The organism is Phascolarctobacterium sp., assembly GCF_030531065.1.
Taxonomy (GTDB): domain Bacteria; phylum Bacillota; class Negativicutes; order Acidaminococcales; family Acidaminococcaceae; genus Phascolarctobacterium_A.
Window position 1 is genome coordinate 1 of sequence record NZ_JAUNOQ010000003.1, and the last position, 54,786, is coordinate 54,786.

A 54,786-nucleotide genomic window follows, 5' to 3' on the forward strand; every position below is an offset into this window, starting at 1 on the left:
TTCTTCAGGAGCCTTGCTTTCTTTTTGGTGGCGGCGCACGGATTCGAACCGCGGACACTGCGGGTATGAACCGCATGCTCTAGCCAACTGAGCTACGCCGCCGTAAAATATGGAGCTGATGACCAGGATTGAACTGGTGACCTTATCCTTACCAAGGATACGCTCTGCCGACTGAGCTACATCAGCATGTTTTGGTTGCGGGGGGCGGACTTGAACCACCGACCTTCGGGTTATGAGCCCGACGAGCTACCAACTGCTCCACCCCGCGATGAAATGTTGGTGGAGAGGGTTGGATTCGAACCAACGAAGCGAAACGCGGCAGATTTACAGTCTGCTCCCTTTAACCACTCGGGAACCTCTCCATAGTCAACAAAGATATTATATTACAACCTTCCAGCTTTGTCAAGAATTTCCCGTATTCCGTAAAAATATTTAGCTCATTTGCCTGCGCAACGCTTCAAACATCACAATTCCGGCGGCCATAGCCACATTCAGCGATTCGGCTCGCCCCTGCATGGGAATGTACACACGCTTATCCGCCGCAGCCAAAAGCCCTGCGCTGACGCCGTTGGCCTCGTTGCCCATGACGAAAGCCAAGCGACCGCTTAAATCAGCCTTGTACAAATTATCTGCTCCATCCAGGCAGGTCACCAACAACTGATAGCCAGCCCTGCGCACGCCGCTGACCAGCTCCTCCTCGCTCACGCCAGCCAGCACCGGCAAATGAAACAGTGAGCCCATGGAGGAACGCACGGCTTTCGGAGCGTAAATATCGGCGCAGCCCTTCAGCAATATTACGCCGCCAATCCCTGCAGCGTCGGCTGTACGCAGCATGGTTCCCAAATTGCCTGGGTCTCCCACTCTGTCCAAAACCAGCAGCAGCTTGCCGCTGGCCACCAGCTGCTCCAAGGCAGGGCTCTGCATAGCGCAGACCGCAATAATCCCCTGGGGCGTTTCCGTGTCGGCAATTTTTTTCATCACGCCGTCGCTGACGCAATACAGCTTAATTTGCCGCGCCGCCGCGCGCTCCAGTACAGCACGTGTTCTATCGTCCTCTATAGCCGTATAAAAAACGCTCTGCGCCGTCCGCGCCGCTACCGCTTCCTCCACAGTCCGCAGGCCCTCGGCTAAAAACAAGCCCTGCTGCTGGCGGTATTTCTTCTGCTTTAATTCAGCAGCCGCTTTCACCAGCGGATTATGTATGCCCGTCAAATCCATTAAAATTCTACTCCCATTCTTTTTACACCCTCGTGCGTGCCTAAGATAATCAGCTCGTCGCCTGCCAAAAAAGCTTCCTGCGCCGCAGGGTTGACCATGGTTTTATTACCTCGCTTAATCGCCACTACGTTGACGTTATACCGACGACGTAAATCGGCCTCGATAAGATTCTTCCCCACCAGCTCCTTCGGCAGCTGCAGGCTGATAACGCTGATTTCTTTAGAAAGCTCGATATAATCCATAACTCCGCTGGAAATAAGATTATGAGCGACACGCTTGCCCATATCCTTTTCGGCGTAAACCACCTTATCTGCGCCTATCTTGCCCAGCATAGCGCCGTGCAGCTCGTTGATCGCCTTGGAAATTACCCGCGGCACCCCCAGTTCCTTCAGCAGCATGGTACACATCATATTGCATTCCAAATTGCCGATGCCCACTACTGCCACATCCACGTCGTTAATCGCCAATGCCTGCAAGGTTTTGCGGTCGGAAGCGTCGCCGCACACTGCATAGGTCAGCTGGCTGCTTAAATTCTGCACTAAATTTTCGTCGCTGTCCACTGCGAAAACGTCGTAGCCCATTTCCTGCAGCGTCGTCGCTACGCTGGTGCCAAAAGCGCCCAAACCGGCTACTAAAAATTGCTTATGCTTACCGTCTCTCATGCTTTTACCTCTTTAACCAATCAGGATATTTTCTGTCGGATACCGCAGTCTGTCAGTTTTTTTATTAAAGAAAGACATACTAAAGGTCAGTATGCCGATACGGCCGATAAACATGGTCAAAATTAAGACCAGCTTGCACCAGCCGTTCCACTGAGGCGTAATACCTACGCCCATGCCAACGGTACCCATGGCCGAAAAGACCTCAAACAAAACAAACCGCAGCGGCTGTCCCTTATCGTCCAACACCAGCAGCAAAAAGGTCGCCGTTGCTACCCACAGCACCGCCAGCACAAAAACGCTGGTGCTTTTATTGATAACCGCGCTGTCCAAGCGCCGCCTGAACAGCACAACATCCTTTTTACCCCGCAGCAGGGCAAAGGTAGACGCCATCAGCACGGCAAAGGTCGTAGTTTTGATACCGCCGCCGGTAGAGGTAGACGACGCGCCGATAAACATCAGCGCCATCATAATAAACAGCGTCCCCTGTCCCACCGACGCAATATCTATAGTATTAAAGCCCGCAGTACGCAAAGAAACCGACTGAAATAAAGCAGCCAACAGCTGCTGCCCTGCACTCAACTCTCCAACAGTAGCGTTATTACCGCGTTCCAGCAGCCAAATCAGCAGCGTGCCGCCAAGAAGCAGCAAGCCGTTAACGCTGAGTACGATTTTCGTATGCAAAGTAAATTTACGCCAGCAGCGTTTAGCCAGCACATCCTCTATAACCGTAAAGCCAATGCCGCCAACGGTAATCAAAACGATAAAGCACAAATTAACCGCTATATCGTCCCGCAGGCTGACGAAGCTGGCAAAATGCCCCATCAGGTCAAAGCCCGCGTTGCAAAAAGCGCTGACGGCATGCCAATAACCCCAGTAAAAGGCCTTCGCCCCCATGTCCTTATAAAAATACACGGCCAGCAAAGTGCCGAAGGCAGCCTCCATCAGCAAGGTGTAGCGCACAATGTTTTTCGTAATATGCAGTACGCCGCCGGGCTCATCCTGATTCAGCGATTCCTGAATCAGCAGCCGCTGCCTGATATTGATGCGCTTGCCCAGCCCCATGCTCAGCAGACTGGTAATGGTCATAATACCCAGGCCGCCGATTTGAATAAGCACAATCAGCACCAGCTGTCCGAACAGCGTCAAATCGCGCCCAGTATCCAGCACGGCCAGACCCGTAACACAGGAAGCGGAGGTTGCCGTAAACAGCGCGTCCAGCACAGGCCGCCACTGGCCGTTTGTGTTGGCCCAGGGCAGCATCAAAAGCAGCGTGCCTAAGCCTATCAGCAGCGCAAAGGACAGAGCCACCAGCATACTGCGGTTGATGCCCAGAACATAGCGCAGCAAAGCCTTCATCTGTTTCACCAACTCCTTTAGCGACAGCTTTCAGCTTCCCATCATATTGCTTACATTATACTAGGACGGCCTGTAAGCGTCAAATTACATTATTTGCCTAAGTGTCAGGCGTGGATAAATATAAAGAAAGCCGTAAAAAGCGCTACGCTGATAACGATAGTCAACGAATTAAACAGGCTGGCCAGCTGCACATTGCTTCCCAGTTTTTCCATAAATATGGGGCCTATAATGGTGCAGGGAGCCATAACAGCCAAAGCCAGCACATAATTGACCTCTGCCGCAAAGGGCGCGAAATACAAGCAGGCTGCAGCCAAGGCCAGACTGACACCGTAGCGCCACACGAACAGTTCCTTAATATAGCACAGGGATTTTTTATCCAGCTTAATTTCAAACATCATGCCAATCATCAGCATGCTTAAAAACGGATTGGCGGCTCCCACCAGCTGCGTAAAGGTATACACAGGCGCAGGGAAGCGGATGCCCAACAGCGACAGCGCCAGCATAATATTATAAATCATAAAGGGCGCCGAATGCAGCAGCTTATCCGCAATACTGCGCAGGCTGAAATTATCCTTATGGCCGTCGGCATAGCCGATGCAGGAAGCGGTCAAAGCGTAGGTCAGACCAGTACACATAATAGAATTGCCCACGTCGAACATGCAAATGGCAATAACGGCGAAGGGGCTCAAAAAGGCCTGCACAAAAGGCATGGAAAAGCAGCCGATATTATAGCCTGCCAGGCTGAAAATATAAAAAATTTTAGCCGCAGGCGTTTCTCGCCGCGTCAGCAGCAGCGCCGCCAGCATCATCGCCACATTCATTATCAAGCCTAAAAAGACAGCGATAATCAGCGAATAGTCCATTTTAAAATGGGCAAAGCTGCTGATAACGGCGCAGGGCAAAGTAATATTTAAAATAATTTTTGCCACCAGCTGATAATCCTGTAGAGCAAAAACACCTTTTTTCTTAAAGACGTAGCCTATGGCAATGATTAAAATAAAGGCCGCGGCCTTACTTAAAACCTCGAGCATAATTTCCCTCAAACAGAACGTATAAAAGCCTGCCCCACACGGGAGCAGGCTTTTGGTTGTTGAAACATATATATTTACTAGAAAGTATCCAGATGCGAGGCGCGGCAACGACGGCGTATATTTAATACTTCTCGTCCTTCGGACATTAGCACGACCAACACGTTTTCACTGCGCTGCGCTTGTGATAACGTGGGTCTTTGCGTCAGTAGCCGCAACAAAGCAGATGGTGCTTTATAGAAAATATATTACAGAGCGGCTTTCGCAGCTTCCACTAACTTAGCGAAAGCAGCTGCGTCATTGATAGCCATATCAGCCAAAACCTTGCGGTCCATAGCGATACCGGCTTTGGTCAGACCGCAGATGAAGCGGCTGTAGCTCATGCCGTTAGCGCGGGTTGCAGCGTTGATACGAGCAATCCACAGACGACGGAATTCGCGTTTTTTAGCGCGGCGGTCGCGGCGAGCATAGGACAGAGCTTTCATTACCAGCTCGTTAGCTTTTTTGAATTGTTTGCTGCGAGAGCCATAGTAGCCTTTAGCTAATTTCAGAATGTGTTTATGACGACGATGAGCGGTAACGCCCACTTTAACTCTTGCCATGGTTAATATCCTCCTTTAATCTCTTGCTTATGCATACGGCAGCATTTTTGCTACGTGTTCTTTATCAGTCTTGTGAACCAGAGCTGCTTTGCGCAGGTTTCTCTTACGTGCAGGAGATTTATGTTCGAGAATGTGGCTCTTGAAGTTTTTAAAATGTTTGAATTCACCAGAAGCGGTTTTCTTAAAGCGCTTTGCAGCAGCTCTGCGGGTTTTCATTTTCGGCATAGTTATTTCCTCCTCTATTATTTAGCAGGTTTAGGCGCAACAATCATAATCATGTTTTTGCCTTCTAATTTGGGCACTCTTTCCACAACGGCAATTTCTTTAAGCTGCTGTGCCATTTTATTCAGCAGCACTTCGCCAAGCTCCGGATGGGACAGCTCACGACCGCGGAACATGATGGTAACTTTTACTTTGTCGCCATCCTCCAGGAAACGAACCGCATTCTTGTACTTGACGTTAAAGTCATGGTCCTCGATACCGGGACGCAGCTTTACTTCTTTAATGTCGAAGGTTTTTTGTTTTTTACGGGCTTCCTTTTCACGTTTTTGCTGCTCGTAGCGATACTTGCCGTAATCCATAATCCGGCACACGGGCGGCTTCGCCGTAGGAGCAATCTCAACCAGGTCCAAATGTTTTTCCACTGCAAGCTGCAGCGCAGCACGGCTGGACATAATGCCAAGCTGTTCGCCGTCTCCGGCTATAACACGCACTTCACGCGCACGAATTTCTTCATTGATACGCAAGCTTTCTTTTGCTATGACAATTCACCTCCAGGAACACGGGGTAAGCTTACTGCTTACAAAAAATAAAAGCGGGCAGAAAAATCCGCCCGCAAAAATATCATATCCAACCCTGTCGAGTAGTACCGCAAGGTGAGAAGCGGGAGGCTTCTGCTTTGTTACTCGAATATGATACCACAATGTAATGTTTGTGTCAATAATTATTTATTATTTTCTTGCGCCCAGCTGACCGTCAATAATCATCAGGCCGCCCATGTGGTCGCCGGCCATTTCCAATTTCGCCACGATATCGGAAGCGTTAGCTTCTTCCTCCACCTGCTCTGTAATGAACCATTGCAGTTCAACCTGAGCGGCGTAATCCTTTTCTGCCAAGACAACCTCGTACATTGCATGGATGCGACTGGTAACGTATTTTTCATGAGCCAAAACCTTTTTGAACAGCTCCAGCGGCGTGCCGTAATCGGCTGCGGGAGCTTCTACCGGCAGCAGCGCCGGTTTAGCGCCGCGCTCCTGCATAAATTTCAGCAGCTTCAGCGCATGCTCACGTTCTTCTTCATATTGCACATACAGCCAGTGAGCCATGCCCTTAAAATTCTTTGCTTCCATATCCATGCTCATGGCTAAATACATATAAGCGGAATAAAATTCAGCCTGAATTTGTTCATTATAAGCCTTAAAAACTTTCTCGTTCATAATTTTGGCCTCCTTCATTGAAGAAGCGTCAGCTTCTATGCTTATATTATAGCACGGAATGTGGAGAATTATTATTAAAATTTTGTGAAGAAGTTTTCCTATCTGTGAAAAAAACTTCTGCGCTTCATTATTTTTTCACAGTTGTATTATTATATTCATTAATAAAATAAAGAGGTCTGCATTTTGTTTCATTAAAAATTCTTCCAATATACTCTCCCATTATCCCTAAAAAAAGTAATTGAATCCCGCCAATAAACAAAACTACAGATATTAACGAAGGGTATCCTGCTACTGTATCTCCCCACATTAATGTCTTAAAAATCACCAAGCACATATATAAAATAGAAACCAATGATAAAACACACCCTAATAACGATGCTATTCTCAAAGGAACAATAGTAAAGCTGGTTAACCCTTCTATAGCTAAATTCATTAGCTTAAAATAATTCCATTTAGTAACGCCTGCTACCCTGGCATCTCTATCAAATAAAATTTCTTTTTTCTCAAAACCAATCCAGCTAAAAATGCCTTTAGTATAACGCTGTGATTCCCGAATCAATTTAATAGCATTTATGCATTGAGCATCAAGCAATCTAAAATCGCCTACATCCGGTTGAATTGGTATACTGCTTACTTGCTGCAGCACCTTATAGTACATATGGCTAGTCCATTTTTTCAGCCAAGTTTCTCCCGCTCTGCTTTTTCTTTTAGCGCAAACATCTTTATACCCTTTCTCCCACCAATAAATCATTTCTGGAATTAATTCTGGCGGATCTTGCAAATCGGCATCCATCACTATCATAGCATCGCTATTAATATGATCAATGCCTGCAATCATCGCAATTTCTTTGCCAAAGTTACGCGATAAATCAAGATACGATACCCTAATATCTTTGGCCCGCAAAGTCTTCATTAACGCTAAAGTTCCATCCTTACTTCCATCATTAACAAACAATATTTCAAACTCATATTGATGTATATCGTTCAAAATTCCAGTAACTCTATCATAAAATTTACCCACTACTGCCTCTTCGTTATAACATGGAACCAACAAAGTAATTTTTTTCATCAAGCACCTTCCTGTCATTTAAGTTCTACCAAAATATACTTATCGTTTGCTTTTATAGTATGATAGCAAGAATCAAATATTACAGGTATATTATCAGGTTGTTCCTTGCTCCAACCTGGCAGCTGCTGTACTCCAGGCAACGAAAAATAATGATATAGATAAAATTCGCTCCAATGCCAACCGGCACCAAGTGTCTTTGGAACCAAACGATTTAATACTTTATACTTAGCTGCCATTCTATTTACTATTGGAGATTTACCTATATTTCCTCTTAACTGCATTTTCCTTAGATGAGCATTATTTAAATCAGGCAATTTACTCAAATCGCTTAAAACAAGCTGCGTTCTAAAATCTGTGTATCTTTTTTGCTCTGCCAAAACATTGCCATATGTAAACGAAAATACTAGTAAAGCCCAGCTTAATCCCAAACAAGAAAGCTTGGCCAAAATGTTTTTATGCCAACAATTAATAGCACTCAATCCTACCAACGCAACAAAAACGCCAAATCCATACATTCCTCTAGGAGCAAATAACGGCTTCTGTAAAATTATATAGCCTCCATAGGAAAACATACCGCCGACCACTAAAAGTACGGAAGCCATCAATATTGTTTTATACTTTGGCCGAACAGAATTTATCACATAAGATACTACGAAACTAAAACATATGGTAATAAATAGAATAATCCACAATCTTACACTATCTTGCTCTAATATGGAAAAATAAGTAATTATATTTCTACTTACAATATCGAAAAAGGAATTCTTATCTGCTATATCGGTAGATACATAGGTATGTACAGGATTCATTAATATTTTTCTGAAAATAATTATGCCAATCAAAAAATTTACCCCTGAAATTATCAGGCTTTTAATACAGTCAGTAAACTTATGACCATTCCCCCATTTAAGTGCCACAACAAACATAGTGCAAAGCAAAAAAATACCTGAAGATACTTGATATGTCATGCACATGATCAACGTACCCAAAATCACCATCGTGCTATATATTTTTATTCCCTTATCCATAAACAACAATGGAAATATACTTGCTAACACCGATAAAGCCATATAAGGAGAATCAAATTTATATGACAAACACTCCAGAAAATAAGGAGATAATCCTAACGGCAAAACCGCCGCTATACTCCAATAGCAAAACCCTCTTATTGATGAAACAATATGTATCAAGAACGTACTTGCAAGTGCCATAATAATAACAGCTAATATTTGCGGCAGCGGAGAAATATCATTTAATTCACGAGTAGTATGTACAAATACAGAAAGGTATTCAGAAATAAATCTGCTGAATCCGGCCCATCCCCTATAACCAAACGCTGTACGGCCCAAATCATCAATATAATTATAATTAGCACGAATTATAGAAATCATGGATAAACCATACAAGAACAATAAAACAAAAAATGTTCTTATCTCTTTGCTGTATTTTGCGCTTATCTCTGCCAAGTTTATTTTTATGCTATTCATGCACACACCTCCAAATACCTCGCTAATTATTTTAGCGCAATTTGCGCTAAACATCAAGATTATCTTTTTCTAATTTCTATAATGTATTTAGGTGATGCGAATGTACCAACGGATAAGAGATTTACGCGAAGACAGTGATCTAACTCAAAAAGAAATGGCAGACATACTGCACTGCTCCCAACGCGTTTATAGTAATTATGAAAGAGGGGATCGTGATATTCCTACATCTATCCTCATTGCGTTGGCTAAATTCCATAATACTACGACAGATTACATTCTCGGTCTTACAAACAAAAAATAAGACTTCATCCAACTGCCCAGCAGCCGGTGAAGTCTTATTTTTTATTCGTTATAAAGGCTCAAGCCTTTGCCCAGCCTTATTCTTTCGCCTTAGAATCCACAACCTCTTTCAAAATAGCTGCAAATCGCTCAAAAGGCATAGCGCCCAAGTCGTCCTTAGCGCAATGACGTGGGGACACGGTACCGTTTTCAATGTCGCAATCGCCGACGACTAACATGTACGGAATCTTTTCCAACTGTCCTTCGCGAATCTTCTTGCCAATCTTTTCGTTGCGGGCGTCAACGCTGACGCGGTAGCCTGCTTCCTCCAGCTTGTGCGCCAAATCGTTGCAATAATCCAAAGCGCGTTCGGTTACAGGCAGGAAGCGTACTTGCTCCGGAGCCATCCAGGTCGGCAGCGCTCCGGCGTAGGTTTCGATAAAATAAGCCAGGATGCGCTCGTAGCAGCCCAGAGAAGTACGGTGAATGATGTACGGCAGCTTCTTCTAACCGTTTTCATCGACATACTACATACCTAATTTTTCTGCCAGCGCCGTAACAATTTCCCTGTCATAGTACGCCATACCAAGAGACTCTGCCAGACGCTTTCCAAGTTCCCTTTCTCCGCTGCCAAATTCCCGGCTTATCGTGATAATTTTTCTCATAATGAAATTCTCCTCGTATAATATATTCAGAAGCCAAAAAACAGCTCCCGTAAAATAACATATTTGTGTAATCGGCTTAGTCAAGCCCATGATATAATTGACTTGTCAGATGTAATGATACCGGTCACATATGCGCTCTTTTTCAGCAGGCTTTTCAGTTCTGCATGGCTTTCCGCTCCATAATGGAATCCGACAATCGGAGCGAAGCCGATGGAATAGCCCAGAAAAACGGATGTAAAAATGAAATTGCAGTACATAAGCAGAAACACCGTCCTTCCCGGCAAACTGCATCAACTGATAGTTAAACAGGATATTGACGACATTGGAAAAAATATTCGTCCTTAACTCTGAGGAACCATTTGTACAGGTTTTGATTAAAGCCTTCCCAGTTCCTTTCTTCTCGCATCAAAACAAAAACTGAACCAGCAGCATATAGCAGACCGTTCCTCCTGCTATGGAAAGAAGCATCTGCCGTTTCCAGCAGTGGAGTCCAATCACCAGCGCAATAGAAATCAATTCAGGGATTCCATGACTGCCGGAAATCAGGCTTACATTTCTTAAACAATAGATCACCAGTAATCCAAACACCGCCGCTGGCAGAACCTTGCCAAGATATTGTATGTATTTCGGCGTAGGTTTTCCAGCCGGAAATAACAGGAACGGCAGAAATCTCGTCAGCATGGTTCCAAGAATCACAAGTCCGATAGTAATAAACCTCTGCGTCATCGTCATGTTTTCTCCAACCCCTTCGTAAGCGGATTCCGAAGCAGCGTCAACACGCCAAGAATCGCGATCATGGCCGGAATAATAAAGTTTTCCGAACCGAATGCCAGCAGGCACAGAAGGGAAATTCCAAGTCCCAAGAGCGCGCTGGTATGCGTTTTTTCTTTTAACCACTGTTCCAGAAAAATCACGACAAACATCGCCGTCATTACAAATTCCAGCCCTTCTGTATTGAAATGAATCAGCGATCCGAAGATTCCGCCGAGGGTTGCCCCCGTAAACCAGTAAAGGTGGTTCAGCAGGGTAACAAAGAACATAAACCAGCCTTTGTCAACGTCTTTTGGAATTTCCGCCGTATAGTTAATGGAAAAGCTCTCATCGCACATACCAAAAATGAGATAAAAAATTTTCCATCCGCTTCCCTTGAATTTGTCCAGCATGGAAATACCATAGAACAGGTGGCGTGCGTTAATCATCAGCGTCATGGTAAACGCCTGAATAGGATTAAAAGCGCCTAGAAGCATATTTACCGCCACAAATTCCACCGAACCGGCAAAAATAGTAAAGCTCATGATCATAGGATACCAAAAGCTGAACCCTGCCGTATTCATATAAATTCCGTAAGTAAGCCCTAAAAACCAAAATCCGGCAAAGATTGGTATTGTTTTTGGGAAGGCGGCTCTCAGCGCCCTCCAGCGTATTCCTTTTTCTTCTTCCATATTAGGGTTATGGGCTTTTTCTTTCTCCCATATGTCATACAGACTTTTTATTTTTCCGAGTACCACTGTGATTTTCTCCATCATCCCTGCGTTTCCATCGAAGCGGTCATGTTCCGCACATTGATCCTTGATATGGTTTCACTCCCATACGGGCGCATGACAATCGCCATCAGCTTCATCGGGTTATCGTCAGCGGCAATCCGGTTAGAGCTTAATTTGCCGCAGATTCTGCAATGATGAATAATCGCCCATTCGCCGCTTTTGCGTACCCATACTGCAATCGGCTCCATAATCCCATGGCAGTCAGAAGCACGGTCTCCGGGCTTTTCATCTACATGGACGCTGGAAAGGCAGTTCGGGCAATGATTCCTGTGGTCGCTGCCTGCGCCGCCCGGCACCACCAGCCGTCCGCAAATTTTGCAGGTAAACGGATCAAGGCAGGGATGCTTTTTATAATACCCCTTATCATACTTTCTTCTTTTATTCTCTCTGTTCATCGTAATAGCCTCCGACATCTCCCTGTCCGCCCATCATAGCAGTCATTTCTTCCATCTTTTCAATAGGGAACGGCGGAATTGATAATGGGTTCGAGGCCAGTGATAATAGCTTGATCGGGCTGTCATCTTCAGACATGGGCGTCATCGTCAACTCCCCGCACAGACTGCACCGCTGAATAATGTTCCAACTGTCATCCGGCTTCACCCAGATACTGACAGGAAGCAGCCTTCCGCCGCACTCATAACCTTCCTCGTCCGCTTCGTGTACGCTTGCAAGGCAATTAGGGCAATGCTCCCAATCGCCGTCCGGTTCGTTTTCCGCCGGTGTCCAACCGCAGAAACGGCAGTGATATTTCTTTTCTATTTTATCGTTATCGCTCACACTAACTCCTTCTGGACAGATAATCAGAACAAAGCGTCCAGCTTCTTTTTCAGGGAATCCCGATACCGCTCTGTTAATTCCTGATACAGCCGCGCTTCGTCCTCTGTCCACTCATCAAATATTTCATCTTCAATTTTTATAATCGGGCGTGCTTTCTGATCCGCAATCTCTTTTCCCACATCGGTAAGGCAAACAATCGTATTGCACCCCGGCCCTTGTTCCAGATAGACGACTCCTTCCTTCTCCAGCTTGCGTATGGAGGAATTGATCGTCTTTCTGCTGATTCCTGTCTGCTTATAAATCTCGCTTTGCAGGCAGCGGTCTCCACTTTCACAAATGACATATAAAATACTCTGTGCGCTGTTTGAAATGCCCATACGCATAGCCGCATCGTGATAAATGGAGTTAATCTCATTCATTACGCAATTATACCTTTTCACTTTCTGGTGGTTCATACATCACCCCTCCTTGTCTGCTTTCGGACACATTGCATTGTATCTGATTTCGGACACATTGTCAAGAGGAAGATATCATTTTTATCCAGAATGATGCAGGCAACTACATTTTAACTTCCCACAGCAATTCCGGTTATTTGCATTTGAGAGGCAGGACGTCAATCCTGAAAACTCTTTATTTCCACACGCTCGGAACTGTGGTAGAATACAAATAACGGAATGACATATCAGAACTTGGAGGTAATTACATATGCAGCACGAATGCAAAATCACTGTTTTAGAAACAAAAGTGTTTCTGGAACTTCAAGAAAAATATCTTGCAGATCCAAAATCTGGCCCTTGCCCCTGCTTCAAAGTCGGAGATACCTTTATATTGAAAAGGACAAGCGAACGAGATGATTTTTATCATCTGATGAATGGAAAATTCTGCGGAGAAGCTTGGGATGCCATTAGCAGATATGTTTACACTGCCTTACAGGGAGGCTCGATTATGCACAAGTGGACAAATGATGAACGCATGATGATTGCCTGTTGCAACGACGGCACAAGACCTGTCATTTTCAAAATCGAAAGAATTGATATTCCCGAAAACGAAGAAGAAAAGCAATGGCTAGAAAAGCAGAATTTCACAAACACAGCTTTTGATGCTTATACTGGATAACTTACAATTCATTGAGCAGACAAGGTTGAGGAACATGGATAATGGATATCAGATTGGCGAAGTAAGTAAAATAACCGGAATATCAAAGGACACTTTGCATTTTTATATTAAGTCCGGCCTTATAACGCCGGATTATATTGATCCGCAAAATCATTACAGCTATTTTTCCCGTTGGAATATGTATCAGTTGGACATTATTACAACCTGCCGCCGCCTTGACATTTCGTTGGAAAAAATAAAGCAGATTCTTTCCTTTCGCGACAACGACAAGGTCGTTGCCCTTCTTATGGAATACCAGCAGGAAGCCTTACGCCTAAGCCGATACTATCAAAAGGTCGCTGAAGATATTGACTGGTACGAGAGAGAAAACGAGTACATCAAGCTAAAATCTCAGGACAGCTCTGTTCGCTTAGAACATCGGGAAGCAGAAATTGTCATCGTTGGAAGCCATACCAGAGAAGATGCCTCTTATCATGCTAATCTTCAGGAAGTGCTGAAAGAGGAAATGCGAAATAAGCATTTTATCCGCCGCACCTACGGATATTTTCTGGACGTTGAGCGCGCTATCCAAAATAAGCTGTTGAAACGGCGGGAGTATGTAAAATTACCGGATGCGAACTATTCCGGCATTCAGTCTAAACATCTTTATCGGCTTCCCAGCGGGGATTATGCTGTTTTAACCGCTTGTATACGAGATGAAGAAACAGATTTATCGCCGTTGCTGTCCTGGCTGAAAGCGAATGGCTTGACGACAGATTTTATTGTCGCCGAAGAACTTGGTTTTCAGCTTTTCAAATATATTCATCAGTATTACTGCGAAATCAGAGCGCATTTAATAAAAAATCCTCGTTAAAAAACGTCTTGACCATGTAGTTACTCCACGCATTATAATTTGTTGCAAGCATATAGTACCAAGGAGTGACAAACATGGACATGACGCAAACCCCAATCCAACGGCTTATTCTAAAACTGTCCCCACCCGTTATGCTAGCCCTGCTAATTCAATCCGTCTACAACATTGTAGATAGTTTTTTTATTGCCCAATACTCGAATGAAGGGCTGACCGCACTTTCTATCGTTTACCCAGTGCAGCTTCTTATGACGGCCTTGGCGACAGGAACAGGAGCCGGAGTAAATTTGTTGATCTCCAGAATGGACGGGCAGGGAGAAACAGAAAAACAGCCCGGAGTTGTAACCTGCGGTCTTGTTCTGGCGTTGACCCATTATGTGCTGTTTGCCGTTTTGGAGTTTTTTCTGGCCACACCCTACTTTCGTCTATCTTCTACGAATGAAATCGTCAACACGCAGGGAGTAATCTACACAAACATTGTGTTCGCCGGTTCTCTTGGTATTTTTATAGAGTCAATCTGCACAAAAATCTTGCAAGCCATGGGAAACATGACGCTTCCCATGGCGGCGCAGGTTATGGGAGCGGTTATCAATATTATTCTTGACCCCATTTTAATTTTCGGCCTGTTTGGCGCGCCTTGCCTGGGTATTACCGGAGCCGCTATCGCAACCGTTATGGGACAATGGCTGGCCATGATTATAACATTTATCGCTGTCCGACGGATATACCCGCAGTATGGCCAATGGAATAAAAGTACCTGCTTGCAAATTTATCAGGATGGAAGCGGTTCCATTGTAACGCAATCTCTTTATACGCTGTATATTGTCGGACTAAATATGATACTGGCGCTTTTTTCAGAAGATGCTGTAACAGTACTCGGTATTTACTATAAAATCCAGTCATTTTTCTTTATCCCATTATTGGGTTTGCAACAAGTACTGCTTCCAGTAATCAGTCATAATTTTGGCGCAGGCCAAGAGCAGCGTATCCGGCAGACAGTTAAATTCGCCGCCATACTCTCCACCGGATTGATGTTAGCCGCCTCCTTGGTGTTTTTGTTATTTCCACGAGCCCTGCTCGCTATATTTTCCAGCAAAAATGAATTATTGCAGATAGGAGAATATGCGTTTCGGGTAATTTCCCTAAGCTTTATCCCGGCAGGTATTACTATCGTTGTAACCTCTCACCTGCAAGGCATTGCAAAAATAAGGCCTAGTGTTTTCCTTATTGTTTTGCGGCAAGTTATCTTACTGGTGCCGCTGGCATGGGTCCTGCATTTTGCGGGGTTGAAAGCAGTCTGGTGGACTTTTCCTCTAACAGAACTGATTGTGGCAACCCTCTGTATCATTTTTGAAAAGAGCAAAATCTGCCAAATTGAAATAAAGTAACTATTGCTTTCCAAATTTACAATACATCGCCAAAGACAAAAACAAGACTTCATCGCGCTAGTATATCAGCCAATGAAGTCTTATTTTTATTCTTTCTTATTCTTTATGAAATCTCAGAACCGTCGCGCACCCTTATTCTTTCGCCTTAGAATCCACAACCTCTTTCAAAATAGCTGCAAATTGCTCAAACGGCATAGCGCCCAAGTCGCCCTTAGCGCGATGACGCGGGGAAACGGTACCGTTTTCGATGTCGCGATCGCCGACGACTAACATGTACGGAATCTTTTCCAACTGTCCTTCACGAATCTTCTTGCCAATCTTTTCATTGCGGGCGTCAACGCTGACGCGGTAGCCTGCTTCCTCCAATTTGCGCGCCAAATCGTTGCAATAATCCAAAGCGCGTTCGGTTACAGGCAGGAAGCGTACCTGCTCCGGAGCCATCCAGGTAGGCAGCGCTCCGGCGTAGGTTTCGATCAAATAAGCCAGTGTGCGCTCATAGCAGCCCAGAGAAGTACGGTGAATGATGTACGGCAGCTTCTTCTGCCCGTCTTCGTCGACATAATACATACCGAACTTTTCGGCCAGCAGCATATCGATCTGAATGGTTACGATGGTATCCTCCTTGCCGAAAACATTATGGAACTGAATATCCAGCTTCGGGCCGTAGAACGCTGCTTCGTCAAAGCCAATCTCATAATTAACGCCCAAATCGTCCAGAATCTGGCCCATTACGCGCTGCGCCTCGTTCCATTGCTCGGCGGTACCTTCATATTTATTATTCGGGTTGGCAGGGTCCCACTGGGAGAAGCGGAAGGTGCATTTGTCCAGCATACCGACAGTTTCCAGGCAGTACTTAGCCAAATCAAGGCAACCCTTAAACTCTTCCTCCAACTGGTCGGGACGCAGAATTAAATGGCCTTCGGAAATGGTGAACTGGCGCACACGGATCAGGCCGTGCATTTCGCCGCTGTCCTCGTTGCGGAACAGGGTTGAGGTTTCGCCCAAACGCATGGGCAGCTCGCGATAGGAGCGCTGACGGTTGAGGAATACCTGATATTGGAAGGGGCAGGTCATAGGACGCAGGGCAAAGCATTCCTTGGTTTCGTCGTGCGGGTCGCCCAAGATAAACATACCGTCCAGGTAATGATCCCAGTGGCCGGAAATGCGGTACAAATCGCGTTTAGCCATCAGCGGAGTCTTGGTCAGCAAATAACCGCGCTTTTGCTCGGTATCTTCTACCCAACGCTGTAATAATTGGATAACGCGCGCGCCCTTCGGCAGCAGGATGGGCAGCCCCTGGCCAATATAATCGACGGTGGTAAAATATTCCAGCTCGCGGCCCAGCTTATTATGGTCGCGCTTCAAGGCTTCTGCCTGCTGCTCCAGGTAAGCGTCCAGCTCCTCCTTCTTCGGGAAAGCGACGCCGTAAATACGCTGCAGCATTTTGCGTTTGGAGTCGCCGCGCCAGTAAGCGCCGGTAGCGGAAGTCAGCTTAATAGCGTTGCCCTTAATGCGGCCGGTAGAGTCCACATGGGGGCCTGCGCACAAATCGGTAAATTCGCCTTGCTTATAGAAGCTGATAACGGCGTCCTCCGGCAAATCGTTAATCAGCTCTACCTTATAGGGCTCGCCCTTCTCCTCCATCAGCTTGACAGCTTCCTCACGGGGCAGCTCGAAGCGCTCCAGCTTCAGCTTTTCCTTGCAGATTTTGCGCATTTCCGCTTCCAAAGCCGCCAGGTCTTCGGGAGTAAACGGCGCGGGAGTATCAAAATCATAATAAAAACCGTTATCGATGCTGGGGCCGATAGCCAGCTTGACGTCGGGATGCAAGCGTTTCATAGCCTGCGCCAGCACATGGGAGCAGGTGTGCCAATAGGTTTTGCGGTAAGCTTCGTTTTCAAAGCTAAATTTGTTTTCTTCAGACATGGTGTTTTCCTCCTAAAATGTATTTGAACAATGTGAGGAAGGGCAAAAAAATAAACCCCATCCCTCACTAAAGGGACGGAGTTGCTCCGCGGTTCCACCCTCATTGACCCATGTAAGGACACAGGCCCACTCGGTACCGTTAACGCCGGTAGTACGGACTGGCATACTTGCCGCAGCTTTCCGCAGTCGGTTTGAAGGCGGTGCGCTCATCGTATTACCCTGCTGCTCTCAGCCGCGGCAGCATTTTCTGTGAGGATTAGGACGACGGCAGATCCTTCGCATTACCTTTATAATTTTTACTTACGTGCTAATTATAGCACACCCTGAACGCTTGTCAAGGGAGCGCTGGCAAAAAGATTGTTTTTCGTGTATAATATATGTTACAGCTTTTTGAAGAATGCTAAGAATTTTATTTCACTTATAAAGAAAGAAGCGTAAGTCATATGTTTCACAGGAAATCATGGTCAAGAAAAATAGCGGCAGCCCTTTGCGCGACAGCCTCCCTGCTACCGGCGTCTGTACAGGCCAGGCAGCTGACGGTGCTCTACATCCCGCTGGATAACCGCCCGGTCTGCTCCGCCTACGTACAGCAGACTATGGAAGCGGCCGGCTGCAAAATTATTCTGCCGCCGGAAAAATACATCGCTGCCAACGACCGCAGCGGCGACCCGGAAGGCATCTGGAACTGGCTGCAAACCAAAGCTCCCAAGGCGGACGCCGCCGTTATCAGTACGGACAGTCTGCTGTACGGAGGCTTAGTGGCCAGCCGCACCCACAGCATCAGCAAGGAACAGCTTGACCAGCGGTTGCAGCATCTTTATGCTCTGAAAAATATGCTGCCCATCAAGCTATACGCCTTTTCCACCATCATGCGCACGCCTCGCGCCAGCAAAGGCAACGTAGAGCCGCCGTATTACAGCGTTGTCGGCCCCAGCATTTTTGCTTACAGCCAATTATGGGACAAGAGCGAGCAAAACAAGCTGACGCCGGCAGAACAGCTGCAAAAGCAGGCGCTGGAGCGCAATCTGCGCCGGGACGAATTAGGCGACTGGCTGGAACGCCGCCAGAAAAATTTGCAAATCAATACGGAGCTGACCCACATGGCCCGCAACGGCAAGTTTCATTATCTGGCCATCGGCAAGGACGATAACGCGCCGCTTTCCGCAACGCATTTAGAAGCGCGCCAGCTAAGCCTGAGTACCTTCGACATGAAGCCGGAGGATTTTCAGATTATCGACGGCGTTGACCAGCTGGGGCTTGTGCTCTTAGTCCGCGCCTATAACGAGGCCCATGCGGTACAGCCGGCTATCTACCCGCTGTACAGCCCCGGAGCGGGGCCCGCCACCCTGCCCCAGTACAGCGACGCCCGCCTGCAGGATTCCGTGCCGCAGCAAATCATAGCCGCCGGAGCCAGGCAAGCGCTTACTCCCCAGGCCGCCGATTTAATTTTAGCGCTCAACACGCCGCAGGACGGTATCGTAAAAGATTCTACCGCCGGAGACAATCAATTTTTCTCCTCGCCAGCCAACAGAAACTTTGCTGCGACCATTGCCAGGCAATTGGACGCAGGCAAGCAGGTTTCGCTGGCCGACGTCAGCTATTCCAACGGCGCGGACAACGGCTTTATGAGCCTTTTAGCGCAAAGCGATACGCTGGAACGATTATCGGCTTACAACGGCTGGAACACTGCGGATAATGCCGTGGGCTACGCTATTGCTCAAGGAATAATGGCGCAGGCCATGCCGCAGCCAAAGCGCAATTTACTTTTGCGCCAGCGCATTATCGACGACTGGTTTTATCAAAGCAACGCCCGCAGCTATATTTCCAACGAGCTTTCCCGGCACAGCCGCGAAGATTTAAAATACGATTTGGGTACGGCAGAAAAGCCGATACTTAATTATATCAACAAGGAATGCGGCGCTTTAGCGCAAAAATATAACGTCACCAAGGGTAGCCAGTTTAAGCTGACCTTCCCCTGGCGACGTTTATTCGAGGTAAATGTGGAAATAAAGAAATAAACAGTCTCCTTGCGAATCATTCTGCAACCGCAGGAACGCGAGTTTTTTTCAAAAGACAACACCAAAATGTAAAAACCGTGCCGTTCGCAGTTGAACAGCACGGTTTTTTGTACCAGTAAATTATCAGAAGCTATATTCTACATTGACGAACCATTTATCGCTTTGCATATCGCTGCCCTTCTGGTAGCTGTAGCCCAGGCCGCAGGTCCAGTCGGCTTTCGTCGCTTCAAAGGCCACCGTTCCCAGCCAGCTGCCGCTGTCCATTACGGTGTAGTTCAAATGCGAACGGCCGCCCAACAAGGATACGTCCATGTCGTTGTCCGTATCGCCGAAGGCCCAGATATACGATACGTCTACTTGCGGCGTCAACTTCCAGCCGTTATTGGTGGTCGTTTCATGACGCAGGCTTACGCCCACCGGCAGCGTCCACAGGTTTTGACGCTCGGCGTCGTAGCTGAACGCTTTTTGCCCGTTGTAATACGTGGTATAGCTGTCCGGGTCGACGCTGAAGAACCGCAGCCCTGCGTAAGGCACTACCTGCAGATTATCGTTGGTATAGAGTTTTTCTGCGCGCACGCCCACGCTGAAGATATCCAGATCGCGGTCGGCAGTCAAACGCTTGCCCATTACGGAGCCGGTCAAATCATTGCTGCTCTTGCTGTAGCCGATGTCGGCAATAACATTGCTGTCGTCGTTCTTGATATTGCCGAACAGCGTAATGCCCCACATATCGAAATCGTTGCTTACGCCCGCGCCGTGCGAATCGCCGTCGCCGTAGGTAAACGCGATACCGCTCTGCGCTTTGCCAACCTTAGCGAAGTCCGCGCCAATCATTACGCCGTCGTAATCGCTGCTGGAATAAATGCTGCCGAAGCTGCTGCTCATGCCGTCCACGTCGTGTTTGTTCTTCACGTATCTGGCCCAGATATTGCCGTCCGTGTCCACCTTTTCGTCGCCGGTTACATAATCCTGCGTAAAGGACAGGCGCAGAGCCGCAGTGTCGGCCATATCCTGCGCGATGGAAACGGCGTTACTCGTTACGCCCGCAGCTTCGCCGAACATCATCATGCCGGCTGCCGCGCTTTCAGCCGCCGCCGTGCTGCCCAAGGTGGTAGCGTCGGCGAAGAAAGCTTTCGCGCCGGGAGCCTGCTCGGCTACGGCGTCGCCGTTCGTAATTACTTCACGGCCCAGTCCGTTCATGTAGCGGGCGTATCTGCCGAAGCTGTTGGCCATAGCGTCAACTGCGTCTTCCGTTTCTTTTTCCGTCAAATCGTCCAAATTTTTATAGGTTACGGTATATTCGCTATTAGTATTGTCACCGTAAGCGTAGTATTCCGTTCTATCGAACGCCAACGCTTCGTCGCTCCACAAAGTAGAACTGCTGTCATTGTAATTTGCGGCAACAAGATAACGTGCATCGCCAGGAGTCAAATTGCTAACGTCCAGACGCGCGCCGTTTGCTACGGTAATCGTGCCTTGGCTGCCGTCGATAACGGCTACGGAGCCACCCGCTTGCAAATTTTTGTCCAGCGTAGTCGTGCTGTCCGCTGCGAAAGTAACGGTATCAAAACCGGTAATTTTGCTTGCGTCTTCTTTGGTCAAGCCCAAAGTGTTAGCGCCGTTGACGTTCAGCGCACTCTCAACTGTGCTTATTGTCGCGTCGCCCACGCCCGTACCGACGAGTTGACCCGTAACTTCCGCGCCGTTCAGATTAACGACGGATTTTGCAACGTCTGCTTTCGCTTTAGTATAAGCGTCAACGCCCTTGTCTACTGCGCCGCCCGCGTATACGCTACCGTCGACAGTAGCGCCGCTGTTCAGATTTACGGTACTCTTAGTCACATAAGACCCGGATTTTGCTCCATTAGTATCATAGCCCAAAACGGCAATGCCGCCCGCTAAAATATCGCCGTTCACTTGCGCACCGCTATTAACATTGATAACGGATTCGTTGACTTCGCTCAACGCGCCGCCGCCAGCAGCAACACCGCCGCCAACGATGGCGTAATCCTGCGCCGCCGTACCGATTGCGTTTATGTAATCTTCTTTAGCCGTAGCGTCTGTAACTCCCAGCACCTCATAATTCAACGGATTAACTTCGCCGCTCACGTTAATAGTGCTTACGCCCTTCGTTTCAACGATAGCGTTTACCGTATCGGCGTTGCTGTCGTCGATAGCGATACCGCCGCCGTAAGCGCCGTCCACGCCATATTCGCCGTCGTTAATATTGATAGTCGTATTTACTGCCTCAACAAGAGCTTTGCCAGCAAGATTATTACGCTCGGCAGAAGCATTCTCCTTACCGGTGAAGTAAGCTACGCCGTTGCCCCAAACGCCAATCGCTTCCGCGCCGTTGGCGTTGATAACGATACCTTGAGCCGTTTTAGAAGTAGCGTTGGCAAAATTAGTAGCTGCAGCCAAGCCGCCGCCAAAGGTTCCTACCGCGTAGCCGCTTTGCAGATTGATTTCCGCGCCGCCAAATTCTGCCTTAGCCTGCGCGCCTACATAGCCGTCCGCATTAGGATAGCGCGCGTCGCTGGTTAACGGGTTAATGGCGTTGTCCAAAGCCACGGCCGCGCCGCCGCCGATTACGCCTACGACCGCGCCGTTACCGGCAGCACCGTTACCTTCCGTATTTGTCTTGGCATCATATCCAATAATTGCTTGCAGTCCAGTAATTAAACCATTGGAATTTGTTGTATCTACACTTTCAAATTTCTTAACAGCCCCAATTAAATTACCCTTATCTAAATTTTCAGTATCCAAAGCCACATTAATAGTGTTCTTTTTAGTTTCTACTGTAGCAATAGAATTGCCCACAGATTTATTTTCAATATCACCAGTCTTTCCAACATAGCCGTGCGTAGCCACAGCCAAACCGCCGCCGATTACGCCCGCCGCCGTAGTCGTGCCAGTCAGGCTTATATTTGTGTTGCCGGTGTTGGCGGTAGCCGTGCCGCCTTGGTTAACATGATTAAGCTTAATTATAGAAACATCACTGTAGATATTATCAGGATCACCATCATTACCAATCCGGTTATCCCCATCAGGATATTTAATCAAATTACCGATTTCACTGGCGTCAATAGCAGCCGCTACGCCGCCGCCGATAACTCCGGCGCTTAAACTATTGTTAATAGTTACTGTAGCAGTTCCTCCAACCTCGCTGTTCGCAGTACCAGCAAGCGTAGTAATAGCTGCACCGCCACCTGCCAAGCCAACAGTAACGCCCTCAATATTTTGGCCATTAACTGTGGAATCAACACTCAGCACAGTGTTACCAGTAACAAAACTGTCAGCACTACCGCCAATAGTCGCAGCCAAACCGCCGTTAGCAAAACCAGCTACATTCGCTCTTCCATTGACATTGGTAGTAACGCCACCATTAATAGTAGTTTTGGTATTACCTTTAGTAGAAACTATATTTGATACTTCAACATTTGCAATACTAATAGCAGCACTTCCGCCAAATCCACCTAATACATTACCGCTATTAATGTATATGTTTACTGAGTTATTTCTATCTACGCTAGTATTCTCTGCCTTTAGTGGTGGTTCTGCTGATGGAGCATCAATACCAAGATTAACTGAAAGATCTCCACCTATAAGGCCAAGAACTACCGGCTCAGTTTCTCCGCCAATAGTTACAGTTATAGGTTCTGAAGTACTATAGTTATTAGTATCTGCATCTACGGTATTAATATTTAGTATTTTACTAAATATTGAATATGTATCTACTATATTATCATTCTCTACTGCTCCTTTTAAGATTGCAACAGTATTTCCGTCAAGCTTGCCTTCGCCACCTACTAAGCCGGTAATAACAGCAGAACCATCTTTATGACCCTCTTGGTTCAAAGCATAACGCAGAGCCTCTAATTTCTCGCCCATGCCGTTAGCACTCGTCACTGTAGCCAAATCGCTCAACAGCGTGCCTACGCTGCCGCTCGTCTGAATGCTGACGTCGCCCTGGCCGATAACGAATTTGCTGCTGCCGGACTGCGAAATAGTTTCCAAAGTAACTGTCTTACCGTCGTCGCCAAAAACTTTATCGGTATTGCCGTTTAAACTGGCCGCCTGCGCACCCACGCACACGCCCAACACGCTCGCAGCCAAGATGGAGCACAGTATGCTCCTGCTCAAGCGTTTGTTAATTTTCTTCATAAAGAGCACCTCCTGATTTTTATAAATCATTTTCATCTGCTTAGTGTGTAAAATAATTTCACTTTTGGAAAAAATCTGCACACTTTTATTATAGCACTGTCGTCCCCCCCGACAAGCTTTTTGTGTCTGCATTGCTTTACTTTCTCTAGCTTGTCCCTGTTTCACTTTCGGGCAGTGGGCCAACAAGCAGAAAGCGACAAACGGCTTAAAACAAAAAATCCCGCTAAGAAATCTGCTCAAGCAAATTTCCGCGCAAGGATTTTTCTCCGGCAAAATTATTTTTGGCAGGCAATGCTAAAACCCCTGTTCCGCACACGCGAAACAGGGGTTGCGCTAACGCAATTAAATTTTACAGCCGTTACTCCTGACTGAACTCATCCTTGCCTACGCCGCACAGCGGGCAAACCCAATCCTCCGGGACGTCCTCCCAAGCGGTGCCTGCCGCAACGCCGTTATCCGGATCGCCCACTTCGGGGTCGTAAACATAACCGCAAATATTGCAAACCCATTTAGCCATAAAATTCACTCCTTCCAAAAAGTATATTGAGATATACTCATTATACCATACTTATGACTTTAATATGCTATAAAAATGTGAAAAATGCAGCATGATTCTAAATCACATAGTTTTGCAACAAAATAACTCCCCCAGTCATTTTGCAAGCAAAATGCCAGCCCCCTCTAAGAGGGGGCAATAATTGAGGATAATCTCTTATTTGTGCCCCCTCATTGAGGGGGCTGTCACCGAAGGTGACTGGGGGAGAAATCCTTTCACTTTAAAATCTCTTTTTTCTCCGGCAGCTCCAGCCGGAAAAAATCATACAAGGTCTGCGCCGCCGCGCGGTTCATGCCTTCCACCGCCGCCAACGCTTCCACGTCCGCCGCTTTCATCGCGTCCAAAGTTTTGAACGCCTTCCACAGCTCCTGCCGCCGTTTGGGGCCAATGCCCTCCACATGGTCCAGCACGGAAACCAGATTGCGCTTGCCCCGCAGCTTGCGGTGGTAGGTAATCGCAAAACGGTGCGCCTCGTCGCGGATACGCTGAATGAGATGCAGCGCCGCGCTGTCCCTGTCCAGCAAAATGCTTTCGCTTTGATGCGGCACGAAAATTTCTTCCTCGCGCTTGGCTAGGCCTACTACCGGCAGCTCGGCCAGCCCTAGACCGCGGATAACCTCTAACGCCGAGCTGAGCTGCCCCTTGCCGCCGTCGATGACCACCAGACTGGGCAAATCCTCGTAATCCTTGTAACGCCGGTAAACAACCTCCTGCATGGATTTAAAATCGTCCGGCTTGCCCTCGGCGGACACTATCTTATACTTACGGTAATCCTTCTTGCTGACGCTGCCGTTGCGGAAAACCACCATGGACGCCACCGTTTCGCTGCCCTGCGTATGGCTGATATCGAAGCAATCCATCCGCTCCAGAGAATGCGGCAGCCCCAGCGCCTGCTGCAATTCTTCAGCGGCCTGCGCGTCGTTTTTCAGCGACAGGCTGCCCTTGCGCAAGCGCTCTTCCAAAAGCTTAGCGGCGTTGTCGTCGGCCAACTGCAGCAAATCCTTTTTCACGCCGCGCTGGGGCGTCAGCAGCTCTACCTTGCGCTGCGCCTTTTCCGTCAGCCACGACGTTATCAGCCGCAGCTCGTCCTCCTCCGGCAGGTACGGCAAAATTATTTCCTTCGGTATAAAAGTAGCTTCATTATAATACTGTTTAACGAAAGCAGTCAGCACCTCGCGCGGCTCGTCGCCGTCGTCGTGCAGGAAAAAATTATCGCGCCCGATAAGCTTGCCCTTACGCACGAAAAATATTTGCAGGCAAATGCCGGTCATATCCTGCCCGTAACCGATAACGTCCATATCGCCGCCGTTATTCGTCACGGCCTTTTGCGATTCGTTGAGCCGCTCCACCGCCTGCAGCTGGTCGCGCAAACGCGCCGCTTCTTCAAAAGCGTAATTTTCCGCCGCCTCCTGCATGCGCCGCTTTAAATCGCGCTCCAGCTCCGTTGTGCGCCCGTCCAGAACCATGCACACGCTTTGAATCATTTTGCGGTATTCGTCCTTGCTCACATACCCGGCGCAGGGAGCTAAGCAGCGTTTGATATGATAATTCAGGCAGGGGCGGTCGGGGTTCATCTTGCGGCAGGTGCGCAACGGGAACATACCGCGCAGCAGCTTGACCGTAGCGTGCATCGCGCCCGCGTCGGCGTAAGGGCCGTAATATTTAGCGCCGTCGCGGCTCAGCCTGCGCGTGGCGAACAAACGCGGAAAATCCTCCTGCACCGTCACCTTTAAATAAGGATAGGTTTTATCGTCCTTCAAGCTGATATTATAACGCGGGCGGTATTTCTTAATCAGGTTGCATTCCAGAATCAGCGCCTCGACCTCGCTGGACGTGACGATGGTTTCGATTTCGGCAATCTTCGCCACCATAGCCCGCACCTTGGGCGTATGGCTGGCCAGATTGCGGAAATAGCTGCGCACCCTGTTTTTGAGCACCACTGCCTTGCCCACATAAATAACCTTGCCCTCGGCGTCGTGCATCAGGTACACGCCGGGCTTATCCGGCAGCACAGCCAGCGCGTTTTTAATGCTGTCGCTGAACCCCGCCGCTAATTCCGTCATTGGTACCACCCGTTCTTTTTCGCCTTAGCCAGCTCGCGCTTAATATATTGCCCCGTATACGATTTTTTCACCTTCGCCACTTCCTCCGGCGTACCGCAGGCCACCAGCGTGCCGCCCTTATCGCCGCCTTCGGGGCCCAAGTCTATGATATAATCGGCGACCTTAATCACGTCCAGATTATGCTCGATGACGATAACGCTGTCGCCGCCTTCGACCAAACGCTGCAGCACGTCGAGCAGCTTATGCACGTCGGCAATATGCAGGCCCGTCGTAGGCTCGTCCAAAATATACACGGTACGCCCCGTACTGCGGCGCGACAGCTCCGTCGCCAGCTTGACGCGCTGCGCTTCGCCGCCGGATAAAGTCGTCGCCGCCTGGCCTAAATGGATATAGCCCAGGCCCACGTCCTCCAAAACCTCCAGCTTGCGCGCAATGCGGGGCAGGTTTTTAAAGAACTCGCAGGCTTCGCTGACCGTCATGTCCAAGACCTCGGCGATATTCTTTCCTTTATAATGCACCTCCAGCGTATCGCGGTTATAGCGCGCCCCGTGGCACACCTCGCAGGGCACGTACACGTCCGGCAGGAAATTCATCTCGATTTTATTCATGCCGTCGCCGCGGCAGGCCTCGCAGCGCCCGCCCTTGACGTTAAAGCTGAAGCGCCCGGCCTTATAGCCGCGCATTTTCGCTTCGTTCGTCTGGCTGAACAGCTCGCGGATAAAATCGAAAACGCCCGTGTACGTCGCGGGATTGGAACGCGGCGTGCGTCCGATGGGCGACTGGTCGATATTGATAACCTTATCGGCGTATTCGATGCCCTCGATGCAGTCGTGTTCGGCGGGACGCAGACGCGCGCCGTTCAGCTTCGCGCCCAAGGTATTATATAAAATATCGTTAATCAGCGTGGATTTGCCGCTGCCGCTGACGCCGGTTACTACAGTAAAGACGCCCAACGGAATCGACACGTCGATATTTTTTAAATTATTGGCCCGCGCGCCCTTAATCGTCAAAAAGCGCCCGTCGCATGGACGGCGTCTTTTTGGCACGGGAATAAATTTGCGGCCGCTCAGATACGCGCCGGTCATAGAATTTTCTACCGTTTTGATTTCTTCCGCCGTGCCCTGCGCCACCACCTGGCCGCCGTGCTCGCCTGCGCCGGGTCCGATATCGATAATCTGGTCGGCGGCGTACATCGTTTCCTCATCGTGCTCAACCACCAGCAGCGTATTGCCCAAATCCCGCAAATGCTGCAAGGTAGCCAAAAGTTTGCTGTTGTCGCGCTGGTGCAGGCCGATGGAAGGCTCGTCCAAAATATACAGCACGCCCGTCAGTCCGCTGCCGATTTGCGTCGCTAAACGAATGCGCTGCGCCTCGCCGCCGGACAAGCTGCCGGCGCTGCGGTCCAGCGTCAGATAGTCCAGGCCCACGTCGTTTAAAAATTGCAGCCGCGCGCCTATTTCCTTCAGCACCTGCTTGCCGATAAGCTGCTGCCGCTGCGTCAGCTGCAAGTCGGCAAAAAACTTCAGGCAGTCGCGCACCGTCAGCGCCGTCACCTGACAAATATTTTTGCCGCCCACCAAAATCGACAAAACCTCCGGCTTTAAGCGGCTGCCGTGACAGGTCGGGCAGGGCGTGCTCGTCATAAATTCCTCGTACTCCTGCCGCATCGCGTCGCTGAACGCCTCGCGGTAACGCCGCTTCAAAATATTCAGAACGCCTTCAAATTCTTTGGCGTACAGCTTAACCTCGCCCTGCAAATTTTCATACCAGAAATTATACTTGCGCTCGCCTGCGCCGTGCCACAGCAGCTCCTGCATAGCGGGCGGCAAATCGTTCCAGCTGTTGTCCAGGCTGTAACCGTTCTCCGCCAGCACAGCCGCCAGCTGCTTCATAAAATAGGAATTCTGGTTATTGCTGAACGCCGCCAGGCAGCGGTCGGCAAAGCTTTTGCTGCCGTCGGGAATAATCAGCGCCTGGTCAAATTCCATATTCATGCCCAGACCGGTGCAGTCCGGGCAAGCGCCGTAAGGATTATTAAAGGAAAACAAACGCGGCTCAATAGCCGGCAGGCTAATTCCGCAATCATTGCAGGCAAAATGCTCGCTGAACAGCATAATCTGCCGCTCCTCGCCCAGCACGGCAACCTCGGCAAAGCCGTCGGCCAGCTTCAGCGCCGTTTCCACAGAATCGGTCAAGCGCTGACGGATATTATCCCGCACCGCCAAACGGTCGATAACCACCGACAGGCTGTGCTTTTTCTTTTTATCTAAAATAATTTCTTCATCTAATGTACGCACCTCGCCGTCCACGAACATACGCACATAGCCCGCGCGGCGCATATCGTCCAGCACTCTTTGATGCTCGCCCTTGCGCCCCCGCACCAGCGGCGCCATCACCATAAAGCGCGTTCCCACAGGCAGCGCCAAAACCTGGTCGACGATTTGCTGCACGCTCTGCTGCTCTATCAGCTTGCCGCATTTAGGGCAGTGCGGCTCGCCGATACGCGCGAACAGCAAACGCAGATAATCGTAAATTTCCGTCACCGTGCCCACGGTAGAACGGTGATTGCGGCTCGTCGTCTTCTGGTCGATGGAAATCGCCGGACTCAGGCCCTCGATATAATCCACGTCCGGCTTATCCATCTGCCCCAAAAACTGCCGCGCGTAGGCGGACAGGCTTTCCACATAACGGCGCTGCCCCTCCGCATAAATGGTATCAAAGGCTAGGCTGGATTTGCCGCTGCCGCTGAGGCCGGTAATAACAACCATTTTATTGCGCGGTATTTCTACCGTTATATCCTTTAAATTGTGCTGGCGCGCGCCTTTAACAATCAATTTTTCCTGCATAACTTCTCCCGCGTTAAATAAATTAACGCTTTACTTTTTACTCTTCTTGGGCAGCAGCTTTTGCCCCAGCTGCCCCTTCACTAAAATCAACTGGTCGCGCAGCTCGGCCGCCGCTTCAAAGTCCAAAGCCTTGGCCGCTTCCTGCATACGCCGCTCCAACTCCCGCGCCATAACCGTCAGCTCTTTCCTGGACTGTTTCTTCAAATTTTTGCTACCGTAAGTCGGCGCGTCGTCGCCGTCGGCCACCTTGGTGAGCTTAATCAGCTGGCGCTGCTCTTTATAAATCGTTTTCGGCGTAATATGATGCTCTTTATTATACGCTTCCTGCTTTTCGCGGCGGCGGTTGGTTTCGTCGATAGCCCGCTGCATACTGTCCGTAATCCTGTCGGCGTACATAATAACGCGCCCGTGAGCGTTGCGGGCGGCGCGGCCTATCGTTTGAATCATCGCCGTATCGCTGCGCAAAAAACCCTCCTTGTCCGCGTCCAGAATGGCAATCAGCGACACCTCCGGCAAATCCAAGCCTTCGCGCAGCAGGTTGATGCCCACCAGCACGTCGAACTTGCCTGCCCGCAGGCTGTCGATAATTTCCGCTCTCTCAATCGTAGCTATTTCCGAATGCAGATAACGCACGCGCACGCCGGCCTGCTTCAAATACTCCGTCAGGTCCTCGGCCATGCGTTTCGTCAGCGTCGTCACCAACACGCGCTCGTTGGCCGCCGCCACCTTATTGATTTCGCCCAGCAAATCGTCGATCTGCCCCTTGATGGGCCGTATTTCAATCTGCGGATCCAGCAAACCCGTAGGACGGATAATCTGCTCCACTACCTGGTCTGCCTGCTCCATTTCGTAAGCGGCGGGCGTAGCCGATACGTAAATCGCCTGCTTAATCTGCGACTGAAATTCGTCGAAGGTCAGCGGCCTGTTATCGAACGCGGAAGGCAGACGAAAGCCGTGCTCCACCAGCATTTCCTTGCGCGAACGGTCGCCCGCGTACATAGCGCGGATCTGCGGCAGCGTCACGTGGGACTCGTCCACCACCAGCAAAAAATCCTTGGGAAAATAATTGACCAGCGTAAACGGCGCTTCGCCCGCCTTACGCCCCGCCAAATGCCGCGAATAATTTTCAATGCCGGAGCAGTAGCCCATTTCGTTCATCATTTCCAAATCGTAATTCGTGCGCTGCTCCAGGCGCTGGGCTTCCAATAATTTAAAATTACTGTTCAAGTACTCTAAGCGTTCCTGCAATTCCTCGCGGATGTCGTCCATCGCCCGCTCCAGATTTTCACGGCTCGTAACATAGTGGGACGCGGGAAAAATAGCCACGTGGTTGCGCTGCGCCAAAATTTCGCCCGTCAGCACGTCGAACTCCAAAATACGGTCCACCTCGTCGTCGAACATTTCGATGCGCACGGCCTTTTCGCCGTAGGCCGCCGGAATCACTTCGATAACGTCGCCGCGCACGCGGAAGGTGCCGCGCTTAAAATCTATATCGTTGCGGTCGTACTGGATTTCCACCAGCTTGTGCAAAATTTTCTGGCGGTCGATAATCTGCCCCAAGCGCAGCGACAGCACCATATCGTAATAATCCTGGGGCGCGCCCAAGCCGTAAATGCAGGACACGCTGGCCACGATGATAACGTCCTTGCGCTCGAACAAGGCGCTGGTCGCCGAGTGGCGCAGCTTATCGATTTCGTCGTTGATGGAAGCGTCCTTCTCGATATACGTATCCGACTGCGGAATATAAGCTTCAGGCTGGTAGTAATCGTAATAGCTGACAAAGTATTCCACGGCGTTCTCCGGGAAGAAGGCCTTCAGCTCGCTGGCCAGCTGCGCGGCCAGAGTTTTATTGTGCGCGATGACCAGCGTCGGCTTGCGCACTTTATTTATTACCTGGGCAATAGTGTACGTCTTGCCCGTACCCGTCGCGCCCAAAAGCACCTGCGTCCGCAATCCTTTTTCCACGCCCGCCGCCAGCTTAGCGATAGCCTGCGGCTGGTCGCCCGCCGGCTCGAAAGGCGCTTGTATTTTAAAATCCATGAGCATCACCTTAACAATAAAACTTCAAACTGCAAATAAAACTCCAAAAGCCAAAGCGGCGTCCCATCTGCGAATCATGATTTACAAACCGTTTTGCGATTCCCAACGCCGGCGCGTTTTATTTTTTATCAGCCAACAAGCCTTTTTCCATAATATAATCCGAAACCATGTCCGCAGCTTCGGCCGTGATTTTAATACACTTGGTACGATATTCCGGCGTACCGAAAGATAATTTATTGAGCTGGGCGCAGCAGGCCGAACCGAAATGCTGCATAAAGCGCTCGTAAAATTCGTGCGTATATTTATAAACCTCCGTCTGATGCTTTTCCGACGGGTCGAGCCTGCCGACGATGGAGCTGATGACCATCGCCGAGCCGGACAGCGCGCCGCAAACGCAGCCGCTGCGCCCGATGCCGCCGCCCATACCGCTGATCATCCTGATGGCCTGCGGCGGCAACTGGAGCTGCAAGCCCTCGTTGCAGGCTTTAACTACGGACTCCACGCAATTATTGCCGTCCTGATGGTATTTTTCTGCTAACGTATATATCTCTTTCATAATTTCTGCTCCTCCAAATTTAATTTGCTTATTCAATATCAAAAATTTTTCCCGGATTCAAAATATTATTGGGGTCCAGCGCCTTCTTAATTGCTTTCATCATCGCCAGCTCCTCCGGCTCCGTAAATTCTTCCATTAAGCGCTTGCGTTTAAAACCGATGCCGTGCTCGCCCGAAAGACGGCCGCCGTGAGCGTAAATAAAAGCGTACAGCTCCTGCTGGTTCTGCTCCACGCGCCGCTCCCACTCGGCGTAATCTTCTTCGGGGCGTTTTAAAATATTCAAATGGATATTGCCGTCGCCCGCGTGGCTGGCAATGCGCGTTACCAAGTCGTACTTCTCCGCCAGGCGCAAAATCTCCGCCAACAGCAGCGGCTCCTGATCCACGGGCGCAACCACGTCCTCCTTGCAGACGATAAGGCTTTCGGCGCGCACCGCTTCGGCGAACGCTTTGCGCGCCTGCCAGATTTTATCATGGTCGGCCACCAGCACATCGGAAGCGCCGTTCGCCGTGCAAATTTCATCCAGCGCGATGGATTTCTCATCCAAATCGTCCTCGCTGACGCCTTCGACTTCTATAATAAGATAATTTCCCTTATCGCTGCCCTGCAGCTTGCAGCCCAGATATTTTTCTACGGATTTAATAGTGATATTATCCATATACTCCACGCAGGTAGGCGTTATCCCCGCGCCGATAATTTTTTGCACCGTGCCGATAGCCTCCTCCGCTCCGGGGAAGACAACCAGCAGGTCGACGCTGTATTGCGGCAGCGGCATCAGCTTCAAAGTTGCCTGCGTAATAACGCCCAGCGTTCCCTCGCTGCCAATGACGAGCTGCTCCAGGCAATAGCCCGTGGACTGCTTTTGCAAACGCGCGCCCAAGCGCACGATTTTGCCCTGCGGGTTGACCGCTTCCACAGCGTACACCTGATGCCTGGTCGTGCCGTATTTTACGGCGCGGTTGCCGCCCGCGTTCGTCGCGATGTTCCCGCCGATGAAGCAGGAATCGCCGCTGCAGGGGTCGCCCGCGTAAAACACGCCCTTAGCTTCCGCCGCCGCCTGCAAATCCGAAGTGCGCACGCCCGGCTCCACGACGGCGTACATAGCGTCCGCGTTAATTTCGATAATGCGGTTCATTTTTTCCAAGGACAAGACCAGGCCGCCGTAAACAGGCACCGCGCCGCAGGCCAAACCTGTTCCCGCTCCGCGCGGCGTTACCGGAAAACGATATTCGTTCGCCAGAGCGATAATCGCCGCAACCTGTTCGGCGTTTTCCGCCAAAGCGACAGCCTCCGGCAACTTATGATAGGCCGGGTCCGTCACCTCGTCGTGTCCATAAGGTTCTAACAAAGCCGCGTCCGTCAGCACATTTTCCTCCCCCACTATCTCGCGCAGCTTTTGTAATATGTCAGGCGTTAATTTTGTATACTCCATTAGTATCCCCTCCAATAAAAAAATATTGCAGCCTCTACACCGCGGCTCGCCAAGCGCTGCGCGATAAATAGCTTCGCACAAGCTTTTTGCGAACCGCTGTGTTTTACATAATATTTTACCACACTCTGCGGCGTTTGACATCATCGACATTTTTCTGTTAATATATTACTATCGTTTTATGAAAGAAGGTTGGTTCATGCAATTTTTCCAAAAGAATTTTAAAGGCATTCTGCTTTGCTTACTTATTTCTATACCCTGCTGGTTCCTGGGCAAAATTTTCCCGCTGGTGGGCGGCCCGGTCTTCGCCATCCTCGCGGGAATGCTCATCACGCTGTTTATTAAAAATAAAACGCCTCTGCAAAGCGGCGTAAATTTCGTTTCCAAAAAAATTCTGCAATATGCGGTTATTTTATTGGGCTTCGGTTTGAATTTATCCGTCGTCCTGCAAACAGGCAAGCAATCGCTGCCCATCATTATTACGACCATCGCCACCTCGCTCGTTATCGCCTGGGCGCTGCACAAGCTGCTGCGCATCCCCGGCAAAATTTCCACGCTCGTTGGCGTGGGTTCCTCCATTTGCGGCGGTTCGGCAGTAGCGGCTACGGCTCCCGTTATCAAAGCCAACGACGAAGAAGTAGCGCAGGCCATCTCCGTCATTTTCTTTTTCAATATGGTGGCCGCGCTCTGCTTCCCGACTTTGGGAATGCTGGTGGGTTTTTCTACCGGCAGCGGCGAAGCCTTCGGCATTTTTGCCGGCACGGCGGTCAACGACACTTCGTCCGTCACGGCGGCAGCTGCGACCTGGGATTCCATGCACCACCTCGGCTCGGCGACGCTGGATAAAGCCGTCACCGTAAAATTGACGCGCACGCTGGCGATTATCCCCATCACCATGGCGCTGGCCTGTCTGGCGGCGAAGGGCGGGCAAAGCGACGGGCAAAAATTCAGCGTCAAAAGCGTCTTTCCGTTTTTCATAATTTATTTCGTACTGGCTTCTTTAATTACTACCGTAGCTTTAAATATGGGCGTCGCCAACGAAGCCTTCACCCCGCTAAAGAACCTGAGCAAATTTTTTATAATTATGTCCATGAGCGCCATCGGGCTGAATACAAACATCATTAAGCTGATTAAAACGGGCGGCAAGCCCATCCTCATGGGTTTCTGTTGCTGGGTCGGCATCACGTTCGTCAGCCTTGTCATGCAGCATTGCCTGGGACTGTGGTAAAAGGCGTAGGAAATTTGACTTTTTGCTTTCGCCTTGCTATAATATAAATACAAAGAGACGCTACCGATAAGCGGTTGTCCCTTAAACTTTAGTTAAAAATAACCGCAAGTTTCCGAGGCTCGGCGGTTATTTTTTTGCGTTTTTGCCAAAAGCATATTATGCTTTATTGAACACATTGACTATTTTTTAATTAAGCCTTATAATAAAGGAAGAGATAGCCGACCGTGGGAAGTCAGCTCTCCCCTTCTAACTTAAAAAGTTGACGGAAGACCGCTTAACCGCACGTTAGGCGGTTTTTCTCATTTTATCGCGGACGATTAAACGAGAGAATGAGGACTACTAACGTGGCAAAACTTATCATCAACGACAAGGCTTCTGCAACCGTCATGCCATCACCCCCTACCCGTAGGTAGTAGGAAAACCGACAAGTCAGCTATCTCTGAAAACCATTATATCATATACTATTCTTTCTGTAAACGCGCCGTCGCATTTTGCGGCGGCGCGTTCGCTTTTAATAAAGAAATAGCGCTTTGGCGCAGCAACCTGTACTTCGCCAAAGCGTTAAACATTCTATTTCCTTACAGCATTTCTTCCTTATGTTCTAAAATTGCTTTGCAGGCAGCGCAAGCCGGGCAGTCGCAGTAAGTCGCGCCAGCGCCTTTAATTTCTTCCGCATGAGCCAAAATATTTTTTGCCAGCTCCGCGCCGAAAACTTTTACGCCGGCTTCCGACCCGGCGAAAGCGATTAAGCCGTCGATGGGCATAATATCCGCCTCCAGCTCGGCGATATATTTTTCCGTCGCCGCTTTTTCGCCGTCAGTGCCAACGGCGGCAATCCAGGCTTCGGCTGCGGCCTTTATTTCCTTGCAGGCGCTTGGAGCGGCCAGCAAAGCTTTAGTTTGTTCTGCAACAAAGGTTTCTATTTCTTTTTTCATAATCGAATACCTCCTCGGAATTTTTAGGATAGCTTCATTATACGCCGCGCGCTTCTTAGTGTAAAGTAAGCACTTTTTAGTGCCCTAGTCACCCGCAAGTAACCAAACGCTACCAAGCCGCTACTGTGCCGTCGGCGCGCGGTTCCGTCGCCCCGGCCAGCACGCCCGCGTCGTCGCGCCAGATAATCTCGCCGCGCCCGAAGCTCGTATAATCGCCCGTCACTGCTACCTCGTGTCCGCGGCGGCGCAATTCGTCTACAATATCCTGTGGGACCCTGTCCTCCAGCAAAATTTTTTTGCCTTCAAGCCACTGCCAGCGCGGCGCGTCCAACGCGGCCTGTGGATTCAGCAAAAAGTCCACCGTGTTCATAATCACCTGCACGTGGCCCTGCGGCTGCATATAAGCGCCCATCACGCCGAACGGTCCGACTGCACGTCCGTCCTTCGTCAAAAAGCCGGGAATTATCGTGTGATACGGTTTTTTGCGCGGCTGCAAATAATCGTCCGACTGTGGGTCCAGGCTGAACCCCGCAGCGCGGCAATTAAAATTAAACCCATACCCCGGCAGCACGACGCCGCTGCCGAAATCCTTGTAATTGCTTTGGATAAAGGAAACCATATTGCCCTCGCCGTCCGCCGTACACAAGTACACCGTCCCCCCGCAGAACGGTTTGCCGGCCTTAGGCAGCAGCGCCTGCTCGCCTATCAAAGCGCGCCGCTGCGCCGTGTACTCCTCCGACAGCAGCTCCTCGGTTTTTACTTTCATATAGCGCGGGTCGGCGATATATTTCATGCCGTCGGCAAAAGCCAGCTTCATCGCTTCGATTTGCTTATGGAAAGTTGCGCCGCAGTCCCTGTCGGCAAACTCAAAGCCCTTTAAAATATTCAGCGCCATCAACGCTGTGACGCCGTGCCCGTTAGGCGGCATTTCCCATACCTCGTAGCCGCGGTAATTTATATGCAGCGGCTCCTGCCACTCCGCATGGTAATCCGCCAAATCCGCCGCCGTCAAAAAGCCGCCGGTACGCTCGCTGAACGCGGCTATCTCCCGCGCCAGCTCGCCGCGGTACAAGCTTTCACAATAGCTTTCCGCCAACAGGCGCAAAGTTTTAGCGTGCCCCGGCAAGCGAACAATTTCGCCTGTTTTGGGCGCGCGTCCCTGCGGAGCGAAGGCTGCGAACCACGGCGCGATAGCCGCGTCGCCTTTATAAGGAGTGAACTTTTCTACGCCCGCCTGCCAAAAACGCGCCACGATGGGCGAAACCGGATAGCCGTCTTCCGCGTAGCTGATCGCAGGTTCAAACAACTGCGCGAAGGGCAGCCTGCCAAAGCGCTTGTGCAGCTCGGCCCATGCCGCGGCCGCGCCCGGCACCGTTACGGCGCACCAGCCGAAAAACGGCATCTTCTCCGTATATCCATGAGCCGCTACCGCTGCCGCCGTCAAATTCTGCGGCGCATAGCCGCTGCCGTTCAAACCGTATAGCTTATCCTTGACCCAAACCAACGCAAAGCAATCGCTGCCCAAGCCGTTATTCGTCGGCTCCGTCACCGTCTGGCAGATAGCCGTGGCAATAGCAGCGTCGATGGCGTTGCCGCCCCGCTGCAAAATTTGCAGGCCGGCCTGCGCCGCCAACGGCTGCGAGGTGCAGACCATGCCGCGTTTTGCGTATACGACGCGACGGCGCGAACCGTAAGAATAATTCTGTCCGTTAAATTGAAATTCCATTGCGAACCTCCTTCGCGAAAAATTTTTTAATCGCTCTTTTCTAATTTAATTATAAGCCGACAGTCTGCGCCTGTAAAGAATAGTCGGCAGGGCGATTACTTTTTTGCATTTTTATAAACATTTTTACAAAATCATTAAGGCTTAACGACTCCTAACGCAGAGTATTTTTTATTTTCCGTAAAAAACTATCGTAACGCATAGCGATATGATATAATTGAATTAAGGAATTGTAGCTTTACAATTGTGAAAAGTCAAGAGGAAAGAGGCGAAATGTTTATGAAAAAAATTATTGCTCTCATGATGATGATCGTTATGGCTTTAACCGTGGCAGCCTGCGGCGGCGACAAGAAAGCGGACGGCAAAAGCGCCGGTAAGCTCGATCGTTCCAAGGAGTTTATCACGGTGCTGACGGGTCCCACCAGCGGCATTTACTTCCCCATCGGCGGCGCTTTCTCTAAAGTTGTCGGCGAAATGGGCTACAAAACATCCGCTACGGCAACCGGCGCTACGGCTGAAAACATCAACGCTATCCTGACCGGCAAGGGCGAAATGGCCATCGCTATGAGCGACTCCGTTATCCAGGCAGTAGAAGCCTTCGGCGCTTACCAGGGCAAACCCAAAGCCGAGGATCTGCGCGCTATGATGGGCTTGTGGCCGAATGTCTGCCAGATTGTAACCACCAAGGACAGCGGCATTACTAAATTTGAAGACCTGAAAGGCAAGCGCGTAGGCGTTGGCGCGCCTAACTCCGGCGTAGAGCTGAACGCGCGCATGATGTTTGAAGCTCACGGCATGACCTATAAGGACGCTAAGGTCGACTACCTCTCCTACGGCGAAGCTATCGACCAAATTAAAAACGGCCAGTGCGACGTAGCTTTCGTAACCTCCGGCTTAGGCAACGCTACGATTAAAGAACTGGGTACCGCCAAAGAAATCGTATTCGTTCCCGTTGAAGGCGAAGCTTTGAAAAAATTAATCGCTAAATATCCCTTCTATGTAGAATGGACTATTCCTAAAGACGTATACGGCACTCAAAAGGATACCACTACCGCAGCCGTTATGAATATCATGCTGGTCAGCAAGAACCTGTCCGACGATGTGGTTTACGACCTGTTGTCCGGTATCTACGATCCTAAGGGCTTAGAGGTTATCGGCGCTTCCCATGCAACCGCAAAACGCGAAATCAAACTGGACACTGCTCTGCGCGGTATTCAAGGCACCTCCGTTCAGCTGCACCCCGGCGCCATCAAGTATTATAAGGAAAAGGGCTTGCTGAAATAAGAAGCTGTCATCAGTTTCTCAAGCAAACGAATTTCATTCCAGTGAAAAACATGTCAAAGAAGACATTAATAACAGTAATTTTACTGCTCAGTACTATTGCTGCCAGCCTTTTGGGCTGGCAGCAACTATATTCCAACAAAAAAGTCCTGCGTATTTATGATTATCAAACGGGCAAAGAGTATGTGCGCTATCCTGTAAAAACAGGCGACAAGCTGTTCTTCGGCTGGATTCATTCCTTAGAGCGCATCTCCTGGCACGAATATTATCATATCAACGCCGACAATACGCTGGAATTAGACGCTATTTCCTTTCCTGCCTTCGGCGCAGGCATTCCCGAAAACAAGGGCAAACGAACCCGTATAGAAAAAGGACGCATTTATATGGAGGAAATAGGTCAGCTTTTCCCTCAGTTTGTTTGGATTAATTCCAACATGTTCACGCGCGAAATCAAAATTAATGATGTTCTGGTAACCAGCGGACGTATCCTTCCTGAACATACCAGATTAGTTTTAGTTATTGAGAGAAGGGGTGTTTTCGATGACGGATATTAAAAAGAAGCCGGCGGACGAGCAGTTAAACTTTGAAGCCAGCGCCGAAATGCAAAAAAAATCCGACGAAATTATCAAAAAGCTGGACAAGGAATCTACGACCAGAAGCTTTTCCGGCGTCATGAAAAAGATTTTCTTCGTGCTTTGCCTGCTCGTTTCCCTGTACCATTTATACACCGCGACCTTTGGTCCGCCCTTAACGCTGATTCACCGTTCCATTCACGTATCCATGATGCTGGCGCTTACCTTCCTGATGTATCCCATGTGTAAAAAATCCAGCTTTACCACGCCGTCCATTATAGACTGGCTGTTAGTCGCGCTGTCCTTAGCGGCGCCCATCTATATTTCTACTAACTATTTAGGCGTAGTCGAAAGAGCCGGCAACGCCAATACGATGGACATGATCATGGCCACGCTGCTGGTAGTTCTCGTTTTGGAAGCCTCCAGACGTGTAAGCGGCAATGTATTATCTATTTTGAGCCTTATTTTTATTGGTTACGGTCTGTTCGGGCGCGAAATGCCGGGTATGTTCATGCACCGCGGCTACGACTGGCTCAGTCTTTCCAACCATTTCTTCGCCAACACCGAAGGCATTTACGGCACGTCCGTCAACGTAGCGGCCAGCTATATTTATCTGTTTATTCTGTTCGGCGCTGTCATGAGCAAATCCGGTATGGGACAGCTGTTCAACGACCTCGCGTTATCCCTGGCCGGTCATACTAAAGGCGGCCCGGCGAAGGTTTCCGTACTGGCTTCCGGTCTTTTAGGCTCCATCAACGGCTCCGCAGTAGCCAACGTCGTTACTACCGGCGCGTTCACCATCCCGCTGATGAAAAAAACCGGCTATTCCAAAGAATTTGCCGGCGCAGTAGAATCCGCAGCTTCTGTAGGCGGTCAGCTGCTTCCTCCCATCATGGGCGCGGCCGCTTTTATCATGGCGGAAATGCTGGGCGTAAAATATTCCAGCATTATTATTTGGGCGGCAATCCCAGCCTTACTTTATTATCTCGGCATTATCATTCAGGTACAGCTGCGCGCCTCCAAGGACGGCTTGGTCGGTCTCCCCAAAGAACAGCTGCCTTCCTTTAAAGCCGTTATCAATTCCCGCGGCCATCTTTTAATTCCCGTATTTTTCTTGCTCTACATGCTCTTCTTTTCCGGCACTACCGTCGTTTATTCGGCAGTACTGACCATCGTGCTGACGATTATCGTAGCGCAGCTGAAAAAAGAAACCCGCATGAGCTTTAACGATATGGTAACCGCTCTGGCCGACGGCGCTAAGCAAACCGTATCCGTAGCCGTAGCCTGCGCCTGCGTAGGCATTATCATCGGCGTCTGCTCCAAAACCGGCTTTGGCCTGACCATGGCCAACACCATCATTGCTTTGGGCGGCACCAGCATCCTCTTCACGCTGGTATTCACCATGATAACCTGCATGATCCTCGGCATGGGCCTGCCCTCCATTCCGGCTTACATCATCACCGCAGCTATCGCCGCTCCGGCACTGGCTAAGCTTGGTATCGCTCCGGCAGCAGCTCATATGTTCTCGTTCTATTACGCCATGTTTGCAAACCTGACTCCGCCTGTAGCGCTGGCTTCCTTTGCCGCAGCCGGCCTTTCCGGCGGCGATCCCATGAAGACCGGCTTCGCTTCCGTCAAGCTGGCCATCGCAGGCTTTATCGTTCCCTTTATGTTCGTCTTCTCGCCCCAGCTGATGCTTATCGACACCACTGTATTTGAAGGCGTCTGGACGGCAGCCTCCGCCTGCCTTGGCGTATTCCTGCTGGCCGTTGCAACGGAAGGCTATTTTCTGGCTCCGTTGGCATTGTGGCTGCGCGTTATCGTCCTAGCCGGCTCCCTGGGCCTGATGTATCCCGGTATCGTAACCGACGCCGTGGGCGTAACCGTTTGCGCAGTTCTCTACATGATCCAAAAGAAAAAGGAAAAATCCTTAAAGACAGCTTAACGCCGCCAGCTATTCAGCTACACGGCATAGTGCAAGCAATAAACCCCTTACCATTCTGATAAAAGTCAGAAGAGTAAGGGGTTTGCTTTTTTGCTAGTCTGGCGCTATACTATGCCATAGCATTCTTTTTAAAAGAATCAATGATATCAAAAATTTCTATTATCTGCGGCGTCTCAAACATCTCATACATCGAGGTACTGTCAAGAGTCTCCTTAGATTATAATTATATTGCATTATCAGCATAATAGCAAATACAAAAAGAAAAAGCAGGAACCGAAGTTCCTGCTTAAAACGCTCTGAATTAGATGAGCTCGATAATAGCCATTTCTGCAGCATCACCGCGACGGGGACCTACTCTGTAAATACGAGTAAAGCCGCCTTGTCTGCCTTCATATTTCGGAGCAATTTCTTCAAACAGTTTTTTGGTAACGGCTTCGTCAACCAGTACTGCCAAAACCTGACGGCGAGCATGCAGGTCGCCGCGTTTAGCCAAGGTGATCAGCTGAGCGGATTGCTTAGCTACTTCTTTAGCCTTGGTAATGGTGGTTTCGATTCTGCCATATTTGAAGAAGGAAGTTAAAATGCTGCGAAACAGAGCTTTACGGTTGCTGGAATTACGACCCAGTTTTCTGTATGCCATGTACTTCTGACCCCCTTAATTAGTCTTCATCACTTTTGCGTAAGGACAATCCCAGATCGCTAAGTTTCTTCTTAACTTCATCCAGGGACTTACGGCCCAAGTTACGAACTTTCATCATATCTTCTTCGGATTTCATGGTTAACTCTTCTACGGTATTGATACCGGCACGGCGCAGGCAGTTGTTGCTGCGCACGGACAGGTCAAGATCGTCGATAGACATTGCACCAGGACCCTCTTTTTTAGGTTCAGCACCTTCCGGTTCAGAACCGCCGGCTACGCTGATAGTAGGAGTATCGGTATCGCCGGTATGGAACAACTTGAGATAATCAATTAAGATGCCGGAAGCCATGTTTACAGCTTCATCAGGCATAACGCTGCCGTCAGTCCAAACTTCCAAAGTAAGCTTGTCATAGTTGGTAACATTGCCTACGCGGGTATCGTTAACAGCAAATTTTACTCTGGTAATGGGAGAGTAAATGGAGTCTACCGGAATAATTCCGATGGGCTGATCCGGCTGTTTATTCTTATCCGCAGGAACATAACCGAGGCCCTTATCAACATGGATTTCCATATTGAAAACTGCGTCCTTATCTAAAGTCGCAATATGCAGCTCAGGGTTCAAAATCTCTACATCGCTGTCAGCAATAATATTTGCCGCAGTAACTTCCTGCTCACCAGAGCATTCAATTCGCAGGACTTTTTCCTCTTCGCCTTCCATTTTCAGGCACAAAGCCTTAATGTTCAGAATGATGTCTGCGACATCCTCACGAACGCCAGGAATAGTAGCAAACTCGTGCAGAACTCCGTCAATTTTAACGTAAGTTACTGCGGCACCCGGCAGGGAGGACAGCAAAACGCGACGCAGGCTGTTGCCCAGCGTAATGCCATAGCCTCTCTCCAGCGGCTCCCAAACAAATTTGCCATAGCGACCATCTTCGCTGATCTCAGCTGTAACCATCTTAGGTTTTTCAATTTCAATCATTCGGAAAGCCTCCTTCTTTCGCGTATTACCACAATACGTCTCTCAGTGGGTGGCACAAGATGTTCACTAATTATTTAGAGTACAACTCAACGATGAGATGCTCTTCGATAGGAACATCAATTTCCTCACGAGTCGGGAAACGATCTACTTTACCGCTCAGATTAGCAGCGTCCAGAACCAGCCAAGCCGGAACTGCTTTAGTAGCCAGAGTCTCGTCCATGCCTTTGAAGTATTCTTTTGCACGGCTGTTTTCCATTACGCTTACAACATCGCCAGCTTTTACCAAAGCGGAAGGAATGTCCAGACGCTTGCCGTTAACGGCAATGTGGCCATGTCTTACGATTTGGCGAGCCTGACGGCGGGTGTTAGCCAAGCCCAGGCGGAAAACGATATTATCAATTCTTCTTTCCAAAAGGATCAGCAGGTTTTCACCGGTGATACCTTCCATCTTCTTAGCTTTATCATAGTAGCCGCGGAATTGTTTTTCCAGGACACCATAAATAAATTTAGCTTTTTGTTTTTCAGTTAACTGAATGCCATACTCGCTCTTTTTTCTGTTTTGGCGTTTAGCTTGGCGTTTAGATTCCTTGCTAATGCCCAGAAATGCGGGAGCTAAGCCCAAAGATCTGCATCTTTTCAGGACAGGCGTTCTATCAATTGCCATCTAGGTACACCTCCAATTATACTCTTCTGCGTTTCGGCGGACGGCAGCCATTATGCGGAATCGGAGTAACGTCTTTAATGGAGTTAACTTCGAGACCTGCAGCCTGAAGCGCACGGATAGCAGCTTCACGGCCAGCGCCAGGGCCTTTTACATATACTTCAACTTGTTTTAAGCCATGATCCATTGCAGCTTTAGTTGCTTCTTCAGCAGCCATTTGCGCAGCAAACGGAGTGCTCTTGCGGCTGCCGCGGAAACCGAGGCCACCTGCGGATGCCCAGCTCAAAACGTTACCTTCGGTATCAGAGATGGTAACAATAGTATTATTGAAAGTGGAGCGAATGTGTGCTACACCGTTAATTACGTTTTTGCTAACTTTCTTTTTGTTGCGAACAACTTTCTTGCCAGCCACTGGTTTATCCCTCCCTCGCTAATTATTTCTTCTTGCCTGCAATAGTACGTTTCGGACCTTTACGGGTGCGGGCATTGTTTTTAGTGTTTTGGCCGCGAACGGGCAGACCTGCACGATGTCTTCTGCCACGATAGGAACCAATTTCGATTAAGCGTTTGATGTTGAGGGATTCCTCACGGCGGAGGTCACCTTCTACTTTATAACCCTGATCCAGAGTTTCACGGATCTTGGCTACTTCATCCTCGGTCAGATCGCGAACGCGAGTGTCCGGGTTAATACCAGTTTTAGCTAAGATTTCACGAGAGAGAGTCAGGCCGATACCGTAAATATACGGCAGTGCATACTCAATGCGTTTATCTCTCGGCAAATCGACACCAGAAATACGTGCCATTAATGTGCACCTCCTTCTTAACCTTGTTTTTGTTTATGTTTCGGATTTTCGCAAATTACCATTACATGGCCTTTACGTTTAATGACTTTGCATTTTTCACATATTGGCTTAACAGACGGTCTTACTTTCATAATTTAAACCTCCTCTTTGCCTGTCTTGGTTATTTATACCGATAAGTAATTCTTCCACGATTGAGGTCGTACGGAGTAAGCTCCACGGTAACCTTATCACCAGGCAAAATCTTGATGAAGTTCATACGAATCTTACCGGATATATGTGCGAGAATGGTGTGACCGTTGACCAGTTGTACCTGGAACATAGCATTGGGAAGCGCTTCAAGAATTGTGCCTTCAACCTCAATTACATCCTGTTTGGACACAGCTTTACCTCCTTATTTGCTACATCCGAGACTAGCCTTAACGTCGGCATATACTTTGTCGATAGGCTGCAAGCCGTCGATATCCTTGAATAAGCCTTGTTTTTTGTAGTACTCGATTAACGGTTCAGTTTGTGCATGATATGCCTGTAAACGATTCTTAACGGTTGCTTCCTTATCGTCGTCACGCTGATAAAGATTACCGCCGCACTTATCGCATACATCGTCAACCTTGCTGGGATTAAAGCTTACGTGATAGGTAGCGCCGCAGGCTTTGCAGATGCGGCGGCCGGTAACGCGGCCAACCAGCTCGGAATCAGGAACAGCGATATTTACAACACCGGTCAATTTAATGCCCAGGTCTTTCAGGATCCCGTCCAGAGCAACTGCCTGCTCTTCAGTTCTCGGGAAGCCATCCAAAATAAAGCCATTTGCACATTCGGGTTTGGACAAGCCTTCGCGAACAATGCCAATGGTTACGACGTCGGGGACAAGGCCGCCGGCATCCATGTATCTTTTTGCCTCTTTACCAAGCTCAGTGCCTTGCTTTACAGCTGCACGGAACATGTCTCCAGTGGAGATATGAGGGATTTTAAATTCATCAATGAGTTTTTCTGCTTGAGTGCCTTTGCCGGCACCCGGAGGTCCCATTAAAAGAATATACATTCTGAATTCCTCCTATTTCATAAAGCCATGATAATGACGCATCAGTACCAGAGACTCTATTTGCTTCATAGTATCCAATGCAACGCCGACTACGATCAAAAGAGCAGTACCGCCGAAGTAAATACCATCAATGCGGGTTATCCAGCCGATAACGTGAGGCATCAGCGCAATTAATGAGAGGAAGATGGCGCCTGCCAGAGTTATTCTGGACATTACTCTGTCAAGATAATCTGTTGTAGGCTTACCGGGACGAAGTCCGGGAATAAAACCGCCGTTCTTTTTAATATTGTCCGACAAATCACCGATGTTCAGGCTGACAGCCGTATAGAAATAGGTGAAGAACAAAATCATCAGAACATAGAGAGTAGTTTGCAGCGGGCTGCCCCACTCAAACCACTTGCCCATGGTTTTAACCCAGGGAACGTCTACAAACTGGGCGATAGTTACCGGGAACATCAACACAGAAGAAGCGAAGATGATGGGAATTACGCCAGCCTGATTGACCTTTAAAGGTATATAGCTTGTATGACCGCCATATGCTTTTTTGCCTACAACACGCTTTGCATATTGAACGGGAATTTTGCGAATACCCTGGGAGATGATAATTACAAAAACTATCATAGCCAGAGCAATAGCCGCGAACAAAATTACGTTCAAGATGTTGACCGTGCCTGCTTGTAAATATTGGAAAATTATTTTTAAGCCGTCGGGCAGACGGGATACGATACCGGCAAAAATTATCAGAGAAATACCGTTGCCGACGCCGCGGGCAGTAATCTGCTCGCCGATCCACATAAGAAAGACAGTGCCTGCCGTAAGAGTTAAAGCGATCAGCAGAATCGACATGATTCCGGGGTTATTGATCGCCATCTTCAGGCCATAGGCCATACCGCAGGCCTGGATAAACGCCAAAGCCACCGTCAGCATACGGGTCAGCTTTGTCGTTTTCTTATAGCCTTCTTCGCCTTCCTTGGACCATTGCTCCAAGGTTGGTACAACCACCTTCAACAGCTGCAAAATAATTGAAGCATTGATGTATGGGGTAATACTCATAGCAAAAATTGAGAATTTGCTCAAGGCGCCGCCGCTGAACATATCCAAGAGGCCAAACAAATTGCCGCTGCGGAAAAGCTGTTCAATTACTGTAGCGTTAACGCCAGGAACAGGGATATGTGTTCCAGCCCTGAATACGATGAACATGGCGAGAGTAAATATAACTTTTTGCCTGAGTTCTGTAATTCTAAATATGTTTGCGAGGGCTGCTAACACTTTAGATCACCTCAATCTTACCGCCTGCTGCGATAATTTTCTCTTCAGCGGATTTGCTGAAGCCCATAGCTTGAACGGTAAGCTTTTTGGTTAATTCACCATTGCCGAGAATACGGATACCGTCGCGAATGTTTTTAACGATACCTTCTTCGATGAGCATTACAGGTTCAACAACGGTGCCGTCCTCAAAGCGATTGAGTACGGAAACGTTGATTTCAACATATTCCTTGCCAAATTTATTGTAGAAGCCGCGTTTCGGAAGACGCAGGTACAAAGGTCTTTGACCGCCTTCAAAACCAGGGCGCTTTACGCCGCCGGAACGGGATTTCTGACCCTTCTGGCCTTTACCGGAAGTTTTGCCCAGGCCGGAACCCAGGCCACGGCCTACGCGAACTGCTGCACGTTTAGAGCCAGGAGCGGGAGACAATTCATGTAATTTCATCTTCAGTACACCTCCTTGCCTTACGCTTCTTCAACTTTCACGAGATGTTCTACTTTATGAATCATGCCGCGAATAGTCGGAGTATCTTCTTTAACAACATTAGTATTGATTTTGCCTAAGCCCAGAGCTTTAACGGTTGCACGCTGATCTTTCGGGTAACCGATCAAGCTGCGGGTCAGAGTAATTTTAATTTGTGCCATGACAAAGTCCTCCTTAGCCCAACAATTCTTCTACGGTTTTACCACGCAGAGCTGCAACAGATTCAGCGCTCTTCAAAGCCTTCAGACCTTCAATGGTTGCACGAACCATATTGTTCGGGTTGGAAGAGCCCTGAGATTTAGTCAGAATATCACGAACGCCAGCCAGCTCCAGAACGGCACGAACAGGGCCGCCAGCGATAACGCCGGTACCTTCTCTAGCCGGTTTCAGGAATACGCGGCCTGCGCCGAATACGCCGATGATTTCATGAGGAATGGTAGTACCAACCAGCGGTACGCTAACCAGGCTTTTCTTAGCGTCTTCAACGCCCTTACGGATAGCTTCAGGAACCTCTGCAGCTTTACCCAGGCCCATGCCTACATGACCATTTTCATCACCTACAACAACAAGTGCAGCGAAGGAGAAACGACGTCCGCCTTTAACAACCTTAGCAACACGGTTGATGAAAACGACTCTTTCTTGTAATTCGTTTTCTTTATTTTCGAAGTTCGCCACTTTATTTCCTCCTTCTCTTAGAATACAAGGCCAGCTTCGCGGGCAGCTTCTGCCAGAGCAGCAACGCGGCCGTGGTACAGGTAACCGCCACGATCGAATACTACCTCTTTAACGCCTTTAGCCAGTGCCTTTTCAGCGATTGCTTTGCCTACGGCCTTAGCAGCTTCAATATTGCCGCCGTAGTTTTCTTTCAGATCTTTTTGAACGGTGTTAGCAGCAACGATGGTTTCGCCGGTTTCATCGTTAATAACCTGTGCGTAAATGTTGGACAGGGAACGATATACGTTCAGACGAGGTCTTTCTGCTGTACCGATAATATATCTACGAGAACGGAGATGACGTTTTTGACGTTTCTCGTTTTTATCAACTCTGTTAAGCAAGAGTTTCACTCCCTTCTTTTAGAAATTATTTCTTGCCTTTAGCGCCAGCTTTACCGATCTTACGACGAACATGTTCGCCTTCATAACGGATACCTTTACCTTTATAAGGCTCAGGCGGACGCAAAGTACGGATTTCAGCAGCAACTGCGCCTACGACTTCTTTGTCGGCACCGCTTACAACGATTTTGTTCGGAGCGGGAACCTCAAAAGTAATACCAGCAGGCGGCTCTTTAACAACCGGGTGAGAGAAACCCAGAGTGAAGTTGATGTTGTTGCCTTGTTTAGCAGCACGGTAACCTACGCCGTTGATTTCCAGGGTTTTGCTGAAGCCCTGGGTTACGCCTACGATCATGTTGTTGATCAGAGTGCGGGACAGGCCATGCAGAGAACGGTTCTCTTTTTCGTCGTTAGGACGCTCAACGGTGATAACACCATTGTCCATGGTCAGCTTCATGTTTTTATTGATTTGACGAGCCAGCTCGCCTTTAGGACCTTTAACGGTCACATGATTGTTTTCAATAGTAACTGTTACACCAGCGGGAACAGTAATTGGCATCTTACCAATTCTAGACACGTACGAGCACCTCCTATCTTTTTAGTATTACCATACGTATGCAAGAACTTCACCGCCCAAGCCTGCTTTGCGAGCAGCTTTGTCGGTCATCAAGCCTTGGGAAGTAGAAATCAATGCAATACCCAGACCTCCGAGGACTCTAGGCAGTTGGTCTTTTTGAGAATAAACTCTCAGACCGGGTTTGGAAATACGTTTAATACCGGAGATAACCTTCTCTTTATTGGCACCGTATTTCAGGCTGACTTTAATAACGTTTTGCTTATTGTCAGCGATAACTTCAAAATCTTTAATGAAACCTTCAGCCTTCAAAATTTCGGCAATAGCAACCTTAATTTTGCTGCCGGGGATTTCAACTCTATCGTGATGAACTGAATTTGCATTACGAATACGGGTAAGCATATCAGCAATCGGGTCAGTCATTACCATACTTAAATACCCTCCTTCCTTGTTGTCTATCTTACCAGCTTGCTTTAGTTACGCCCGGAATAGCGCCTTTGTAAGCATATTCACGGAAGCAGATACGGCAGAGGCCAAATTTACGCATATAGCCATGAGGTCTGCCGCATACTTTGCAGCGATTATATTGGCGAACTTCGTACTTAGGCTCGCCTTTCCATTTTTCAATCAGGGCTTTTTTAGCCACGGTATTCCCTCCTCACTTATGCGCCGAACGGCATTCCGAGGAGTTTGAGCAATTCTCTAGCTTCCTCGTCAGTCTTAGCGGTAGTTACAATGATGATATCCATGCCACGAACTTTATCGATCTTATCGTATTCGATTTCCGGGAAAATCAATTGTTCTTTCAGGCCCAGTGCGTAGTTACCACGGCCGTCGAAAGCAGTAGCGCTAACACCGCGGAAGTCACGTACGCGCGGAAGAGCGAGATTCATCAGTTTATCAAGGAAATAGTACATACGGTCGCCGCGCAGAGTAACCTTAGCGCCCAAAGGCATACCTTGACGTACTTTGAAAGCTGCGATGGACTTTTTAGCTTTGGTGATAACAGGTTTTTGACCTGCGATCTGAGTCATATCAGCAACTGCGGACTCCAGAGCTTTGCTGTTGCCAACTGCTTCGCCAACGCCCATATTGATGACAACTTTCTCAATTTTAGGGATTTCCATTACGTTTTTATATTGGAATTTGTCTTGCAGCCCTTTAACGACTTCGGACAAATATTTTTCTTGCAATCTGGTCTTTGCCATTCAGTTATTTCCTCCTTTCCCGGAAAATTATTTATCGATTACTTCACCGCATTTTTTGCAGGCTCTTACAAAAGCGCCGGCAACTTCGGTCTTTTTAATACGGGTAGCTTTTTTGCAAGCCGGACATACAACCATTACCTTGGAAGAAGCGATGGGAGCCTCTTTAGTAATGATACCGCCTTGAGGATTTGCCTGAGACGGTTTGGTATGACGTTTTACTTTATTTACGCCTTCAACAACCACTTTGGCTTTCTTAGGCAGAGCTTCAACGATCTTACCTTGCTTGCCTTTATCCTTACCGGACAGTACAAGAACGGTATCGCCTTTTTTAACATGCAGCTTTACAGCATTTGCCATGTCAAGAACACCTCCTTATAGTGCGTTATCTAATTTCTTACAGCACTTCCGGTGCCAGAGAAATGATTTTCATGAAGTCTTTTTCGCGGAGTTCGCGGGCAACAGGCCCAAAAATACGGGTGCCGCGCGGGCTCTTGTCTTCTTTGATTACAACTGCTGCGTTCTCGTCGAAGCGGATGTAGGAACCGTCTGCACGACGAACACCCTTTACGGAACGAACAACAACTGCTTTAACTACGTCGCCTTTTTTTACAACGCCACCGGGTGATGCATCTTTAACAGCACATACGATAACGTCACCGATATTAGCATATTTACGGTAAGAACCGCCTAATACACGGATACACATAACCTTCTTAGCGCCGGTGTTGTCACCAACATTAAGGATAGTTTGTTGTTGTATCATGGATTTCCCTCCCTTGCCGGTCTAAAGCATCGGCAAAAATTATTTTGCACGCTCTAAGATCTCAATAACGCGCCAGCATTTATCCTTGGACAGCGGACGGGTTTGCATAATTTGCACTACGTCGCCGATATGCGCTTCGTTATTTTCGTCATGAGCTTTAAATTTAATAGTATGTTGTACGCCTTTTTTGTACAGCGGATGCTGAACGAAACGTTCTACTGCAACTACTACAGTTTTCTGCATTTTATCGCTGACAACTTTACCAATACGGGTAACACGTGCGTTTCTTTCTTCGGTCACGACTGTTTCCTCCTTGTTATACTTCAAAACAGTTAAGCCTTGAGCTCGCGTTCACGCTGAATTGTTTTGATACGGGCAATGGATTTCTTTACGTCACGAATTTTCATCGGGTTTTCACATTGACCGGTTGCCATTTGAAAACGCAGATTGAAAAGTTCTTCTTTCAAATCTGCCAATTTGGTGTCTAACTCAGCAGCAGACAATTCACGAATTTCTGTTGTTTTCATTAAGCTTCACCACCCTTTTCTTGTGCGGCAGCTTCAGCTTCCTGTTGAGCCTTGGTCACAAATTTGCATTTGATCGGCAATTTGTGGCTAGCAAGACGCATTGCCTCTTTAGCAACCTCTTCGCTAACACCGTTCATTTCGAACAGTACACGGCCAGGTTTAACTACTGCTACCCAGTATTCCGGAGAACCTTTACCAGAACCCATACGAGTTTCAGCAGGTTTTGCCGTAATCGGTTTATCCGGGAAAATTTGAATCCAAACTTGACCGCCACGTTTGATGTAACGAGTCATGGCGATACGGGCGGCTTCAATCTGACGGTTAGTAACCCAAGCGGGCTCCAAAGCTACCAGACCATAATCGCCATGAGCGATCTTGTTACCGCGCATAGCGCGACCGGTCATACGACCTCTATGTTGTTTACGATGTTTAACTCTCTTCGGTAATAACATGTCTGATTATGCCTCCTTTGCCGGAGCAGTTTTAGCTGCTTCTTTGCTTTCAGGAAGAACTTCGCCTTTATAAATCCATACCTTTACGCCGATGCGGCCATAGGTGGTATGAGCTTCTGCAGTGCCGTAATCAATGTCAGCGCGCAGAGTATGCAGAGGAATGCTGCCTTCGCGATAGGATTCGCTGCGAGCGATTTCAGCGCCGCCCAGACGACCGCCGCAGGTAATTTTGATACCCTTAGCGCCCATACGCATAGTACGGCCAACGCATTGCTTCATTGCACGACGGAAAGCGATACGGCGTTCCAGCTGTGCTGCAATGTTCTCTGCAACCAAGGTTGCGTCCATATCCGGGGTTTTAACTTCTACGATATTGATGTCGATAGCGCTCTCAGTCATTTTTTTCAGGTCGGATTTCAGCAGTTCAATGTTGCTGCCTTGACGACCGATTACCATACCAGGTTTTGCAGTATGGATGGAAATGCGGGCTTTGTTGGAGGCGCGTTCGATTTCTACTTTAGAGATACCGGACAGGAATAATTTTTCTTTAATGAATTCACGGATTTTAATATCTTCTAACAGGTATTTCTCATAGTCTTTATCAGCGTACCATTTGGAATCCCAGCCTTTGATAACGCCAACGCGAAGACCATGCGGATTAACTTTTTGACCCACTATCTATTCCCTCCTTCTGACGGGATATTATTTTTCTTTAACAGCTACGGTAACGTGGCTAGAGCGTTTCAAAATTTTGAAAGCCTGTCCACGAGAACGAGGATGAATGCGTTTCATGGTCGGACCTTGATCTACAAAGCAGGAAGATACGATCAGGTTATCCACGTTCATGTCAAAGTTATGCTCTGCGTTTGCTACTGCGCTGCGCAGAACCTTTTCGATTACCTCAGAACCAACCTTCGGGGTGTATTTGAGGATAGCGAATGCTTCACCAACGGATTTGCCGCGGATCAGATTGATAACGATGCGCAGTTTGCGCGGAGCAATGCGAATATATTTAGCAACTGCTTGTGCTTCCATTCTTTAGTTCCTCCCTTCCCCTTATTTTAAACCGGTGGTCTTGTCTGCGTGACCCTTGTAAGTACGAGTAGGAGCAAATTCTCCTAATTTGTGGCCTACCATATCCTCGGTAATGAATACCGGAACATGTTTGCGTCCGTCATGAACCGCAATGGTGTGACCAACGAAAGACGGAATAATAGTAGAGCTGCGAGACCAGGTCTTTACAACTTTTTTATCATTAGCGGCATTAAGCGCGTCAATCTTTTTCAAAAGACTTGCATGGACAAAAGGTCCTTTTTTAACTGATCTGGACACTAGGTTAGCCTCCTTTCTTTATCCTGTTCTATTATTTGGTTCTACGTTTCAAAATTAACTTAGTAGAAGCTTTTTTCTCTTTGCGAGTACGGGTACCAAATGCACATTTACCCCAAGGAGTAACAGGACGCTTACGACCAACAGGGGAGTGGCCTTCGCCGCCGCCGTGCGGATGGTCGTTAGGATTCATTACAACGCCGCGGTTAGCAGGACGGATACCCAGCCAACGGCTGCGACCAGCTTTACCGATGCAGATGTTTTCAGCATCAATGTTACCAACCTGGCCGATGGTTGCACGGCAGTTGATATGTACTTTACGGATTTCGCCGGAGGGCAGACGCAGCAGAGCGTAGTCGCCTTCCTTAGCCATCAGTTGAGCGCTGGTACCAGCACTGCGAGCCATTTGGCCGCCTTTGCCGATCTTCATTTCCACATTGTGTACCATAGTACCCAGGGGAATGTTTTTCAGCGGCAGGCAGTTGCCGGTCTTGATGTCGGCGTCAGCGCCGCTTACTACAACGTCGCCAACCTTCAAATCCAGCGGAGCAATGATGTAGCGTTTTTCGCCGTCAACATAGTTGACCAGAGCGATGCGAGCGTTACGGTTAGGATCGTACTCAATGGTAGCAACCTTAGCGGGAATACCGTCTTTGTTGCGTTTGAAGTCAATGATACGATATTGTCTCTTATGGCCGCCGCCTTGGTGACGGACGGTCATCTTACCGGTATTGTTACGGCCAGCATGTTTAGCAAGTTTCTCAACAAGCGGGCGGTAAGGCTTGTCAGTCGTAATCTCTTCGAAGGCAGACACAGTAATAAAGCGTCTGGAAGGAGAATACGGATTAAAGCTTTTAATAGCCATTTAACTTGACCTCCTGTTATACGTTAATTACATTCCTTCGAAAAGGGGAATCGTATTGCCTTCAGCAAGCTTCACGATTGCTTTCTTATAATCGGAACGTTTGCCAACATATTTACCCACGCGTTTGGTTTTGCCCATAACGCGGATAGTGTTAACATTCACTACTTTTACGCCAAAAACTGCTTCAACAGCTTGACGAATTTCTACTTTGTTAGCTTCCAGCGGAACCTGGAAAGTGTATTTGTTCTCCTGCATCATTTGAGAAGTTTTTTCAGTGATGATGGGGCGAAGCAGTAAATCGCGAGGATTAGCAGCCATTATGCGAGCACCTCCTCAATTTTTTCTACAACATCTTTAGCAAGGAATACCTTGTTGCTGTTCAGGATATCAAAGCAGTTCAGACCCATGTTAGTGATGGTGGTTACTTTCGGCATATTGCGAGCAGAAAGAGCAACATTTTCGTTGGAACCATCGGTAATCAGCAGAGCCTTCTTGTCAGCAGCTTCAAAAGCTTTCAGCAGGGAAGCTACTTGTTTAGTTTTGGGAGCGTCGAAAGCCAAGCCTTCAACTACTACCAGTTCGCCAGCTGCAACTTTTGCAGACAGTGCGCAGCACAGAGCCAGACGACGGGCTTTGCGGGGCATTTTCTTTGCATAGCTGCGGGGTTGGGGACCAAAAGTGGTACCGCCACCTACCCATACAGGAGAACGGTTGGAGCCGCAACGAGCACGACCAGTGCCTTTTTGTTTCCAAGGCTTACGGCCGCCGCCACGAACAAGACCGCGGGTCTTGGTTGCGGAAGTACCTTGACGTTGATTTGCCAGCTGCATTACAACTGCTTGATGCACTACAGCTTCATTGAACTCAGCGCCAAATACGGAATCATTTAATTCTATTTCACCGGCAACTTCACCGGCCAGATTATATACTGATAACTTCGGCATTAGAAGCATCCTCCTTTCTTTCGCTTATCTTATTTTTTGTTGGGTTTTACAGTTTCTTTCAAAACTACGTAAGAACCAGCAGCGCCCGGAATAGCGCCTTTAACCAGAATAAGATTGCGTTCTACGTCGACCTTAACGATAGTCAGGCGTTGAACGGTTACATTTTGGTTGCCCATACGGCCAGGCAGCTTTTTGCCTTTAATTACGCGACCGCCAGGACCAGAATGCATGGGGCCCATAGAACCGGGTTCACGGTGAGATTTAGAACCATGTTTCATAGGTCCGCGAGAGAAATTGTGGCGCTTAATAGTGCCTGCAAAGCCTTTGCCGCGGGAAACGCCGCTTGCATCGATCAATTCGCCGTCAGCGAAAATGTCAGCGGTAACTTTTTGACCGATTGTATATTCAGAAGGAGCAGACAAACGCAATTCTCTG

66 protein-coding genes, 4 tRNA genes, 1 pseudogene and 1 other annotated feature (1 of these 72 only partly in view) are annotated in these 54,786 nt (G+C 48.6%); of the genes and pseudogenes, 9 read left to right on the top strand and 62 right to left on the bottom strand.

The window, feature by feature from the left end:
* Positions 1-25 precede the first annotated feature (25 nt).
* From Q4E64_RS02360 to Q4E64_RS02425, 14 genes are all read right to left on the bottom strand, one after another.
* Positions 26-102 (bottom strand) — tRNA-Met (locus Q4E64_RS02360).
* An 8-nt stretch (positions 103-110) separates the two neighbouring features.
* Positions 111-186: transfer RNA gene (locus Q4E64_RS02365), tRNA-Thr, on the bottom strand.
* A 6-nt stretch (positions 187-192) separates the two neighbouring features.
* Positions 193-268, bottom strand: a tRNA-Met gene (locus Q4E64_RS02370).
* A gap of 9 nt (positions 269-277) precedes the next feature.
* A tRNA-Tyr gene (locus Q4E64_RS02375) sits at positions 278-362 on the bottom strand.
* A gap of 70 nt (positions 363-432) precedes the next feature.
* Positions 433-1,218 (bottom strand): RNA methyltransferase, encoded by a 786-nt coding sequence (locus Q4E64_RS02380; protein WP_303166061.1) that lies wholly within the window; start codon positions 1,216-1,218, stop codon positions 433-435.
* Positions 1,218-1,880 carry a TrkA family potassium uptake protein gene (locus tag Q4E64_RS02385; RefSeq protein ID WP_303166062.1) on the bottom strand — a complete coding sequence of 221 codons (663 nt, stop codon included), beginning with the start codon at positions 1,878-1,880 and terminating at the stop codon, positions 1,218-1,220. The genes Q4E64_RS02380 and Q4E64_RS02385 overlap by 1 nt, the downstream gene beginning before the upstream one ends.
* A gap of 12 nt (positions 1,881-1,892) precedes the next feature.
* Positions 1,893-3,236, bottom strand: coding sequence for a TrkH family potassium uptake protein (locus tag Q4E64_RS02390; protein WP_303166264.1), 1,344 nt, complete (start codon positions 3,234-3,236; stop codon positions 1,893-1,895).
* A 104-nt stretch (positions 3,237-3,340) separates the two neighbouring features.
* Positions 3,341-4,267, bottom strand: a complete 927-nt coding sequence (locus Q4E64_RS02395) for an AEC family transporter (RefSeq protein WP_303166063.1) — start codon at positions 4,265-4,267, stop codon at positions 3,341-3,343.
* A gap of 245 nt (positions 4,268-4,512) precedes the next feature.
* Positions 4,513-4,866 carry a 50S ribosomal protein L20 gene (rplT, locus tag Q4E64_RS02400; RefSeq protein ID WP_293729795.1) on the bottom strand — a complete coding sequence of 118 codons (354 nt, stop codon included), beginning with the start codon at positions 4,864-4,866 and terminating at the stop codon, positions 4,513-4,515.
* Between the two features lie 27 nt (positions 4,867-4,893).
* Positions 4,894-5,091: a 50S ribosomal protein L35 gene (gene rpmI, locus Q4E64_RS02405; RefSeq protein WP_009145115.1), complete on the bottom strand. Its 198-nt coding sequence runs from the start codon at positions 5,089-5,091 to the stop codon at positions 4,894-4,896.
* Positions 5,092-5,108: 17 nt separating this feature from the next.
* On the bottom strand, positions 5,109-5,612 hold the full coding sequence (gene infC / locus Q4E64_RS02410; RefSeq protein WP_293729796.1) for a translation initiation factor IF-3: 504 nt from the start codon (positions 5,610-5,612) through the stop codon (positions 5,109-5,111).
* A gap of 54 nt (positions 5,613-5,666) precedes the next feature.
* Positions 5,667-5,771: a sequence feature (ribosomal protein L20 leader region), on the bottom strand.
* Positions 5,772-5,816: 45 nt separating this feature from the next.
* Positions 5,817-6,302, bottom strand: a complete 486-nt coding sequence (locus Q4E64_RS02415) for a ferritin (protein WP_303166064.1) — start codon at positions 6,300-6,302, stop codon at positions 5,817-5,819.
* Between the two features lie 127 nt (positions 6,303-6,429).
* Positions 6,430-7,371, bottom strand: coding sequence for a glycosyltransferase family 2 protein (locus Q4E64_RS02420; protein WP_303166066.1), 942 nt, complete (start codon positions 7,369-7,371; stop codon positions 6,430-6,432).
* A 14-nt stretch (positions 7,372-7,385) separates the two neighbouring features.
* Positions 7,386-8,858, bottom strand: a complete 1,473-nt coding sequence (locus Q4E64_RS02425) for a glucosyltransferase domain-containing protein (RefSeq protein WP_303166067.1) — start codon at positions 8,856-8,858, stop codon at positions 7,386-7,388.
* 100 nt (positions 8,859-8,958) lie between these two features.
* Between Q4E64_RS02425 and Q4E64_RS02430 the strand changes: the two genes are divergently transcribed.
* Entirely contained in the window at positions 8,959-9,159 is a 201-nt protein-coding gene (locus Q4E64_RS02430; protein WP_303166069.1) for a helix-turn-helix domain-containing protein, read from the top strand.
* Between the two features lie 76 nt (positions 9,160-9,235).
* Here Q4E64_RS02430 and Q4E64_RS02435 read toward each other — a convergent pair whose 3' ends face one another.
* The 8 genes and pseudogenes from Q4E64_RS02435 to Q4E64_RS02470 all read right to left on the bottom strand — a co-directional run bounded on the left by Q4E64_RS02435 (position 9,236) and on the right by Q4E64_RS02470 (position 12,578).
* Entirely contained in the window at positions 9,236-9,544 is a 309-nt protein-coding gene (locus Q4E64_RS02435) for a His/Gly/Thr/Pro-type tRNA ligase C-terminal domain-containing protein (RefSeq protein ID WP_303166070.1), read from the bottom strand.
* Positions 9,545-9,676: 132 nt separating this feature from the next.
* Positions 9,677-9,802, bottom strand: a pseudogene (locus Q4E64_RS02440) (cytidylate kinase family protein); the annotation flags it as partial.
* An 80-nt stretch (positions 9,803-9,882) separates the two neighbouring features.
* On the bottom strand, positions 9,883-10,059 hold the full coding sequence (locus Q4E64_RS02445; RefSeq protein WP_303166072.1) for a hypothetical protein: 177 nt from the start codon (positions 10,057-10,059) through the stop codon (positions 9,883-9,885).
* Between the two features lie 148 nt (positions 10,060-10,207).
* A complete protein-coding gene (locus tag Q4E64_RS02450) occupies positions 10,208-10,534 on the bottom strand; it encodes a branched-chain amino acid transporter permease (RefSeq protein ID WP_303166073.1) in 327 nt (108 codons plus the stop codon).
* Positions 10,531-11,244 (bottom strand): azaleucine resistance protein AzlC, encoded by a 714-nt coding sequence (azlC, locus tag Q4E64_RS02455; protein WP_368501492.1) that lies wholly within the window; start codon positions 11,242-11,244, stop codon positions 10,531-10,533. Before azlC ends, Q4E64_RS02450 begins: the two co-directional genes overlap by 4 nt.
* An 80-nt stretch (positions 11,245-11,324) precedes the next feature.
* Complete coding sequence (locus tag Q4E64_RS02460) at positions 11,325-11,741, bottom strand: RNHCP domain-containing protein (protein WP_303166075.1); 417 nt, start codon at positions 11,739-11,741, stop codon at positions 11,325-11,327.
* Positions 11,725-12,123: an RNHCP domain-containing protein gene (locus Q4E64_RS02465; protein ID WP_303166076.1), complete on the bottom strand. Its 399-nt coding sequence runs from the start codon at positions 12,121-12,123 to the stop codon at positions 11,725-11,727. The genes Q4E64_RS02460 and Q4E64_RS02465 overlap by 17 nt, the downstream gene beginning before the upstream one ends.
* A gap of 23 nt (positions 12,124-12,146) precedes the next feature.
* Entirely contained in the window at positions 12,147-12,578 is a 432-nt protein-coding gene (locus tag Q4E64_RS02470) for a MarR family winged helix-turn-helix transcriptional regulator (protein WP_303166077.1), read from the bottom strand.
* Between the two features lie 250 nt (positions 12,579-12,828).
* On the opposite strand from Q4E64_RS02470, the gene Q4E64_RS02475 reads away from it, so the two are divergent.
* The 3 genes from Q4E64_RS02475 to Q4E64_RS02485 all read left to right on the top strand — a co-directional run bounded on the left by Q4E64_RS02475 (position 12,829) and on the right by Q4E64_RS02485 (position 15,477).
* Positions 12,829-13,239: a TIGR04076 family protein gene (locus Q4E64_RS02475; protein WP_303166078.1), complete on the top strand. Its 411-nt coding sequence runs from the start codon at positions 12,829-12,831 to the stop codon at positions 13,237-13,239.
* 34 nt (positions 13,240-13,273) lie between these two features.
* The gene (locus tag Q4E64_RS02480) at positions 13,274-14,092 is read left to right on the top strand and encodes a MerR family transcriptional regulator (RefSeq protein WP_303166080.1); all 819 of its coding nucleotides are present in this window, start codon (positions 13,274-13,276) and stop codon (positions 14,090-14,092) included.
* A 74-nt stretch (positions 14,093-14,166) separates the two neighbouring features.
* Positions 14,167-15,477: an MATE family efflux transporter gene (locus Q4E64_RS02485; RefSeq protein WP_303166081.1), complete on the top strand. Its 1,311-nt coding sequence runs from the start codon at positions 14,167-14,169 to the stop codon at positions 15,475-15,477.
* A 132-nt stretch (positions 15,478-15,609) separates the two neighbouring features.
* On the opposite strand, the gene thrS is transcribed toward Q4E64_RS02485, so the two are convergent.
* Positions 15,610-17,403 (bottom strand): threonine--tRNA ligase, encoded by a 1,794-nt coding sequence (gene thrS / locus Q4E64_RS02490; RefSeq protein WP_303166082.1) that lies wholly within the window; start codon positions 17,401-17,403, stop codon positions 15,610-15,612.
* Between the two features lie 443 nt (positions 17,404-17,846).
* Between thrS and Q4E64_RS02495 the strand changes: the two genes are divergently transcribed.
* On the top strand, positions 17,847-19,421 hold the full coding sequence (locus tag Q4E64_RS02495; RefSeq protein ID WP_303166083.1) for a DUF4127 family protein: 1,575 nt from the start codon (positions 17,847-17,849) through the stop codon (positions 19,419-19,421).
* Between the two features lie 123 nt (positions 19,422-19,544).
* Here Q4E64_RS02495 and Q4E64_RS02500 read toward each other — a convergent pair whose 3' ends face one another.
* The 7 genes from Q4E64_RS02500 to Q4E64_RS02530 form a co-directional block, all read right to left on the bottom strand.
* Positions 19,545-23,585: an autotransporter domain-containing protein gene (locus tag Q4E64_RS02500; protein WP_303166084.1), complete on the bottom strand. Its 4,041-nt coding sequence runs from the start codon at positions 23,583-23,585 to the stop codon at positions 19,545-19,547.
* Positions 23,586-23,943: 358 nt separating this feature from the next.
* Entirely contained in the window at positions 23,944-24,102 is a 159-nt protein-coding gene (rd, locus tag Q4E64_RS02505) for a rubredoxin (RefSeq protein WP_303166085.1), read from the bottom strand.
* A gap of 254 nt (positions 24,103-24,356) precedes the next feature.
* Positions 24,357-26,204, bottom strand: a complete 1,848-nt coding sequence (gene uvrC, locus Q4E64_RS02510) for an excinuclease ABC subunit UvrC (protein WP_303166086.1) — start codon at positions 26,202-26,204, stop codon at positions 24,357-24,359.
* Complete coding sequence (uvrA, locus tag Q4E64_RS02515; RefSeq protein ID WP_303166087.1) at positions 26,201-29,050, bottom strand: excinuclease ABC subunit UvrA; 2,850 nt, start codon at positions 29,048-29,050, stop codon at positions 26,201-26,203. The genes uvrC and uvrA overlap by 4 nt, the downstream gene beginning before the upstream one ends.
* 30 nt (positions 29,051-29,080) lie before the next feature.
* Positions 29,081-31,090 (bottom strand): excinuclease ABC subunit UvrB, encoded by a 2,010-nt coding sequence (uvrB, locus tag Q4E64_RS02520; protein WP_303166088.1) that lies wholly within the window; start codon positions 31,088-31,090, stop codon positions 29,081-29,083.
* A 118-nt stretch (positions 31,091-31,208) separates the two neighbouring features.
* Positions 31,209-31,646, bottom strand: a complete 438-nt coding sequence (locus tag Q4E64_RS02525; RefSeq protein ID WP_303166089.1) for a C-GCAxxG-C-C family (seleno)protein — start codon at positions 31,644-31,646, stop codon at positions 31,209-31,211.
* 28 nt (positions 31,647-31,674) lie between these two features.
* Positions 31,675-33,078, bottom strand: a complete 1,404-nt coding sequence (locus Q4E64_RS02530; RefSeq protein ID WP_303166090.1) for an FAD-binding oxidoreductase — start codon at positions 33,076-33,078, stop codon at positions 31,675-31,677.
* Between the two features lie 196 nt (positions 33,079-33,274).
* Here Q4E64_RS02530 and Q4E64_RS02535 point away from each other — a divergent pair, with 196 nt between their 5' ends.
* Complete coding sequence (locus tag Q4E64_RS02535; RefSeq protein ID WP_303166092.1) at positions 33,275-34,303, top strand: YeiH family protein; 1,029 nt, start codon at positions 33,275-33,277, stop codon at positions 34,301-34,303.
* Between the two features lie 304 nt (positions 34,304-34,607).
* Here Q4E64_RS02535 and Q4E64_RS11435 read toward each other — a convergent pair whose 3' ends face one another.
* The 3 genes from Q4E64_RS11435 to Q4E64_RS02545 all read right to left on the bottom strand — a co-directional run bounded on the left by Q4E64_RS11435 (position 34,608) and on the right by Q4E64_RS02545 (position 36,964).
* Positions 34,608-34,691, bottom strand: a complete 84-nt coding sequence (locus Q4E64_RS11435; protein WP_366936029.1) for a putative holin-like toxin — start codon at positions 34,689-34,691, stop codon at positions 34,608-34,610.
* 190 nt (positions 34,692-34,881) lie between these two features.
* Complete coding sequence (locus tag Q4E64_RS02540) at positions 34,882-35,238, bottom strand: molecular chaperone Hsp90 (protein ID WP_303166094.1); 357 nt, start codon at positions 35,236-35,238, stop codon at positions 34,882-34,884.
* Positions 35,239-35,347: 109 nt separating this feature from the next.
* Entirely contained in the window at positions 35,348-36,964 is a 1,617-nt protein-coding gene (locus tag Q4E64_RS02545) for a gamma-glutamyltransferase family protein (RefSeq protein WP_303166095.1), read from the bottom strand.
* Between the two features lie 270 nt (positions 36,965-37,234).
* Here Q4E64_RS02545 and Q4E64_RS02550 point away from each other — a divergent pair, with 270 nt between their 5' ends.
* The 3 genes from Q4E64_RS02550 to Q4E64_RS02560 are packed head-to-tail and all read left to right on the top strand — an operon-like array spanning position 37,235 to position 40,759.
* The gene (locus Q4E64_RS02550; protein ID WP_368501488.1) at positions 37,235-38,245 is read left to right on the top strand and encodes a TAXI family TRAP transporter solute-binding subunit; all 1,011 of its coding nucleotides are present in this window, start codon (positions 37,235-37,237) and stop codon (positions 38,243-38,245) included.
* Between the two features lie 50 nt (positions 38,246-38,295).
* Positions 38,296-38,796 (top strand): DUF1850 domain-containing protein, encoded by a 501-nt coding sequence (locus tag Q4E64_RS02555; RefSeq protein WP_303166097.1) that lies wholly within the window; start codon positions 38,296-38,298, stop codon positions 38,794-38,796.
* Complete coding sequence (locus Q4E64_RS02560) at positions 38,783-40,759, top strand: TRAP transporter permease (protein WP_303166098.1); 1,977 nt, start codon at positions 38,783-38,785, stop codon at positions 40,757-40,759. The genes Q4E64_RS02555 and Q4E64_RS02560 overlap by 14 nt, the downstream gene beginning before the upstream one ends.
* Positions 40,760-41,060: 301 nt before the next feature.
* On the opposite strand, the gene rplQ is transcribed toward Q4E64_RS02560, so the two are convergent.
* The 29 genes from rplQ to rplC all read right to left on the bottom strand — a co-directional run.
* Positions 41,061-41,399 carry a 50S ribosomal protein L17 gene (gene rplQ, locus Q4E64_RS02565; protein ID WP_303166099.1) on the bottom strand — a complete coding sequence of 113 codons (339 nt, stop codon included), beginning with the start codon at positions 41,397-41,399 and terminating at the stop codon, positions 41,061-41,063.
* A 19-nt stretch (positions 41,400-41,418) separates the two neighbouring features.
* Positions 41,419-42,381, bottom strand: coding sequence for a DNA-directed RNA polymerase subunit alpha (locus tag Q4E64_RS02570; protein ID WP_303166100.1), 963 nt, complete (start codon positions 42,379-42,381; stop codon positions 41,419-41,421).
* 70 nt (positions 42,382-42,451) lie between these two features.
* Positions 42,452-43,045, bottom strand: a complete 594-nt coding sequence (gene rpsD / locus Q4E64_RS02575) for a 30S ribosomal protein S4 (RefSeq protein WP_293728742.1) — start codon at positions 43,043-43,045, stop codon at positions 42,452-42,454.
* 16 nt (positions 43,046-43,061) lie between these two features.
* Positions 43,062-43,454, bottom strand: a complete 393-nt coding sequence (gene rpsK, locus Q4E64_RS02580) for a 30S ribosomal protein S11 (RefSeq protein ID WP_293728741.1) — start codon at positions 43,452-43,454, stop codon at positions 43,062-43,064.
* 22 nt (positions 43,455-43,476) lie between these two features.
* Positions 43,477-43,845, bottom strand: coding sequence for a 30S ribosomal protein S13 (rpsM, locus tag Q4E64_RS02585; RefSeq protein ID WP_293728740.1), 369 nt, complete (start codon positions 43,843-43,845; stop codon positions 43,477-43,479).
* A 17-nt stretch (positions 43,846-43,862) separates the two neighbouring features.
* Positions 43,863-43,976 (bottom strand): 50S ribosomal protein L36, encoded by a 114-nt coding sequence (gene rpmJ / locus Q4E64_RS02590; protein ID WP_004092858.1) that lies wholly within the window; start codon positions 43,974-43,976, stop codon positions 43,863-43,865.
* A 29-nt stretch (positions 43,977-44,005) separates the two neighbouring features.
* Positions 44,006-44,224 carry a translation initiation factor IF-1 gene (gene infA, locus Q4E64_RS02595; RefSeq protein WP_009145407.1) on the bottom strand — a complete coding sequence of 73 codons (219 nt, stop codon included), beginning with the start codon at positions 44,222-44,224 and terminating at the stop codon, positions 44,006-44,008.
* A 12-nt stretch (positions 44,225-44,236) separates the two neighbouring features.
* Positions 44,237-44,887, bottom strand: coding sequence for an adenylate kinase (locus tag Q4E64_RS02600; RefSeq protein ID WP_293728739.1), 651 nt, complete (start codon positions 44,885-44,887; stop codon positions 44,237-44,239).
* Between the two features lie 12 nt (positions 44,888-44,899).
* On the bottom strand, positions 44,900-46,156 hold the full coding sequence (gene secY / locus Q4E64_RS02605; protein ID WP_293728738.1) for a preprotein translocase subunit SecY: 1,257 nt from the start codon (positions 46,154-46,156) through the stop codon (positions 44,900-44,902).
* A gap of 1 nt (position 46,157) precedes the next feature.
* Positions 46,158-46,598, bottom strand: coding sequence for a 50S ribosomal protein L15 (gene rplO / locus Q4E64_RS02610; protein WP_293728737.1), 441 nt, complete (start codon positions 46,596-46,598; stop codon positions 46,158-46,160).
* 20 nt (positions 46,599-46,618) lie between these two features.
* Positions 46,619-46,798: a 50S ribosomal protein L30 gene (rpmD, locus tag Q4E64_RS02615; protein ID WP_293728736.1), complete on the bottom strand. Its 180-nt coding sequence runs from the start codon at positions 46,796-46,798 to the stop codon at positions 46,619-46,621.
* Positions 46,799-46,811: 13 nt separating this feature from the next.
* Positions 46,812-47,312: a 30S ribosomal protein S5 gene (gene rpsE, locus Q4E64_RS02620; protein ID WP_293728735.1), complete on the bottom strand. Its 501-nt coding sequence runs from the start codon at positions 47,310-47,312 to the stop codon at positions 46,812-46,814.
* 17 nt (positions 47,313-47,329) lie between these two features.
* The gene (rplR, locus tag Q4E64_RS02625; protein WP_368501489.1) at positions 47,330-47,692 is read right to left on the bottom strand and encodes a 50S ribosomal protein L18; all 363 of its coding nucleotides are present in this window, start codon (positions 47,690-47,692) and stop codon (positions 47,330-47,332) included.
* Between the two features lie 25 nt (positions 47,693-47,717).
* Positions 47,718-48,266 (bottom strand): 50S ribosomal protein L6, encoded by a 549-nt coding sequence (gene rplF / locus Q4E64_RS02630; protein WP_303166103.1) that lies wholly within the window; start codon positions 48,264-48,266, stop codon positions 47,718-47,720.
* A gap of 27 nt (positions 48,267-48,293) precedes the next feature.
* The gene (gene rpsH / locus Q4E64_RS02635) at positions 48,294-48,692 is read right to left on the bottom strand and encodes a 30S ribosomal protein S8 (RefSeq protein ID WP_293728732.1); all 399 of its coding nucleotides are present in this window, start codon (positions 48,690-48,692) and stop codon (positions 48,294-48,296) included.
* A gap of 31 nt (positions 48,693-48,723) precedes the next feature.
* Positions 48,724-48,909, bottom strand: coding sequence for a type Z 30S ribosomal protein S14 (locus Q4E64_RS02640; RefSeq protein WP_293728731.1), 186 nt, complete (start codon positions 48,907-48,909; stop codon positions 48,724-48,726).
* A gap of 16 nt (positions 48,910-48,925) precedes the next feature.
* Positions 48,926-49,471 carry a 50S ribosomal protein L5 gene (rplE, locus tag Q4E64_RS02645; protein WP_293728730.1) on the bottom strand — a complete coding sequence of 182 codons (546 nt, stop codon included), beginning with the start codon at positions 49,469-49,471 and terminating at the stop codon, positions 48,926-48,928.
* 27 nt (positions 49,472-49,498) lie between these two features.
* Complete coding sequence (gene rplX, locus Q4E64_RS02650) at positions 49,499-49,828, bottom strand: 50S ribosomal protein L24 (RefSeq protein WP_293728729.1); 330 nt, start codon at positions 49,826-49,828, stop codon at positions 49,499-49,501.
* A 37-nt stretch (positions 49,829-49,865) separates the two neighbouring features.
* Positions 49,866-50,234 (bottom strand): 50S ribosomal protein L14, encoded by a 369-nt coding sequence (gene rplN, locus Q4E64_RS02655; RefSeq protein ID WP_293728728.1) that lies wholly within the window; start codon positions 50,232-50,234, stop codon positions 49,866-49,868.
* Between the two features lie 39 nt (positions 50,235-50,273).
* Positions 50,274-50,534, bottom strand: a complete 261-nt coding sequence (gene rpsQ, locus Q4E64_RS02660) for a 30S ribosomal protein S17 (protein ID WP_293728727.1) — start codon at positions 50,532-50,534, stop codon at positions 50,274-50,276.
* Positions 50,535-50,566: 32 nt separating this feature from the next.
* The gene (gene rpmC, locus Q4E64_RS02665; RefSeq protein WP_009145393.1) at positions 50,567-50,761 is read right to left on the bottom strand and encodes a 50S ribosomal protein L29; all 195 of its coding nucleotides are present in this window, start codon (positions 50,759-50,761) and stop codon (positions 50,567-50,569) included.
* Positions 50,761-51,213: a 50S ribosomal protein L16 gene (gene rplP, locus Q4E64_RS02670; protein WP_303166105.1), complete on the bottom strand. Its 453-nt coding sequence runs from the start codon at positions 51,211-51,213 to the stop codon at positions 50,761-50,763. Before rplP ends, rpmC begins: the two co-directional genes overlap by 1 nt.
* A 6-nt stretch (positions 51,214-51,219) precedes the next feature.
* Positions 51,220-51,888, bottom strand: a complete 669-nt coding sequence (gene rpsC / locus Q4E64_RS02675) for a 30S ribosomal protein S3 (protein ID WP_293728725.1) — start codon at positions 51,886-51,888, stop codon at positions 51,220-51,222.
* A 27-nt stretch (positions 51,889-51,915) separates the two neighbouring features.
* A complete protein-coding gene (gene rplV / locus Q4E64_RS02680; RefSeq protein ID WP_293728724.1) occupies positions 51,916-52,248 on the bottom strand; it encodes a 50S ribosomal protein L22 in 333 nt (110 codons plus the stop codon).
* 21 nt (positions 52,249-52,269) lie between these two features.
* Complete coding sequence (gene rpsS / locus Q4E64_RS02685) at positions 52,270-52,545, bottom strand: 30S ribosomal protein S19 (protein ID WP_293728723.1); 276 nt, start codon at positions 52,543-52,545, stop codon at positions 52,270-52,272.
* A gap of 31 nt (positions 52,546-52,576) precedes the next feature.
* On the bottom strand, positions 52,577-53,407 hold the full coding sequence (gene rplB, locus Q4E64_RS02690) for a 50S ribosomal protein L2 (protein ID WP_303166107.1): 831 nt from the start codon (positions 53,405-53,407) through the stop codon (positions 52,577-52,579).
* Between the two features lie 27 nt (positions 53,408-53,434).
* Positions 53,435-53,725, bottom strand: a complete 291-nt coding sequence (rplW, locus tag Q4E64_RS02695) for a 50S ribosomal protein L23 (RefSeq protein WP_303166109.1) — start codon at positions 53,723-53,725, stop codon at positions 53,435-53,437.
* Positions 53,725-54,351 (bottom strand): 50S ribosomal protein L4, encoded by a 627-nt coding sequence (gene rplD, locus Q4E64_RS02700; RefSeq protein WP_303166110.1) that lies wholly within the window; start codon positions 54,349-54,351, stop codon positions 53,725-53,727. The genes rplW and rplD overlap by 1 nt, the downstream gene beginning before the upstream one ends.
* Positions 54,352-54,380: 29 nt before the next feature.
* Positions 54,381-54,786 carry the 3' portion of a 50S ribosomal protein L3 gene (gene rplC / locus Q4E64_RS02705; RefSeq protein ID WP_293728719.1) on the bottom strand. The gene runs 239 nt beyond the window's last position, so 406 of the gene's 645 nt are visible here — the last part of the coding sequence; its start codon lies beyond the right edge, outside the window; it ends in the stop codon at positions 54,381-54,383.

What these genes read in the sequence shown, in the direction of transcription:
- uvrA (WP_303166087.1), bottom strand. Translation starts at nt 29,050, where the DNA reads ATGCAGGAAAAATTGATTGTTAAAGGCGCGCGCCAGCACAATTTAAAG.
- uvrC (WP_303166086.1), bottom strand. Translation starts at nt 26,204, where the DNA reads ATGACGGAATTAGCGGCGGGGTTCAGCGACAGCATTAAAAACGCGCTG.
- Q4E64_RS02425 (WP_303166067.1), bottom strand. Translation starts at nt 8,858, where the DNA reads ATGAATAGCATAAAAATAAACTTGGCAGAGATAAGCGCAAAATACAGC.
- Q4E64_RS02480 (WP_303166080.1), top strand. Translation starts at nt 13,274, where the DNA reads ATGGATAATGGATATCAGATTGGCGAAGTAAGTAAAATAACCGGAATA.
- Q4E64_RS02600 (WP_293728739.1), bottom strand. Translation starts at nt 44,887, where the DNA reads ATGTATATTCTTTTAATGGGACCTCCGGGTGCCGGCAAAGGCACTCAA.
- Q4E64_RS02485 (WP_303166081.1), top strand. Translation starts at nt 14,167, where the DNA reads ATGGACATGACGCAAACCCCAATCCAACGGCTTATTCTAAAACTGTCC.
- rplX (WP_293728729.1), bottom strand. Translation starts at nt 49,828, where the DNA reads ATGGCAAATGCTGTAAAGCTGCATGTTAAAAAAGGCGATACCGTTCTT.
- rplV (WP_293728724.1), bottom strand. Translation starts at nt 52,248, where the DNA reads ATGGAAGCACAAGCAGTTGCTAAATATATTCGCATTGCTCCGCGCAAA.
- rpmC (WP_009145393.1), bottom strand. Translation starts at nt 50,761, where the DNA reads ATGAAAACAACAGAAATTCGTGAATTGTCTGCTGCTGAGTTAGACACC.
- Q4E64_RS02540 (WP_303166094.1), bottom strand. Translation starts at nt 35,238, where the DNA reads ATGAAAAAAGAAATAGAAACCTTTGTTGCAGAACAAACTAAAGCTTTG.
- rpmJ (WP_004092858.1), bottom strand. Translation starts at nt 43,976, where the DNA reads ATGAAAGTAAGACCGTCTGTTAAGCCAATATGTGAAAAATGCAAAGTC.
- Q4E64_RS02460 (WP_303166075.1), bottom strand. Translation starts at nt 11,741, where the DNA reads ATGAACAGAGAGAATAAAAGAAGAAAGTATGATAAGGGGTATTATAAA.
- rplD (WP_303166110.1), bottom strand. Translation starts at nt 54,351, where the DNA reads ATGCCGAAGTTATCAGTATATAATCTGGCCGGTGAAGTTGCCGGTGAA.
- rplO (WP_293728737.1), bottom strand. Translation starts at nt 46,598, where the DNA reads ATGAAATTACATGAATTGTCTCCCGCTCCTGGCTCTAAACGTGCAGCA.
- Q4E64_RS02380 (WP_303166061.1), bottom strand. Translation starts at nt 1,218, where the DNA reads ATGGATTTGACGGGCATACATAATCCGCTGGTGAAAGCGGCTGCTGAA.
- rplN (WP_293728728.1), bottom strand. Translation starts at nt 50,234, where the DNA reads ATGATACAACAACAAACTATCCTTAATGTTGGTGACAACACCGGCGCT.
- rplE (WP_293728730.1), bottom strand. Translation starts at nt 49,471, where the DNA reads ATGGCAAAGACCAGATTGCAAGAAAAATATTTGTCCGAAGTCGTTAAA.
- rplT (WP_293729795.1), bottom strand. Translation starts at nt 4,866, where the DNA reads ATGGCAAGAGTTAAAGTGGGCGTTACCGCTCATCGTCGTCATAAACAC.
- Q4E64_RS02390 (WP_303166264.1), bottom strand. Translation starts at nt 3,236, where the DNA reads ATGAAGGCTTTGCTGCGCTATGTTCTGGGCATCAACCGCAGTATGCTG.
- rplW (WP_303166109.1), bottom strand. Translation starts at nt 53,725, where the DNA reads ATGGCTGCTAATCCTCGCGATTTACTGCTTCGCCCCATCATCACTGAA.
- Q4E64_RS02445 (WP_303166072.1), bottom strand. Translation starts at nt 10,059, where the DNA reads ATGTACTGCAATTTCATTTTTACATCCGTTTTTCTGGGCTATTCCATC.
- Q4E64_RS02475 (WP_303166078.1), top strand. Translation starts at nt 12,829, where the DNA reads ATGCAGCACGAATGCAAAATCACTGTTTTAGAAACAAAAGTGTTTCTG.
- Q4E64_RS02420 (WP_303166066.1), bottom strand. Translation starts at nt 7,371, where the DNA reads ATGAAAAAAATTACTTTGTTGGTTCCATGTTATAACGAAGAGGCAGTA.
- rpsH (WP_293728732.1), bottom strand. Translation starts at nt 48,692, where the DNA reads ATGGTAATGACTGACCCGATTGCTGATATGCTTACCCGTATTCGTAAT.
- uvrB (WP_303166088.1), bottom strand. Translation starts at nt 31,090, where the DNA reads ATGGATTTTAAAATACAAGCGCCTTTCGAGCCGGCGGGCGACCAGCCG.
- Q4E64_RS02435 (WP_303166070.1), bottom strand. Translation starts at nt 9,544, where the DNA reads ATGGCTCCGGAGCAAGTACGCTTCCTGCCTGTAACCGAACGCGCTTTG.
- Q4E64_RS02530 (WP_303166090.1), bottom strand. Translation starts at nt 33,078, where the DNA reads ATGGAGTATACAAAATTAACGCCTGACATATTACAAAAGCTGCGCGAG.
- rpsM (WP_293728740.1), bottom strand. Translation starts at nt 43,845, where the DNA reads ATGGCACGTATTTCTGGTGTCGATTTGCCGAGAGATAAACGCATTGAG.
- Q4E64_RS02470 (WP_303166077.1), bottom strand. Translation starts at nt 12,578, where the DNA reads ATGAACCACCAGAAAGTGAAAAGGTATAATTGCGTAATGAATGAGATT.
- Q4E64_RS02500 (WP_303166084.1), bottom strand. Translation starts at nt 23,585, where the DNA reads ATGAAGAAAATTAACAAACGCTTGAGCAGGAGCATACTGTGCTCCATC.
- rplQ (WP_303166099.1), bottom strand. Translation starts at nt 41,399, where the DNA reads ATGGCATACAGAAAACTGGGTCGTAATTCCAGCAACCGTAAAGCTCTG.
- Q4E64_RS02525 (WP_303166089.1), bottom strand. Translation starts at nt 31,646, where the DNA reads ATGAAAGAGATATATACGTTAGCAGAAAAATACCATCAGGACGGCAAT.
- Q4E64_RS02535 (WP_303166092.1), top strand. Translation starts at nt 33,275, where the DNA reads ATGCAATTTTTCCAAAAGAATTTTAAAGGCATTCTGCTTTGCTTACTT.
- Q4E64_RS02545 (WP_303166095.1), bottom strand. Translation starts at nt 36,964, where the DNA reads ATGGAATTTCAATTTAACGGACAGAATTATTCTTACGGTTCGCGCCGT.
- Q4E64_RS11435 (WP_366936029.1), bottom strand. Translation starts at nt 34,691, where the DNA reads ATGACGGTTGCAGAAGCCTTGTCGTTGATGATAAGTTTTGCCACGTTA.
- azlC (WP_368501492.1), bottom strand. Translation starts at nt 11,244, where the DNA reads ATGGAAGAAGAAAAAGGAATACGCTGGAGGGCGCTGAGAGCCGCCTTC.
- Q4E64_RS02415 (WP_303166064.1), bottom strand. Translation starts at nt 6,302, where the DNA reads ATGAACGAGAAAGTTTTTAAGGCTTATAATGAACAAATTCAGGCTGAA.
- Q4E64_RS02430 (WP_303166069.1), top strand. Translation starts at nt 8,959, where the DNA reads ATGTACCAACGGATAAGAGATTTACGCGAAGACAGTGATCTAACTCAA.
- rd (WP_303166085.1), bottom strand. Translation starts at nt 24,102, where the DNA reads ATGGCTAAATGGGTTTGCAATATTTGCGGTTATGTTTACGACCCCGAA.
- thrS (WP_303166082.1), bottom strand. Translation starts at nt 17,403, where the DNA reads ATGTCTGAAGAAAACAAATTTAGCTTTGAAAACGAAGCTTACCGCAAA.
- rplP (WP_303166105.1), bottom strand. Translation starts at nt 51,213, where the DNA reads ATGTTATTACCGAAGAGAGTTAAACATCGTAAACAACATAGAGGTCGT.
- Q4E64_RS02450 (WP_303166073.1), bottom strand. Translation starts at nt 10,534, where the DNA reads ATGACGATGACGCAGAGGTTTATTACTATCGGACTTGTGATTCTTGGA.
- rplB (WP_303166107.1), bottom strand. Translation starts at nt 53,407, where the DNA reads ATGGCTATTAAAAGCTTTAATCCGTATTCTCCTTCCAGACGCTTTATT.
- Q4E64_RS02550 (WP_368501488.1), top strand. Translation starts at nt 37,235, where the DNA reads ATGTTTATGAAAAAAATTATTGCTCTCATGATGATGATCGTTATGGCT.
- rpsD (WP_293728742.1), bottom strand. Translation starts at nt 43,045, where the DNA reads ATGGCAATTGATAGAACGCCTGTCCTGAAAAGATGCAGATCTTTGGGC.
- Q4E64_RS02395 (WP_303166063.1), bottom strand. Translation starts at nt 4,267, where the DNA reads ATGCTCGAGGTTTTAAGTAAGGCCGCGGCCTTTATTTTAATCATTGCC.
- rpmD (WP_293728736.1), bottom strand. Translation starts at nt 46,798, where the DNA reads ATGGCACAAATTAAAATTACTCTGACCCGCAGCTTGATCGGTTACCCG.
- Q4E64_RS02555 (WP_303166097.1), top strand. Translation starts at nt 38,296, where the DNA reads ATGTCAAAGAAGACATTAATAACAGTAATTTTACTGCTCAGTACTATT.
- Q4E64_RS02385 (WP_303166062.1), bottom strand. Translation starts at nt 1,880, where the DNA reads ATGAGAGACGGTAAGCATAAGCAATTTTTAGTAGCCGGTTTGGGCGCT.
- rpmI (WP_009145115.1), bottom strand. Translation starts at nt 5,091, where the DNA reads ATGCCGAAAATGAAAACCCGCAGAGCTGCTGCAAAGCGCTTTAAGAAA.
- Q4E64_RS02560 (WP_303166098.1), top strand. Translation starts at nt 38,783, where the DNA reads ATGACGGATATTAAAAAGAAGCCGGCGGACGAGCAGTTAAACTTTGAA.
- Q4E64_RS02570 (WP_303166100.1), bottom strand. Translation starts at nt 42,381, where the DNA reads ATGATTGAAATTGAAAAACCTAAGATGGTTACAGCTGAGATCAGCGAA.
- Q4E64_RS02495 (WP_303166083.1), top strand. Translation starts at nt 17,847, where the DNA reads ATGTTTCACAGGAAATCATGGTCAAGAAAAATAGCGGCAGCCCTTTGC.